Origin of the sequence: Mesorhizobium sp. M1342 (assembly GCF_040317955.1) — a bacterium.
Classification (GTDB): Bacteria; Pseudomonadota; Alphaproteobacteria; order Rhizobiales; family Rhizobiaceae; genus Mesorhizobium.
In genome coordinates this window covers 1-54855 of sequence record NZ_JAMYLI010000040.1, presented here as the reverse complement: position 1 = coordinate 54855, position 54855 = coordinate 1, and the positions used below count along the sequence as shown (strand labels likewise).

Sequence of the window (54855 nt, the reverse complement as noted above, 5' to 3'; positions counted from 1 at the left end):
GCCGGCAGCGGGCCGGAATTGCCGATGCAGGTGGTGCAGCCGAAGCCGACCAGGTTGAAGCCGATCTGATCGAGTTCCTTCTGCAGGCCGGATTTCTCCAGATACTCGGCGACCACCTGGCTGCCCGGCGCCAGCGAGGTCTTCACCCATGGCTTCTGCTTCAAACCGAGGCGGTTGGCGTTGCGGGCCAGGAGGCCGGCGCCGATCAGCACACTCGGGTTCGAGGTGTTGGTGCACGAAGTGATGGCGGCGATGACGACGTCGCCATGACCGAGATCATGGTCGGTGCCTTCGACTGCGTAGCGTTTGGAGATTTCGGCGGCCTTCTTGTATTCGGTCTCCATCGCCTTGGCGAAACCTTCCGGAATGCCTTCCAGGGCGACGCGGCCCTCGGGCCGCTTGGGTCCGGCCATCGACGGCACGACGGAGCCAAGTTCCAGCTCGAGCAGATCAGTGAACACCGGATCGGTCGAGCCGGTCTCACGCCACATTCCTTGAGCCTTGGCATAGGCCTCGACCAGCGCGATGCGGTCCTCGCTGCGGCCGGACATTGTGAGGTAGCGGATGGTTTCCGAGTCGACCGGGAAGAAGCCGCAGGTGGCGCCATATTCGGGCGCCATGTTACCGATGGTGGCGCGGTCGGCCAGCGTCATGTTGGAGAGGCCCGGCCCGAAGAACTCGACGAACTTGCCGACGACGCCCTTCTTACGCAGCATCTGGGTGACGGTGAGCACGAGGTCGGTGGCGGTGACGCCTTCTTTGAGCTTGCCGGTGAGGCGGAAGCCGATCACCTCAGGCAAAAGCATGGAGACAGGCTGGCCGAGCATGGCCGCCTCGGCCTCGATGCCGCCGACGCCCCAGCCGAGCACGCCAAGGCCGTTGATCATGGTGGTGTGCGAATCGGTGCCGACGCAGGTGTCGGGATAGGCTGTCGTTTCGCCGTCCTCGGTGTTGGTCCACACCACCTGGCCGAGATATTCGAGGTTGACCTGATGGCAGATACCGGTGCCGGGCGGCACGACGCGGAAGTTGCGGAACGCCTGTTGGCCCCATTTGAGGAATTTGTAGCGCTCCTCATTGCGCTCATATTCCAGCTCGACATTGCGGGCGAAGGCCATCGGCGTGCCGAATTCGTCGACGATGACGGAATGGTCGATGACGAGGTCGACCGGCACCAGCGGGTTGATCTTCTGCGGATCGCCGCCGAGCGAAGCCATGGCGTCGCGCATCGCGGCAAGGTCGACCACGGCCGGAACGCCGGTGAAATCCTGCATCAGCACGCGGGCCGGGCGATAGGCGATCTCGACACCGGCGGTGCCCTTGTCGGTCAGCCAGCCGGCCACCGCCTGGATCGATTCCTTGGTGACGGAGCGGCCGTCTTCGTTGCGCAGCAGGTTTTCCAGCAGCACCTTCATCGAATAGGGCAGCTGCGAGATGCCGGTGAGGCCGTTCTTCTCGGCCTCGATGAGGTCGAAATAGGCATACTCCGCGCCGCCTGCGGTCAGCGTGCGGCGGCAATTGAAACTGTCGAGGGATTTTGACACGTGCGATCCTTGTCTGTTCAGCCTGAAAGGGAACGGACGCCGATGGCATGCAATCACGCGCAAAGGTGCGGGTACGGCCATTTCCGCTGTCCGTTCCCAAGCAACCCGAGCCGTTCAAGGCGGCGCGTGCGCTGGTTCGGCGCTAATTCTGTTCCCGTGCCGACCGCTGGCACGGATGCACCGCATATAGAGAATTTTCTGGAATAGTTCTAGACAGTTGGAAAGCAATTTTGTGCGATGCGGCAGCGGCCGCGACACATGGTTTCAGGGCAGGCGAGGAATGCGGCTGATCGCCGAAAATCTGTGCGGCGAGCGAGGCGGCGACGCGGTGTTTTCCGGCATCGGCTTTGCCCTGGAGGAGGGTCAGGCGCTCATCGTTACCGGGCCGAACGGATCGGGCAAGTCGACCTTGCTGCGGGTCATCGCCGCGCTGCTGCCGGTGGCGCAAGGCAGCGTGAAGATCGAGGGTGCCATGAAGATTGAAGACGGGGGCGAAGCGTTTCCGTCTGTTGCCTCGGCCTGTCACTACCTTGGCCACCAGAACGCAATGAAGCCGGCGCTCAGCGTGGCGGAGAATTTGCGCTTCTGGCGCGACTTCAACGGCGACGGGCAGCTCGGCGTCGAAGAGGCGCTGGAAACGGTCGGGCTCGGTGGCATCGGCCACCTGCCATTCGGCTATCTATCGACCGGGCAACGGCGCCGGGCGGCGATCGCGAAACTGCTGGTCAGCCACCGGCCATTGTGGTTGCTGGATGAGCCGACAGCAGGGCTGGACAAGGCGTCGGAGGCGCGGTTTGCGGGGTTGATGGCCAAGCATTGCACGGATGGCGGGATGATTGTCGCGGCGACGCATCTGCCGCTGGGGATCGAGGGGATTGAGTTGAGGATGGGGGAAACGGGTTGATGATGGCGCGCGAGCATCTCATACCATGCTAGCCCTCTTCGCCCGCGACATCCGCCTCAACATCCGTGCGGGCGGCGGGGCGCTGACCGGGGTCATCTTCTTCCTCGCCGTCATCGCCACCATCCCGTTCGGAGTCGGGCCGGACCTGAAGCTGCTGGCCCGCATCGGACCGGCCATCCTGTGGATCGGCGCGCTGCTGTCCTGCCTGCTCGGGCTCGACCGGCTGTTCCAGGCCGATCGCGAGGACGGCTCGCTCGATCTCCTGGTGCTCGGCAATGATCGCCACATGCTGGCCTTGACGGTGCTGGTGAAATGCCTGGCGCATTGGGCGGGCAGCGTGCTGCCGCTGGTGGTCGCCGCGCCCCTGCTCGGGCTGTTCATGAACATGGAGCCGCTCGGCATCGGCGCCACGGCGCTGACGCTGCTGGTCGGCACGCCTGCCATCACCTTCATCGGCGCCGCCGGTGCGGCGGTGGCGGTGGCGCTGCCGCGTGGCGGGCTGCTGATCTCGGTTCTGGTGCTGCCACTGACCATTCCGGTGCTGATCTTCGGCGTTTCGGCAAGCTATGGGGCGACCGCGAATCCCGATCCGTTTCTGCAGCCCTTCCTCATTCTTGCCGCGCTGACCCTGTTTCTTGGCGTGCTGGGTCCGGTCTCGGCGGCGCTGGCGCTGCGCCATGGCACGGATTGACGCGGCGTATGACTGCGGCGCGGCGACCGATTGCGAAGCCGACGGAGCGAGGCTAAGGAAAAGCATGTCTAGACTGGGCGACATGATCGGCTTGGAAGGCCGCACTTCAGCGGGGCCTGCCGCATGAGCGCGCATGCACTCTACGTGACCGCCGCCTATGGCATCACTGCCGTGGTGCTGGCCGGATTGATCGGCTGGATCCTGCTCGACCAGCGGGCGCGCAAGCGTGAGCTTGCCGAACTGGAGGCGTCCGGCGTGAGGCGTCGCTCCGACAAGGTCGCAAAGCCATGAGCATCGAAACAGAAACGCCGCCCCCGCGCACTCGTCGCCTGTTCGTGCTGTTGCCGCTGCTGATCTTCCTCGGCCTGGCCGGACTGTTCCTGTCGCAGCTGCTGTCGGGGCGCGATGTTTCGGAAGTGCCGTCGGCCCTGATCGGCCTGCCTGCGCCGCAAACCAGCCTGCCGGCGCTGGAGGGCTCAAACCTGCCGGGGCTCGATTCGAAAACCTTCGCCGGCAAGGTCACATTGGTCAACGTCTTCGCGTCGTGGTGCGCGCCATGCCGCGAAGAGCACCCGGTGCTTCTGGCGCTGTCGCAGGACAAGCGTTTCAGCATGGCGGCGCTGAACTACAAGGACCGGCCGGAAAACGCACGCCGGTTCCTCGGCGATCTCGGCAATCCGTTCCAGGCGATAGGGGTCGACGAAGCGGGCCGCGCGGCGATCGACTGGGGCGTCTATGGCGTGCCGGAAACCTTCGTCATCGGCAAGGACGGCAAGATCGCCTACAAGCATGTCGGCCCGCTGACGCCCGAGACGGCGAGGGATCTCTTGCTGCCACAGATCGACAAGGCGCTGGCGGCGTCGAACTGACGTCGCGACGCACCTATACGCGTAGCTGCATCATCCTTGGGTCTTCGCAACGCCACGCGTCGCTACGCCCAAGGATGGCGAACGTGATGAGGCGATCGAATACTCAGCCGTAGATCTGCTTGTGGATCTGGTAGAGCATTTCCGAGCGGTCGGCGCGCATGTCGGCCAGATCGCGGCTGGAAAAGCTGTCGATTTCGGCGACAAGGCGGTTGTAGTGCTTGCGCTTGGCAATGCTGTTGCGAGCGCGGGTCATGAGACTGTCGAGGATCATAGCAAGGTTCCTTTTTGGCGCCGCGTTTCGGCGGCGGTTTCTTCCTCCCTTGATCGATACGAAGCATGACATAGTAATGGTGCATTGCAAAAAGAAGATGTTGCAATGCACCATTGCGCTGAACGCATAGCCGATTAATGCGGCGCTAAAGCGCGTCGCGTTTGAACGGATTCAGGCGACGCGCTTCAGGTCTTTGTTTTTATGCATGTCGTTCTCCCAAAACCGGGGCCACTTTTGGGCGACATGCATTAACGTCATGCGCAGAGCCGGCAAGCGATCTTTTGCATCACACTGTGCGTACCCACATTGCCTTCTGTCCCTCCGGCTGTCTTGATCCGGTGTCATTGATGCCGGGAGGAAAAGCATGGCGGCTGCGGACTATTATGAAATTCTCGATCCGCGCTTCGCGCGCCTGTTCAACGGCAACGCGCAGGTCGAGAAGCTGTTCACCGGATGCCAGTGGGCGGAGGGGCCGGCCTGGTTCGCCGCCGGCCGCTATGTCGTCTGGTCCGACATCCCCAACAACCGCATGCTGCGCTATGACGAGACCGACGGCAATGTCAGCGTCTTCCGGCAGCCGTCCGGCAATTCGAACGGCAACAGCGTCGACCGGCAGGGCCGGCTGATCACCTGCGAGCATTCGGGCCGCCGCGTCAGCCGCACCGAGTTCGACGGCTCGGTCACCACGATCGCGGCCAAATGGAAGGGCAAGCGGCTGAATTCGCCCAACGACGCGGTGGTGAAATCCGACGGTTCTATCTGGTTCACCGATCCGAGCTACGGCATCGATACGGATTATGAGGGCGACAGGGCCGAGAGCGAAATCGGCGCCTGCCATGTCTACCGGGTCGATCCCGGCACCGGCGAGGTCGAAGCCGTCATCACCGACATGGTCCGGCCCAACGGCCTGGCCTTCTCGCTAGACGAGAGCCAGCTTTATGTCGTCGACACCGGCCGCACGCATGGCGCGCAGAATCCGGCGCATATGCGGGTGTTCAATGTCGGCAAGGGCGGCAAGAAGGTTTCGGGCGAGAAAGTCTTCGCCGACTGCACGGCCGGCCTGTTCGACGGCTTCAGGCTCGACGAGGACGGCCGCATCTGGACCAGTGCCGCCGACGGCATCCATTGCTACGATCCGGACGGCACGCTGATCGGCAAGGTCAAGGTACCGGAAGTCACCGCCAACTGCGTGTTCGGCGGCAACAAGCTGAATTGCCTCTACATCGCCGGCACCACGTCGCTCTACATGGTGCGGCTCATGGTCAACGGCGCCAAGACATACTGAGACTGGAGCACTGGCGGCCGTTCGACGGTTTCATCGAAGCGGGTCGCGAGCACGAACATCCCGGGAGGAAAAAATGCCATTCGTCAACATCCGCATCGTCAAGGAAGTGATATCAGCCGATCCGGCGGGCAAGAAGGCGGACATCGCCAAAAAGGTCACGGCGGCCATCATGGACGCCACCGGGCTGAGCAATAACGATGTCTGGGTGGTTTTCGAGGAGGTCAATGCGCGTGATTGGTACGTTGGGAAGACTGATGTGGAGACGCTGCGAAAGGGTTGATTTCGAAGGCATGGCGAAGCCCCTTTCCTTCGTCATCCTAGGGCGAAGCAGTCGCGAAGCGACGTCGCGGAGACCCTAGGATCCATGCCGCGACTTTCGAGCAGGGCACAACGGTGCAATACTGTCTTTGGCGGTCCGTGTAGTATCCAACGTTAGGCTGCCCTTCTTGGACCGATGCATTCTCGGCAAAGGTCGCGGCATGGATCCTAGGGTCTGCGCCGCGTCGCTTCGCTCCTTGCTTCGCCCTAGGATGACGAATGCGTGGTGGGTCGGCACTTAACGGGCGCGGATAAAGTCCGCGAAAGCATTCAGCGCATCGCGCATCGCTTGCCGGTTCGCCGGCTCCGCCAGGATGCTCTCGACCTCCGGCGGCTTCTTGCCGAGCAGGGCAATCTCCAGCATATCCTCGCACAACGCGAATGACATAGTGCGCATGATCTCGGCCAGTGCGGCGCGAGCGAACAGCGAGCGCGGCGAGGCGTGTGCCAGCATGGCGGGCTTGGCGACTGCGGCATCGCGCGAGACCAGCCAATCGAGGGCGTTCTTCAGCCCGCCCGGCACGCCATGGGCATATTCCGGACAGGAAACGATCAGGCCGTCGGCTCGGCTGACGGCATCGATCAGCTTGGAGGCTTCGAGCGGCGTCCGCTCGCCCTCATCATCGGGATTGAAGATGGGCAGACGGCCAAGCCCGTCATGGACGGTGACGCGGCAGCCGGACGGCGCTTCGCGGGCCAGTGCGGCGATCAGCGCCGAATTGGTGGAAGCCGCGCGCAGGCTGCCGGAAATGGCAAGGATGTTCAGCAAGGTATGGAATCGGTCCAGACGCGAATCGCGTCCGGAAACCTACCACATCGTCTTCTTGTATTCCTCGTCGAGCCAGCGGTCGGTCGCCTCGGCGGAATCGGCAACCGCCAATTGATCGCGCATGATCTGGCCGAGCGTCGGCAGCGTCGCGCGGTCGTACCAGGTTTCCGGCTTCCACAGGTCCGAGCGCATGAAGGCTTTTGCGCAGTGCATGTAGGCGGCCTTGACGCTGACCACGACGACGCTTTGCGGCTCCCTACCGTCGACGGCGAGCCGTTCGCGCAAATTTGCGTCGACGGTGATGCGGGCATCGCCGTTGACGCGCAGCGTCTCGTTCATGCCGGGAATGAGGAAGAGCAGCCCGACAGAGGGATTGAGGAGAATGTTTTCCAACGTGTCGAGCCGGTTGTTGCCGGGCCGATCGGGAATGGCGATGGTGGTGTCGTCGAGAACGGTGGCAAAGCCCGGCTTGTCGCCCTTCGGCGTCACGTCGGCATTGCCGGCACCGTCGGACGAGCCGATCAGCACGAACGGGCTCTTGCCGATGAAGGAGCGGCAATGGCCGTCAAGTTTTTTCAGCTCCTTGCGGATAGAACCGTCGGTCGGCCGTGGCGTCTTGTAGATCGTCCTCAACTGGTCGCGCGTGGTGATGAATTCCATGTCCCTCTCCCCAGAACGGTTCATTGTTTCACGAACGCAGAACCGCTTTTTCTACTTTCCGGTTCTCTCTTCTTTGCCGGCCTTGTCCTCGAGTGAATGACGCAGGATCAGCGGCATCTGGCTGAAGGTGAACAGAAGCGTGATCGGCATGATGCCCCAGACCTTGAAAGTAACCCAGGCGTCGGTGGAAAAATTGCGCCACACCACCTCATTGACGATGGCCAGGAACAGGAAGAACAGGCCCCAGCGGAAGGTCAGTTTCCGCCAGCCTTCGGCGTCGAGGCTGAAGGCCGAATCGAAGACATAGCCAAGCAGCGACTTGCCGAAGTAGAGCCCGCCGAGCAGCACGCCGCCGAACAGCGTGTTGACGATGGTCGGCTTCATCTTGATGAAGATGTCGTCCTGCAGATAGAGCGTCAGCGCGCCGAAGATGAAGACGACGACGCCCGACACCATCGGCATGATCGGCAAGGTGCGGGTGAGCAGCCACGAGGCGATCAGGGCGATTGCCGTGGCGGCCATGAACAGCCCGGTGGCGACGAAAATCGGCCCGCCGAACTCGGCCAGAACAGGGAATTTCTGCACCAGCCATCCGCCGCGCGCATTGGCGAAGAAGAACACCATCAACGGACCCAGCTCCAGCACTAGCTTGAGCAGCGGATTGACGCCTTCCTTCTTCTGCTTCTGCGGGTCCGACGGATCGCGTTCGAGAATGGGTGGGTTCATGGAATCTCTTTCTTGCGCATGATCTGATCCAAAAAGTCTGCAACTTTTTGGGACATGCTTGTTAAGCTACTCCAGCGATCGCCCTGGCGAATTCGCTTGCCGAGAAAGGTTCGAGGTCGTCGACCTGTTCGCCGACGCCGATGAAATAGACCGGCAATTTGTGCTTTGCCGCGATCGCCACCAGAATACCGCCGCGCGCCGTGCCGTCCAGCTTGGTCATCACCAGGCCGTTGACGCCGGCGATATTGCGGAAGATCTCGACTTGGTTGAGCGCGTTCTGGCCGGTGGTGGCGTCGACCGTCTGCAGCACGGTGTGCGGTGCTTCCGGGTCGAGTTTGCCAAGCACGCGGACGATCTTTTCGAGCTCCGCCATCAGTTCAGTCTTGTTCTGCAGGCGGCCGGCGGTGTCGATGATCAGCACGTCGGAACCGGCCTCCTTGGCCTTCTCGAAGGCGTCATAGGCCAGTCCCGCGGCATCGGCGCCGATCTTTGAGGCGATCACAGGCGATTTCGTCCGCTCGCCCCAGATCTTCAGTTGCTCGATCGCGGCGGCGCGAAAGGTGTCGCCGGCGGCGAGCATCACCGACAGGCCACCATCGGTGAGCTTGGCGGCCAGCTTGCCGATAGTTGTGGTCTTGCCGGTGCCGTTGACACCGACCACCAGGATGACATGCGGCTTGTGTGAAAGGTCGAGCTCCAGCGGCATGGCGACATGGGCCAGCACTTTTTCCACCTCGGCCGCCATGATGGCGCGGACCTCGGTGTCGGAGACGTCCTTGCCGTAGCGGCTGGCGGCCAGCGCGTCGGTAACGCGCAAGGCCGTCTCCATGCCGAGATCGGCACGGATCAGCACATCCTCAAGGTCCTGCAAAGTCTCTTCGTCCAGCTTGCGCTTGGTGAAGACGCCGGCAATGTTGCCGGTGAGCTCCTTGGAGGAGCGGGCAAGCCCGTCCTTCATGCGCTGGAACCATGAGCGCCTCGGTGCCGGCTCCGGCGCCTTCTGTGGCTCGGCCTTCTGCTCGACCTTCTTGGTGACGGTCACCTTGCCGGGTGCGGCTTTTGGCTCCGGCGCGGGTTGTGGAAGAGACTGCGGCTCGGGCGCAATTTCCGCAATGACCGGCTGCGATTCGATCGGCGCCGGCTGGCGAATGGGAGGTGCGATTTCGGCAGGCGGGGCTTCGGGCGTCGGTGCTGAAACTTCTTCCTTCTCCCCGTCTTCAGACGGAGAGAAGGTGCCAGCAGGCGGATGAGGGGCGGCGCTGACCTCTGATAATGGCTGAGCAGGGGCCGGCCCCGGTGTCGGCACCTCGATCGGGGCTGGTGTCTCGGCCGGAACCTCGGCAGGCGTCGGCACTTCGACCGGTTCCGGTTCCGGCTGCTGTTCCGGGCGTGACGGGACGATCTCCGGCTCGGCCGGCGCGGGTGGCGGGACCTCCTGCGGCTGCGGTTCGGGAGCAGGCTCCGGAACGGCGGGAGGTGTTGGTATCTCCTCGGGCGCCGGCGGCTCGGCAGGCGTCTCGGGCGCGGGTTCTTCTTCCGGCTCGGGCTCCGGCAGGGGTTCCGGCTCGGAGGGAATAGTCGGCTCCGGTGCTGGCGGAATGGCCGGTGCCGGCTCGGGCACCGGCTTCTCGACAGGCGCCGATTCCGGCGCGGGGATCACTTCCGGCTCGACCGTCGTCGGCGTCGGCGCAGTTTCCGCCTCGCGCTCCAGCTCGTCACGCTTCAAGAACTCCGGAACGACCTGCTCGGCCGCCGGCTTCAGCGCCTCGAGCGCTTCCCATTTGATCGGCGGCAGCGGGGCGGTCTCGTCGACCCGCTCCTCGACCACCTCTTTCTTGCCGAACGAAAATATCTTCTTGAAAAAACCAGCCATGCTTTGCGTTTCTCAGGCCGCGCGGGCGGCGAGGGGCGCCGCGATCAGCCTGCTACCATCGTGGCCTGATATATCGGCCTCGACGATCTCACCCGGTGCGCCCGTGCCGAGTGCGGCAAGCGTAAAACCCTCGGTGCGGCCAAGGCCGTCGCGCTCGATCAGGATCGACTGACGCGTACCGGTGAGCGACGACAGATGCCTGATATACGCAACTTCACCGGCGGCGCGCAGCCGGGCGGCGCGCTGCTTGACCAATTCGCGGCGGAGCTGGGGCATGCGCGCGGCAGGCGTGCCTTCGCGTGGGCTGAACGGGAAGACGTGGAGATGGGTCAGGCCACACTCCTCGACGATTTTTTCCGAGTTCTCGAACATTTCGTCGGTCTCGGTCGGGAAGCCGGCGATGATGTCGGCGCCGAAGACGATACCGGGGCGCAGCTTGCGCACATCCTCGCAGAAGCGGATCGACTGGTCGCGCAGATGCCGGCGCTTCATCCGCTTCAGGATCATGTCGTCGCCCGACTGCAGCGACAGATGCAGATGCGGCATCAGCCGCGGCTCGGTGGCGATGGCGTTGAGCAGATCGTCGTCGGCCTCGATCGAATCGATGGAGGACAGCCGCAGGCGCTTCACGTCCGGCACCTGTTTCAGGATTGTTTTCACCAGCCTGCCGAGCTTCGGCGCGCCCGGCAGATCGGCGCCGAATGATGTCATGTCGACGCCGGTCAGAACGATCTCGGCATAGCCGTTGCCGGCGAGCCGCTTGACCTGCTCGACCACGGCGCCCATCGGCACCGAGCGCGAATTGCCGCGGCCGTAGGGAATGATGCAGAAGGTGCAGCGGTGGTCGCAGCCATTCTGCACCTGGACGAAGGCGCGTGCCCGGCCCTCGATGGCGTCGACCATGTGGCCTGCGGTCTCACGCACCGAAAAGATATCGTTGACGCGTGCCTTTTCGGTGTCGTTGACGCCGAAATCCGGCAGTGCGCGATAGGAGTTGGCCTTCAGCTTCTCTTCATTGCCGAGCACGAGATCGACCTCGTCCATGGCGGCGAATTTTTCAGGCTCGGTCTGCGCGGCGCAGCCGGTGACGATGATGCGCGCCTGCGGGTTGTCGCGGCGCGCCTTGCGGATCGCCTGCTTGGCCTGGCGCACTGCTTCGCCTGTCACGGCGCAGGTGTTGAAGATCATGGCGCCACCTTCCAGCGCGCCCAGACCGGCACTTTCAGCCTCGCGCCGCATCACCTGCGATTCATAGGTGTTGAGCCGACAGCCGAAGGTGACGACATCGATGCCCTGGGACATCGGGCTCTTGGGCAGAGCGGACATCAGGCCGCGCTTTCGGTGTCGCGGGCCCATGTCCCGTTCGACGGGTCGAAGCTGCCGGAAAATTCCCATTCGGCGGCGCCCGTCAGGACCACGTGGTCATCGTCGCGCCATTCGACATGCAGCATGCCGCCGCCGGGGGTCAACAGACTGACGCTGCGGCCGGTCCGGTTGGTGCGGGCAGCGGCCACGACGGCGGCGCAGGCGGCCGAGCCGCAGGCCTTGGTCAGTCCGGCGCCGCGCTCCCAGGTGCGGATGATCATCGTTTCGGGCGAAGTAACCTGAGCGATGGTGATGTTGGCGCGCTCGGGGAACATCGGGTGGTTCTCGAGCAGCGGGCCGAAGCGGTCGAGCTCATAGGACCAGACGTCATTGTCGACCCAGAAGATGGCGTGCGGATTGCCCATCGAGACGACCGAGGGTGAATGCAGCACCGGCGCGTCGATCGGGCCGATCTGCAGCTCGATCATCCGGGTGTCGCGGAACTCCTCGGCCAGCGGGATATCCTGCCAGCCGAAGCGCGGCGTGCCCATGTCGACCGAGATCGAACCGTCGGCATGTTCGCGCGCATTGAGGATGCCTGCCACGGTTTCGAAGGTGAAGATCTTCTGGCCGGTCTCGGCGGCGAGCGCCTGGACGACGCAGCGCATGCCATTGCCGCAGGCCTGGGCGCTGGTTCCATCGGAATTCAAGATGTCGATGAAAAAGGCGGTGCCCGGCGTCCTGGCGTCATGGATCGCCATGATCTGGTCGAAGCTGGTCGCGGCATCGGCATTCAGCGCAATCGCCGCCGCCGCCGTCACCCGATCGGCACGGCCACGCATATCGGCAACGATGATCTCGTTGCCGATGCCGTTCATCTTGGCGAAAGGGGCGGTGCTGGCCATTGCTCCGAAAAATTCCGTATCCGTTTGGCGCTATATGGCGGAAACGGGCAGGAATTACCAGTGCGCAGCCGCTTGGTCACGGCGAAAGCGCCGGACTTACGTGACGGCGAAAATGCCCAGCACCATCAGCAGGAAAATGATCAGAACGATGCCGATAAGGATGCGCGCACCGGTGGCGGCGGCACCTGCCAGCGCCGGCATGCCGAGCAGACTCGCCGCCGCGGCGACGATCAGGAGAACGACGATCCATTTGAGCATGGCAATGCCTCGCAAACCGGCAGATTTTTCAACCACATGAAAACGCGGTTGCCGCGCTGGGGTTCCGTCGAAACCGATCAGGGCGCTATGTGCTCCGGCACATCCCATACCTCACCCGGCCGCAAGGCGCGAAAGCGCTCGCGGGGGATGCCTTGATCGTCAAGCGCCTCGGTCAATTTGCGCGCCGGCTCGTCGATCGGCTCGTCGGTGAGCTGGAAAGTGCCCCAGTGGCAGCCGGCGGCATGGGCGGCATTGCACAGCGCCATGCCTTGCACCGCCTCCCAGGGGTTCTGGTGCTGCGGCGCCATGAACCAGCGCGGCTCATAGGCGCCGATCGGCAGGATGGCGAAGCGGAAACCGCCATGTTTCTCAGCCATCAGCCGGTAGTTGATGCCATCGTGGAAGCCGGTGTCGCCGGCGAAATAGAGCTTGCTGTCAGGCATTTCGACGACGAAGCCGGCCCACAGCGCCATGCGCCGGTCGCGGGCGCCACGCGCCGACCAGTGATGCACCGGCTCGACATGGACGGCGGCGCCATTGCCGATCTCGACCCTGTCGCCCCAGTCATGCGCCGACAGTCGCATGCCGGGCACGGCGGCTTCGATGATGGCGTCGTTGCCGAGCGGAGTGAGCACCAGCGGGTCGTGGCCGGCCTTCAGCCGCTTCAACGTGGCGAGGTCGAGATGGTCATAGTGGTTGTGGCTGACCAGAACGAGGTCGATCGACGGCAGGTCGGCAAAGGCGATGCCTGGCGCATTGATGCGTTTTGGTCCGGCGAAGGAAAGCGGCGACGCGCGCAGCGACCACACCGGATCGGTAAGAATGTTCAGACCGGCCGTCTGGACCAGCAAGGTGGAATGACCAACCATGGTCACTTCCAGCGCAGCGCCCTCGACCCGAGCCGTCGGTTTCGCCTGCGGAAAGGGACTTGCATCGCTCGCCGGCCATTTCGAGCGCTGGCCATTCAACTGCCATTTCAGCAGGTCGGCGAAACGGCCGGGTGGCTGGCCGTCGGGATTGAAGAACAATGCGCCGTCGAAATGGTCGCTGGGCGGGCCGCTGTAATAGCGATTGGCGGCAGTCTTTCTCGCGGCCAATTTGCGGCTCCAGCAGGGTTTCGTTTCCAGACATAGGCGCTAAGGCGGTTCGCGCAAGCGTCCACCGACGAAGTGTTGACCGGAATTCCCAAGCGACGGGCGACAAGCGGTCAGCCGTCCCCATTGCGATAAAATTGCAACACTTCTGGCTGCAAACTGTATTTTAACCATATCGGGTTGAAATTTCGCCACCTTCTCCATCTTGGTGGGGGTGAGATTGTGCGGACGGCTTCCCCCCAGCCGGATCCGACGGAGGTTGGAATGACTTTTTCGAAAACCGGTCTGGTGGCCGTATCGCTGGCGGCGCTCGTTGCGAGCGGCTGTTCGACCTCACGTTTTTCCTCGATGGATGACCAGCAGCCGGCACCGCTGGAGGCCGCGCCCGCCGGCAAGGTGACGGCGAACCAACTGCCGCCGCCGGCATCGCCCGGCACCACCGACCCTTCGCAATTCCCGACCGCTCCGGCGAACACGCAGGTCGCCGCGCTGCCTTCGGATGGTTCGGCGCCGGCCGGCGCTTCGGACGTGACCGCCGCCAGCGTCGCCGGTGTCTGGAACGCCAGCGTTGCGGGCCAGAGCTGCAAGGTGGCGACACCGCAGACCAAATTCGGCGCCGGCTTCCGCGCCGGTCCGCTGCATTGCCCGGCGCCGATGGACGGCATCAAGTCGTGGAACGTCGCCGGCAAGCAGCTGACGCTCTATGACGAGAGCGGCGGTGCGCTGGCGCGGCTCTATTCCTCGGGCGGCTCGAAATTCGACGGCCAGACTTCCAACGGCCAGCCGATTTCGCTTACGAGATAGTTTTTGTTTTACGCAATTCCGGTTCCCGGAATCGCTCCAGAACGACGTGACCGATGCATCTGCGTGACGGCCTCCAGACCCATGCGACCGTTAGGCAGCGCTACGACCATCTGGTGGAAACCGGTACGATCGACCGCGATCCGGCGCAGGAACGGATCGTTGCGGCGCTCGACCGGCTGACCGATGAGATCTCGGCCAAGCGGCTGGCGCATAAGTCGAGCGCGCTGGGCTGGCTGTTCGCCCGCAAGCGCGAGACGCATGAGGCCGTCAAAGGCCTCTACATCCATGGCGGCGTCGGCCGCGGCAAGACCATGCTGATGGACATGTTCTTCGACTTGCTGCCGGTGCGGCGCAAGCGCCGCGTCCACTTCAACGACTTCATGGCCGACGTGCAGGACCGTATCCAGAAGCACCGGCAGGCGCGCAAGAATGGCGACGTCAGGGAAGACGATCCGATCCCGCCGGTGGCCAAGGCCCTTGCCGAGCAAGCCTGGGTGCTGTGCTTCGACGAGTTCTCGGTCACCGACATTGCCGACGCGATGATCCTGTCCAGGTTGTTTTCGGCGCTGTTTGCCAGCGGCGTGGTGCTGGTCGCCACCTCGAATGTGGCGCCGGAAAACCTCTACAGCGACGGGCTGAACCGCCAGCTTTTCCTGCCCTTCATCGGCATATTGGAGCGGCACACACAGGTGCTGGCGCTCGATGCCGACAAGGACTACCGGCTGGACAAGCTCGCCCGGACACCGGTCTATGTGACGCCGGCCGACGCGGCGGCGGACCAGCTACTCGACGAGGCCTGGCAAGCCATGACGCGGGGCGCGCCGACCGCCGAGACATCGATTGCCCTCAAAGGGCGGCAGGTGATCGTGCCGCGTGCGGCGGGCGATGCGGCGCGGTTCTCCTTCGCCGATCTCTGCGAGAAGCCGCTTGGCGCGCGTGATTTCCTGGCGATCGCCGGGCGCTTCTCAACCATTTTCATCGACCACGTCCCGGTGCTCGGCGAAGGCAAGCGCAACGAGGCCAAGCGCTTCATCCTGCTGATCGACACGCTCTACGACCATCGTATGCGGCTGGTGGCGAGCGCCGAAGCGCCGCCGCAAGCACTTTATGCAGCCAAGCGCGGCGTCGAAGTCTTCGAGTTCGAGCGCACCGCATCGCGGCTGATCGAGATGCAAAGCCGCGACTGGCTGGAGGATTGGGCGGAGCGGCAGAAAGGAAAGCCGGCGGTGTCGGAAGCGTCGCAGGCGCAGGCCTAAAGAAAGCAATTGGCAGCTTAGGCGCCCCGCTCATTCCTGCTTCGTTGAAGATTGGCGAAATCGCGTGGCAATCGATCTCCCCCCTTGAGGGGGGAGATGGCCGGCAGGCCAGAGGGGGTTGGTTCGACCGGGCGCGGCACAGATGGCGCCAGCGCTTCACGCGCGGCGACCCCCTCTGTCGCCTTCGGTGACATCTCCCCCCTTGCGGGCAGGGCTATCGCACATGGATTCTTGCGAAGAAGAACCCCCACCCTAACCCTCCCCACAAGGGGGAGGGAACGCTGCCGCGTGCCTTTAATTCTTCTTGGCGCCGAAAAGACAGGCGATGCTCCTGGGCCAGCGCCAACGGAAGTCTCCCTCTCCCTTGTGGGGAGGGGTTAGGCGTGGGGGTACGTGCCGGGCAGACATCTCAGGAATTCCATATGCGATAGCCTGCCCTCAAGGGGGAGATTTGGCGACCGCCATCACAAGGGCGTCATCGCCTGCATCCAGCCTTACGATTTCCATCTTCGTCGGCTATTTCTTCCCAAGTCGGCTTACAAACTTTGACGTTTACGTAAATCCCAAATGATCTAACCGATTGAAAATACTGACACCAAAATAATCGTTTGAATTCTTTCCGTGCCGGGGCTATTGGGTGCGGCGAAAATTCGCGGTTCCCCGCAGCATTCCGGCCTCTTCTTCGACGCCGCCATCAAATCACCAGAGATTTGAGACGTCGTCACCGACAAAGGGAAAACATCCTCACATGGCACGCAACAAGATAGCGCTTATCGGCTCTGGCATGATCGGCGGCACGCTCGCTCACATGATCGGCCTCAAGGACCTCGGCGACGTGGTGCTGTTCGATATTGCCGAAGGTATCCCGCAGGGCAAGGGGCTCGATATCGCGCAGTCGTCGCCTGTCGATGGCTTCGACTCCAGGCTCACCGGCATCAACGACTATGCCGGCATCGAAGGGGCCGACGTCTGCATCGTCACCGCCGGCGTGCCGCGCAAGCCCGGCATGAGCCGCGACGACCTTCTGGGCATCAATCTCAAGGTCATGGAACAGGTCGGCGCCGGGCTGAAGAAGTATGCGCCGAAGGCCTTCGTCATCTGCATCACAAACCCGCTCGACGCCATGGTCTGGGCGCTGCAGAAATTCTCAGGCCTGCCCAACAGCCATGTCGTCGGCATGGCCGGCGTGCTCGACAGCGCGCGCTTCCGCTATTTCCTGGCCGAGGAATTCAAGGTCTCGGTCGAGGACGTCACCGCCTTCGTGCTCGGCGGCCACGGCGATTCCATGGTGCCGATGATCCGCTATTCGACGGTATCGGGCATTCCGCTGCCCGACCTCATCAAGATGGGCTGGACCTCGAAGGAGAAGCTCGACCAGATCGTGCAGCGCACCCGCGACGGCGGCGCCGAGATCGTCGGCCTGCTCAAGACCGGTTCGGCCTATTACGCGCCGGCCGCTTCGGCGATCTCGATGGCCGAAGCCTATCTCAAGGACAAGAAGCGCGTGCTGCCCTGCGCGGCGTATCTCTCCGGCCAGTATGGCGTCAAGAACACCTATGTCGGCGTTCCCGTGGTGATCGGCGCCGGCGGCGTCGAGCGCATCATCGAGATCGAACTCAACAAGAGCGAGCAGAAGATGTTCGACTCCTCTGTGGCGACGGTGCAGGGCCTGACCGAGGCCTGCGTCAAGATCGCGCCGCAACTCGCCTCCAAATGAATCTCCAGTAAGTGAACCCCCAGTCGATCCGGAGACCATCCAGATGAACATCCATGAGTATCAGGGCAAGGCGCTGCTGAAGAGCTTTGGCGCGCCGGTGGCCGAAGGCGTGCCGGTGTTCAAGGCGAGCGAAGCGGAAGCCGCCGCCAAGGCGCTGCCGGGCCCGCTCTATGTGGTGAAGAGCCAGATCCATGCCGGCGGACGCGGCAAGGGCAAATTCAGCGAGCTCGGCCCGGACGCCAAGGGCGGCGTGCGGCTGGCGAAATCGGTGGCCGACGTCATCGCCAACGCCAACGAGATGCTGGGCAACACGCTGGTGACCAAGCAGACCGGTCCGGCCGGCAAGCAGGTCAACCGCCTCTACATCGAAGACGGCGCCGACATCGAGCGCGAGCTCTATCTGTCGATCCTGGTCGACCGTTCGGTCGGCCGCATCGCCTTCGTCGTCTCGACCGAGGGCGGCATGGACATCGAAGCGGTCGCCCATGACACGCCCGAAAAGATCATCACCGTCGCCATCGATCCGGAAAAAGGCGTCACGGCAGCCGACCTGAAGGCGCTCAACGGCGCGCTCAAGCTCGACGGCGATGCGGCCAAGGACGGCGATACGCTGTTCCCGATCCTCTACAAGGCCTTCGTCGAGAAGGACATGAGCCTGCTCGAGGTCAACCCGCTGATCGTCATGAAGAACGGCCGGCTGCGCGTGCTCGACGCGAAAGTGTCGTTCGACAACAACGCGCTGTTCCGCCACCCCGACGTGCTCGAACTGCGCGACACAACCGAAGAGGACGAAAAGGAAATCGAGGCGTCGAAATACGACCTCGCCTATGTCGCGCTCGACGGCAATATCGGCTGCATGGTCAACGGCGCCGGCCTCGCCATGGCGACGATGGACATCATCAAGCTCTATGGCGCCGAGCCGGCCAACTTCCTCGATGTCGGCGGTGGCGCGTCCAAGGAGAAGGTGACGGCGGCGTTCAAGATCATCACCAGGGATCCGGCGGTCAAGGGTATCCTGATCAACATCTTCGGCGGCATCATGAAGTGCGACATCATTGCCGAGGGCGTCATTGCCGCGGTCAAGGAAGTCGGGCTGGAAGTGCCGCTGGTGGTGCGCCTGGAAGGCACCAATGCCGAGCTCGGCAAGAAGATCATCAACGACAGCGGCCTCAACGTGGTGTCGGCCGATGATCTCGACGACGCAGCCAAGAAGATCGTGGCGGCGGTGAAGGGCTGAGCGGATGCCTCCGCGCAAGATAAACCTCGTCGAGGCGGCCGATCGGACCATCAGCAAGGTTTTCGATCCGCATATCGCCGGCGACGTCAACGACAGCCAGGCGAAGGTCGCCAAGTTCGGCGAGATGTTCGACTGGCATGCGCATGACAATGAGGACGAAGCCTTCCTCGTGCTGCGCGGGCGTATCGCCATCGATTTCTGCGACGGTCCGGTCGAGCTCGGCGAGGGCGATTTCATCGTCGTACCGCGCGGTGTCGAGCACCGGCCGCGTTCGCTGACCGCGGAACCCGTGGTGCTGATGTTCGAGCCGGCAACGACGCTCAACACCGGCAATGCCAAAAGCGACCTCACCGTCGCCGACCTGAAGCGGCTGTAACGAACTTGCGACTGCCACACAGTTACACATATACTGTGTGAAGTAGGCGCAGGAGAAAAGAGAAATGAAGAACATCACTCTGGCAGTCGAAGACGAGGTCTTGGAGCAGGTCAAGCTGACAGCCGCCGAACAGCGAACGACCGTCAACGCCATGGTGCGGGAGTTTTTCTCGGCAGTGGCCGCCAAGCGGTACGCCAAGGACGAGGCACGGCAGGCCCTTCTGCGGCTCGCCCGCGAGGCGGCAGGCGACATGGGTGGCAAGAAATGGAACCGGGAAGCTCTCTATGATCGCTGACTGCTTCCTCGACACGAACATCCTCGTCTATGCCGCCATCGGACACAAGGCCGAGCGCGCGAAGTATGAGCGCGCCGTGGAGTTGATCGCCAAGGAAGACTATTCGACCTCCGCACAGGTGCTGCAGGAGTTCTATGTCAACGTGACCAAGCGAGCTGAGGTCACACTGGCGCCGGCGAAGGCGGCCGAATGGGTCGCCGCGATCTCCATGAAGCCCTGCCAGGATCTGGATAGCGCCGTTGTAATGCGGGGCATCGCGAACGCGCAACGCTACCAGATTTCATATTGGGATGGCGCCATCATCGCCGCCGCCGAGCGCCTTGGCGTCAAGATACTCTACACCGAAGACCTCAACCACGGGCAGTCTTATGGCTCCGTGGTCGCCATGAACCCCTTCCGCAATCACTGATCAGGTCGCAAAAAAATGTCCATTCTCGTCGACAAGAACACCAAGGTGCTGGTGCAGGGCCTGACCGGCAAGACCGGCACGTTCCACACCGAACAGGCGCTGGCTTATCACGGCACGAAAATGGTCGGCGGCATCCACCCGAAGAAGGGTGGCGAGACGTGGACCGGCGCAAAGGGCGAGAGCCTGCCGATCTTCGCCACCGTCGCCGAGGGCAAGGAAAAGACCGGCGCCAACGCCTCCGTCGTCTATGTGCCGCCGGCGGGTGCCGCCGAGGCCATCCTGGAAGCGATTGAGGCCGAGATCCCGCTGATCATCTGCATCACCGAAGGTATCCCGGTGATGGACATGATCAAGGTCAAGGCGCGGCTCGACCGCTCGACGTCGCGGCTGATCGGGCCGAACTGCCCGGGCGTGCTGACGCCCAACGAATGCAAGATCGGCATCATGCCCGGAAACATCTTCCGCAAGGGCTCGGTCGGCGTTGTTTCGCGGTCGGGAACGCTTACCTATGAGGCAGTGTTCCAGACCACCAATGTCGGCCTCGGCCAGACCACCGCCGTTGGCATTGGCGGCGACCCCGTCAAGGGCACCGAATTCATCGACGTGCTCGAAATGTTCCTCGCCGATGACGAGACCAAGTCGATCATCATGATCGGCGAGATCGGCGGTTCCGCTGAGGAAGACGCCGCGCAGTTCCTCAAGGACGAAGCCAAGCGTGGCCGAAGCAAGCCGATGGCCGGTTTCATCGCCGGGCGCACGGCGCCGGCCGGCCGCACCATGGGCCATGCGGGCGCGGTCATCTCCGGCGGCAAGGGCGGCGCGGAAGACAAGATCGCGGCGATGGAATCGGCTGGGATAAAAGTATCGCCCTCGCCGGCGCGGCTAGGCACGACGCTGGTCGAGGCGATCAAGGGTTAAGGCAGTAAGGGAGTAGGGCAGTATGGCAGTAGGGGAATAGGAAGAACGGGACGAGCGGCGGCAACCGCCTGCTTTCCCTACTGCCTTACTCCCCTACTGCCCTACTCCCCTCCAAAAACAGGAGACGGAGCCAGGCTCCGCGGACAAAAATGGCAAGACAAGATCAGGCCAACGACCAATTTTCGCTCACCTCATTCCTCTATGGCGGCAACGCCGATTACATCGACGCGCTCTACGCCGCCTATGAGGACGATCCCGCCTCGGTCAATCCCGAATGGCAGGAGTTCTTCGCCGGGCTGAAGGACGATTCCGGCGATGTGCGCAGGAACGCCAACGGCGCCTCATGGGCCAAGCCCTCCTGGCCGCTGCAGGCCAATGGCGAACTGGTGTCGGCGCTCGACGGCAATTGGGGCATCGTCGAGAAGACGATCGAAAAGAAGGTCAAGGACAAGGCGGTCACCAACGGCGTCGTCCTGTCCGATGCCGACGTGCACCAGGCGACGCGCGATTCGGTGCGCGCCATCATGATGATCCGCGCCTACCGCATGCGCGGCCATCTGCACGCCAATCTCGATCCGCTCGGCATCGCCAAGCCGCTCGAGGATTACAACGAGCTGTCGCCGGAGAACTACGGCTTCACCGAAGCCGACTATGACCGGCCGATCTTCCTCGACAATGTGCTCGGGCTTGAATTCGGCACCATCCGGCAGATGCTGGAAATCCTGACCCGAACCTATTGCTCGACGCTCGGCGTCGAGTTCATGCATATTTCGGACCCCGAGGAAAAGGCCTGGATCCAGGCCCGCATCGAGGGCGCCGACAAGGAGATCACCTTCACCGCCACCGGCAAGAAGGCGATCCTGCAGAAGCTGGTCGAGGCCGAAGGCTTCGAGCAGTTCATCGACGTCAAGTACAAGGGCACCAAGCGCTTCGGCCTCGATGGCAGTGAAGCGCTGATCCCGGCGCTGGAGCAGATCGTCAAGCGCGGCGGCCAGCTCGGCATGAAGGAGATCGTGCTCGGCATGGCGCATCGCGGCCGGCTGAACGTGCTCTCCCAGGTGATGGCCAAGCCGCACCGCGCCATCTTCCACGAGTTCAAGGGCGGCTCGGCCGCACCCGACGAGGTCGAGGGCTCGGGCGACGTCAAGTACCATCTCGGCGCCTCGTCGGACCGCGAGTTCGACGGCAACAAGGTGCATCTGTCCCTGACTGCCAATCCCTCGCATCTGGAAATCGTCGATCCGGTGGTGATGGGCAAGGCGCGCGCCAAGCAGGATTACCTGTTCGGCCGCAGCCGCGAGGAGATCGTGCCGCTGGAAGAGCGCGCCAAAGTGCTGCCGCTCTTGCTGCATGGCGATGCCGCCTTCGCCGGTCAGGGCGTGATCGCCGAGATCCTCGGCCTGTCCGGCCTGCGCGGCCACCGCGTCGCCGGCACGCTGCACTTCATCATCAACAACCAGATCGGTTTCACCACCAACCCGCGCTTCTCGCGCTCGTCGCCCTATCCGTCAGACGTGGCCAAGATGATCGAGGCGCCGATCTTCCACGTCAATGGCGACGACCCGGAAGCCGTGGTGCACGCCACCAAGGTGGCGATCGAATTCCGCATGAAGTTCTTCAAGCCTGTTGTGGTCGATATGTTCTGCTATCGCCGCTTCGGCCACAATGAGGGCGACGAGCCGGCCTTCACCCAGCCGATCATGTATCGCAACATCCGCACCCACAGGACGACGGTCCAGATCTATGGCGACCGGCTGATCACCGAGGGTCACATCAGCCAGGCTGAACTCGACCAGCTCAAGGCCGACTGGCGGGCGCATCTGGAATCGGAATGGGAAGTCGGCCAGCACTACAAGCCCAACAAGGCCGATTGGCTGGACGGCGCCTGGTCGGGCCTGCGCACCGCCGACAACCAGGACGAACAGCGGCGCGGCAAGACCGCCGTGCCGGTGAAGACGCTGAAGGAAATCGGCAAGAAGCTGACCGAGGTGCCGAAGAATTTCGAGGCGCACAAGACGATCATCCGCTTCCTCGAAAACCGACGTCAGGCGATCGAGTCGGGCGAAGGCATCGACTGGTCGACGGCCGAGGCGCTGGCCTTCGGCGCCATCCTGCTCGACGGCAATCCGATCCGCCTGTCGGGGCAGGATTCCGAACGCGGCACCTTCTCGCAGCGCCATTCCGTGCTCTACGACCAGCGCGACGAGACCCGCTACATCCCGCTCAACAATCTGTCGGCGGCTCAAGCCGGGTACGAAGTCATCAACTCGATGCTGTCGGAAGAGGCGGTGCTGGGCTTCGAATATGGCTACAGCCTGGCCGAGCCGAAGGCGCTGACCTTGTGGGAAGCGCAGTTCGGTGACTTCGCCAACGGTGCCCAGGTGGTGTTCGACCAGTTCATCTCCAGCGGAGAGCGCAAGTGGCTCAGAATGTCGGGCCTCGTCTGCCTGTTGCCGCATGGCTATGAAGGCCAGGGTCCGGAACACTCCTCGGCCCGGCTCGAGCGCTTCTTGCAGCTTTGCGCCGAAGACAACATGCAAGTCGCCAACTGCACGACGCCGGCCAACTACTTCCACATCCTGCGCCGGCAGCTGAAGCGGGATTTCCGCAAGCCGCTGATCCTGATGACGCCAAAGTCGCTGCTGCGCCATAAGCGGGCGGTGTCGACGCTGCCGGAAATTTCGGGCGAAAGCTCGTTCCACCGGCTTTTGTGGGACGATGCGCAGCTGCTTTCCGGCCAGGCGATCAAGCTCACCAAGGATTCGAAGATCCGCCGCGTCGTGCTGTGCTCGGGCAAGGTCTATTACGACCTCTATGAGGAGCGCGAGAAGCGCGGCATCAACGACATCTATCTGCTGCGCGTCGAGCAGCTTTATCCGTTCCCGGCCAAGGCGCTGATCACCGAACTGTCGCGGTTCCGAAATGCCGAGATGGTGTGGTGCCAGGAGGAGCCCAAGAACATGGGCGCCTGGTCGTTCATCGACCCGTATCTGGAATGGGTGCTGGCGCATATCGACGCCAAGCATCAGCGGGTGCGCTACACCGGCCGTCCGGCCGCCGCCTCGCCGGCGACCGGACTGATGTCGAAGCATCTCGCCCAGCTCGCCGCCTTGCTCGAAGACGCGCTTGGTGAATAGAGAATATCTGGGCGAACAACAGAACCGAAAGAAAACGGACAGGCACAATGGCTACCGAAATCCGCGTTCCCACTCTCGGCGAATCCGTCACTGAAGCGACCGTCGGCAAATGGTTCAAGAAGGTTGGCGATACAATCGCCGCCGATGAACCGCTGGTCGAGCTCGAGACCGACAAGGTGACGGTGGAGGTGCCTGCCGCCGCCGCCGGCACGCTGGGTGAGATCACCGTCAAGGAAGGTGAGACGGTCGGTGTCGGCGCGCTGCTCGGTTCGATTTCGGCAGGTGGCGCGGCCGCCGCTCCGGCAACCAAGCCGCAGGCGGTGTCGCAGGCCTCGTCGCCGGATGCCGCATCGACCGGCAAGCAGGCCGCGGCCGAGACCGCCAAGATTGCCGGCGACGCCGGCCCGGTCGAACCGCGCACCATGCCGCCGGCACCGGCCGCGGCCAAGCTGATCGCCGAAAGCAATCTCTCGGTCGACCAGATCTCCGGTTCGGGAAAGCGTGGCCAGGTGCTGAAAGGCGACGTGCTCGACGCCATCTCCAAAGGCGCGCCGTCACAGCCGGCAGAGACGCCCAAGGCGGCACCTGCACCGGTTGCCGTGCGCGCGCCATCCTCCGGCGACGACGCCTCGCGCGAGGAGCGCGTGCGCATGACCAAGCTGCGCCAGACCATCGCGCGCCGCCTCAAGGAAGCGCAGTCGACCGCCGCCATGCTGACCACCTTCAACGAGGTCGACATGTCTGCGGTGATGGCGCTGCGCACCAAATACAAAGACGTGTTCGAGAAGAAGCACGGCGTGAAGCTCGGCTTCATGGGCTTCTTCACCAAGGCCGTCACCCACGCGCTGAAGGAAATCCCTTCGGTCAATGCCGAGATCGACGGCACCGACATCATCTTCAAGAACTATGCCCATATCGGCGTCGCCGTCGGCACCGAAAAGGGCCTCGTCGTCCCGGTCGTGCGCAATGCCGACCAGATGTCGATCGCCGAGATCGAGAAGGACATCGGCCGGCTGGGCATCGCCGCCCGCGACGGCAAGCTGTCGGTCGCCGACATGCAAGGCGGCACGTTTACGATTTCCAACGGTGGCGTTTACGGGTCGCTGATGTCGACGCCTATCCTCAACGCGCCGCAGTCGGGCATTCTTGGCATGCACAAGATCCAGGAGCGGCCTGTCGTGGTCGGCGGCCAGATCGTGATCCGGCCGATGATGTATCTGGCGCTCAGCTACGATCACCGCATCGTCGACGGTAAGGAAGCAGTGACCTTCCTGGTCCGCGTCAAGGAAAGCCTGGAGGATCCGGAACGGCTGGTGCTTGATCTCTGAGGTCTGGTGCTGATCCGGCTGTTGGAATGCGTGCCGGAGGAAGGGATCTGCGCGGCAGAATGACGACCCGTTCCCTTAGCCTTTCCAAGGTGCTTTCGATCGCATCGATCGCGGCCGGCATGGTGCTGGCCACCGCCGGCGCCCATGCAGCCTGTCCGATCGAGCTCGCCGTCTATGGCGACGCCCAGAGCGGCAGCGAAATCGATTTCACGCCGACCGGCACCTCGGCGACCGTCACCAACAGCTTCCGCATGATCCTCGATAACAATGTGGTGCTCAACGGTATCGTTGTGTGGAACGAAGGCGTGTCGCGGCCGAACGGCGCGCTGATGTACAAATGCCCGGAAGGCGACGTCACCGGCGAGGAGCTTGCTGCCTGCACGCCCTGGCATGGCGTCATCTACACGTCGGATGACAAGGGCAACATCGGACTGCTGCCGGCCGAAGGGGTCGAAGCGCCGAAGACGCTGATCCTGCCGGACCTCGGGCCGGCGTTGCGCCAATCCTCGGCCTATGGCGGCAGCGGGTTTTCGAAAGTGCCGTGGGATGTGTTTGTCTTGAAGGGATGCCAGGAATGAGCGAGGCGAAAAAGGTGCTGCTGGTCACCGGCGGCAGCCGCGGCATTGGCGCCGCGGTCTGCCGGCTAGGATCGAAGGCCGGCTACCGCGTGGCGGTCAACTATGCCTCGAACCAGGCTGCCGCTGACGCAGTGGTCGCCGAGATCAAGGCCGGCGGCGGCGAGGCCTTAGCCGTCAAGGGCGATGTCGGCAGCGAGGCCGATATCGTGGCCATGTTCGAGGCCGTCGACCGCGCCTATGGCCGGCTCGATGCCTTCGTCAACAATGCCGGCATCGTCGACGTCAAGGCGCGTGTCGACGAGATGGACGTCGCGCGGCTGGAGCGCATGATGCGCATCAATGTCGTCGGCTCGTTCCTGTGTGCCCGCGAAGCGGTGAAGCGCATGTCGACCCGTCATGGCGGGGCGGGCGGATCGATCGTTAACATCTCGTCGGCGGCAGCGACATTGGGCTCGCCGGGCGAATTTGTCGACTATGCCGCCTCCAAGGGTGCCATCGACACGTTCACCGTCGGGCTCGCCCGTGAGGTCGCACTGGAAGGCATTCGCGTCAATGCGGTGCGGCCCGGCCTCATCGATACCGAGATCCATGCCTCCGGCGGGCAGCCGGACAGGATAGAGCGGTTCCGCGACCTGCTGCCGATGAAAAGAGCCGGCACGGCTGATGAAGTCGCGGGCGCGGTTCTCTATCTTCTATCCGACGCCGCGTCCTATACGACGGGCGCGATCCTGAATGTAAGCGGCGGCCGCTGAGCGCCAAGCAAAGGGAAACAAACATGGCTTATGACGTCGTTATCATCGGATCGGGACCGGGCGGCTATGTCTGCGCCATCAAGGCGGCGCAGCTCGGGCTCAAGGTTGCGGTGGTCGAGAAGAACGCGACCTTCGGCGGCACCTGCCTGAACATCGGCTGCATCCCGTCCAAGGCCCTGCTCCATGCCTCCGAGATGTTCGCCGAGGCCGGCCACTCCTTCGACACGCTCGGCGTCGAGATATCAGCGCCGAAATTGAACCTGAAGAAGATGATGGCGCACAAGGATGCGACGGTGTCGTCGAACGTCAACGGCGTCGCCTTCCTGTTCAAGAAGAACAAGATCGACAGCTTTCGCGGCACCGGCAAGGTGGTCGCCGCCTGCAAGGTCTCGGTCACCTCCGAGGACGGTAGAGTCGAGGAGATCGAGACCAAGAACATCGTCATCGCCACCGGATCGGATGTCGCCGGCATTCCCGGCGTCAAGGTCGACATCGACGAGAAGGTGATCGTGTCGTCGACCGGCGCGCTGTCGCTGGAGAAGGTGCCCGGCCATCTGGTGGTGGTCGGCGGCGGTGTCATCGGGCTCGAGCTCGGCTCGGTGTGGGCGCGGCTCGGCGCCAAGGTCACCGTGGTCGAATTCCTCGACACCATCCTGGGCGGCATGGACGGCGAGGTCTCCAAGCAGTTCCAGCGGCTGCTATCCAAACAGGGTTTCGAGTTCAAGCTCGGCGCCAAGGTCACCGGCGTCGCCAAGGCCAAGAAGGGTGCCACGGTCACCTTCGAGCCGGTCAAGGGCGGCGCCGCCGAGACGATCGAGGCCGATGCCGTGCTGATCGCCACCGGGCGCCGGGCCTATGCCGACAGTCTCGGGCTGAAGGAAGCCGGCGTCGAGGTCGACGAGCGCGGCCGCGTCAAGACCGATGGCCATCTCAAGACCAATGTCCCGGGCATCTATGCCATCGGCGATGTCATCGCCGGGCCGATGCTGGCGCACAAGGCCGAGGACGAGGGCGTGGCGGTAGCGGAAGCCATTGCCGGCCAGGCCGGCCACGTGAACTATGACGTCATTCCGAGCGTCGTCTACACCAGCCCGGAAATCGCCTCGGTCGGCAAGACCGAGGAAGAGTTGAAGAAGGCCGGCATCGACTACAAGGTCGGAAAGTTCCCGTTCAGCGCCAATGGCCGGGCGCGCGCCATGCTGCACACCGACGGTTTTGTGAAGATCCTCGCCGACAAGCAAAGCGACCGCGTGCTCGGCGTGCATATCGTCGGCTTCGGCGCCGGCGAGATGATCCACGAGGCGGCGGTGCTGATGGAGTTCGGCGGCTCGTCGGAGGATCTCGCCCGCACCTGCCATGCGCATCCGACGATGTCGGAGGCGATCAAGGAGGCGGCGCTGGCCACGTTCTTCAAGCCCATCCACATCTAAAAGGCCAATGCTTCGTCATCCTCGGGTTAAGCCCGAGGATGACGAAGGCACGGTGACACCACTAACCAAAACGGCCCGCTTTCAGCGGGCCGTTCGTATTTGATATCGAACCGATCAGTTGGCCGGTGCGGCAGGAGCCGGCGCTGGAGCCGGTGCGGGCGCTGGGGCCGGTTCTGCAGGGGCCGGAGCAGGTGCAGGTGCAGGTGCAGGTGCAGGTGCAGGTGCAGGTGCAGGTGCAGGTGCAGGTGCGGCTGGCTTCATCGGTTCTGCCGGTGCGGGCGCGGGGGCCGGTGTGCTGGCCGCCGGCGGCTCGGCTGGTGCCGGGTGCTCACCACTTCTTCCGAAAACATAATACGCGACAACCGCCAGAATAACGACGACCAGCGCAATCAGCCAGCCACTACCGCCGCCACCGCTCTGTTTGATGGTGGTGTTGGTGGTGTTGGGATTGAACGGATCGTTTGGATTCGGTGCGTTCGCCATAAAAGTGTCCTCCGTGGATGAAAAATATCAATCAACACCATTCAACGCGCAATCATTGAACTGGTTTCACGCTAGGGTTGGAAAACGCCAAAAACAAGGACAATCCTGCCTTTCCGCAGCCTGAACGGCGTCGTTTCGCCCCGCAGCGCGCCAAGTTTGCGTCTGTTAAGCTCGAATCAGAGGATTTTGCCGTGACAAATCCGTTAGCGCAGGTTGTCCCGAATCACTGCGATGCTCTCGCCGGAGCCCAGTTCGCCGACCGCTATGTGCTGGTCACTGAAGGTCTTTCTTTAACCGCACTCGGCGCGGCGGAACGCGCCTTGGGGCGAACACCGCCCTGGATCGGCAGGCTCATGGCGCTGCGCAACCTTGCCGTCAGGCCGTTCCGGGCTGAAGACGGGCCTGGAAGCTGCGGTGTTGCCGTCGGGCCGGATCGGGATATTTCCGCTCATCAGCCAGTTTCCCGGCAAGGTTGTGCTTGGCCTGGACGACCGACATCTCGATTTCCGGGTCCTGGTCGAAGTCAGGGATCTCGGCATGGGCCGGCAGGAAGTGGCCGCGACGACGATCGTCAAGACGCACAATTGGCTCGGGCGCGCCTATCTCGCGATCATCATGCCGTTCCACCGGATCGTCGTTCCGGCGATGCTGGCCCAGATCAGATAAGGTTACAGGCCTACAGGCGTGACGGTGTAACCGGCCTTGCGGAAATCCTCGACGAGGCCTTCGGGACCGGGAAGGTGGAGGGCGCCGACCGCCATGAAGACGTTGCCCCTGGCAAGGATCGGTTCGGCATGCTCGACCATCACCTTGTTGCGGCTGGTGATCATGGTTTCCTCGAACGCCGCATAGCCCGCGGGGTCGTCCGTGCCGTCGGGCATGGCCACGCGAAACAGCGGCCAGAACAGGCCGGTGTCGCCGCGCTGGTAGAGCACGATCATGGTTTCGTTGATGTCGTTGATCTTATCGCCGAGCTTCAGCGTGTCGACGAGACCCTTCATGTGAAACGCCAGCGGCAGCGAGGCCATGGCCCGCAGCTGGCTTTCAGCCGTCTCCAATCCTTCCACCGGCTTGCCGGAAGCCTTCGCACCTTGGGCCAGCCTGACATCGAGCACCGGGGCGCCGCCTGACTGGCGGGCCAGCTCGCAGGCCGGCAGTGCCATCATGGCCGAGAGCATCCACGGCTTCATCTTGGCAACCGTTGCCGGAGGAATGCCGCGTGCGTCGAGCGCGGCGTTCATGGCCGCCGCATCGTCGGGCGACAGCAGCGACGCCAGCGTCGTCGAATCAGTGAACATCATCAGGTCCGGCTCCTGGAGCATCGCGACCATCATCTTCTGCTTGTCGAGCACGTCGGTGGTTTCGATGACGATGGTGCCGGCGGCGTCATAGGCTTTCTGCGCGTCGGGAGGCAGCGTGGTGACGCGCGGGTCGGTCATATGCATGGTGCCGAACAGGAAGGACGGCTTCTCGCCGGGCTTCTCCAGCTTCCACAACAGGCCCTTGCCGTTCGGTGTCGCTGCGGCTTCCGCTTCGATCTTGCGGTAGGTCGCCGGATCGTTCTTCTGCAAGGCCGACAGCATGTCGGCGCCGGTGCAGGTCGGGATTCCGGCATGCGCCTTGCCGGCCGCGAACAGCAGCACGGCGAGGAACGACAGGAAGAACAAAACATTGAGCGCGACGAGCAGCTTCAGCGACACGGAAGCTGCACGGTCGGCGATGGCGATGACGCGTTTCATGGTTCTGTCTTCATGTTTGACCATGATCTTTTCCGAAAACCGGGTCCCACTTTTCGGGATCATGGTCAGTTCTAGAACCGAAAAGCGGCAAAACGGTTAATTGGTACTGCGAAATTGAAGGGTTCATGCCCGTGGATGGGCTGATTCGTAGATTTCGAGCAGCCTCGCGGTGTCGACGCCGGTGTAGATTTGCGTCGTCGACAGGCTGGCGTGGCCGAGCAGTTCCTGGATGGTGCGCAAGTCACCGCCGCGGCCGAGCAGATGCGTGGCGAAGGAATGGCGCAGCGCATGCGGCGTCGCGGTATCGGGCAGGTTGAGCGCCGAGCGCAGTTTGGCCATGTCGCGCTGGACGATGGCCGGGTTGAGCGGACCGCCACGGGCGCCGCGAAACAGCAGGCCCTTGGGGTCGAGATGATAGGGGCAGAGCCGGCGATATTCGGCGATTGCCCTGAGCGCCACCGGCAGCACCGGCACCAGTCGCGTCTTGCCGCCCTTGCCGGTGACGCGCAGCACGGTGTCGGTCGCCGACGCCAGGTCGGCGCCGGCCAAGCCGAGCGCCTCGGAAATGCGCAAGCCGGAGCCGTAGAGCAGTGTCAGCACAGCGGCGTTGCGGGCCGCGATCCAGGGTTCTTCCGCCAATTGGCCTTCGATGGAAACGATATGCTTGGCGTCGCTCGCCGTCAGCGGCTTGGGCAGCGATTTGGGCTGGCGCGGCGCCCGCAGGGCTGCCGCACCGGCCGCATTGGCGAGGCCGCGCCGCTCGAGGAAACGCAGCAGTGAGCGAATGCCCGCGAGACCCCGGCCCAGCGTGCGGGCACCGGCGCCTGCATTGCGCCGTGCAGCGAGGAAGCCGCGCAGATCGGCCGGGCGCAGATCGGCGATGTCCGAAATGCCGGGCGAGCCGCCGCAATGGCCGGTGAGGAAATGCAGGAACTGGCGCGTGTCGCGCTCATAGGCTTCCACCGTCTTAGGCGACAGCCGACGTTCTCGCGCCAGCATCTTCAGCCAGCTTTCGCGCGCCGCCTGGAGATCGGGTTTGGCCGGGATCAGGAATTCCTGCATGGCGGCATTTTCGGGTATTCGGGTTAGGAAGCGGTGAAGACCCTCATTGAAATGACCGCCGACAGGGGTTAGGAAACCATCGATTGGTGGCAGGTCGCAACCTTGGTGATTGGCTGAAATGCCCGCCCCCTTCGTCATCCTGGGGCGCAGCAGGAGCGAAGCGACGTCGCGGAGACCCCAGGATCCATGCCGTGACCTGCGAGCGTTGCTGCGGTACAGAAGTTACAAATATTCGCGGCGGACAATGCGACGTGTCCGCAGATGGAGATTTGGCAGGAACGAGACTCGTGACCCTTTCTGAACTGCCGTGCTTTTTGGTCGCTGTAACGGAATGGATCCTCGGGTCTGCGCAGTCGCTTCGCGCCTGCTCCGCCCGTGGATGACGAAGGTAGAAGCGCCATGAGCAAGCTCCAGAACCCTGTCCAGATGGCCGTGATCGGCGCCGCCCATGGCATCAAGGGCGAATTGCGGGTGAAGACCTTCACCGGTGAACCGCTGGCGCTGGCCGACTACGGCCCGCTCTACGCCCGTGACGGCCGCGCCTTCCAGATCATCGACATCAGGCCCGCCAACACCGTCGTCGTGGTCCGCTTCAAGGGCGTTGCCGACCGCAACGCGGCCGAGGCGCTGGCCGGCACGGAGCTGTTCGTCGACCGTTCGATGCTGCCGGACGACGGCGAGGAAGACGAGTTCTACCATGCCGACCTCGTCGGCCTCGAAGTCCGCGACGAGACGGGTGCCGCACTCGGCAAGATCGTCGCGGTGCACAATTTCGGCGGCGGCGACATTCTCGACGTGACGCTGGGCGGGCGCAAGGGCGTGCTGATCCCGTTCACACAGGCTGCCGTGCCACAAGTGTCGATCGCCGAGGGTTTCGTCCGCGTCGACCCGGCGGCGGCCGGACTTGCCGAGGACGAGGATGGCGACGGCCCGCGAGAGGAAGACTTCGATCCGAAGGGCAGGCCGCGCGGACCGAGCGATGCCGGGGGCAACCGGTGAGTTTTTCCGCTTCGGTGCTGACGCTTTACCCCGAGATGTTTCCCGGCGCGCTCGGCCTGTCGCTGGCCGGCCGGGCGCTCGAGGCCGGCACGTGGTCGCTGGAGGCGATCCAGATCCGTGACTTCGCCACCGACCGTCATCGCACCGTCGACGACACGCCAGCCGGCGGCGGCGCCGGCATGGTGATGCGCGCCGACGTGCTGGCGAAAGCCATCGACCACACTTCGCCGGAAGGCGACCTGCGGCCTCGGCTGCTGATGAGCCCGCGCGGCAAGCCGCTGACCCAGGTTCGCGTGCGCGAACTGGCCGCCGGGCCGGGCGCGGTCATCTTGTGCGGCCGCTTCGAAGGCATCGACCAGCGGGTGATCGACGCGCGGGGATTAGAGGAAGTCTCGATCGGCGACTACATCCTCTCGGGCGGCGAGCCGGCAGCGCTCGTTCTGCTCGATGCGGTGGTGCGGTTGTTGCCGGGCGTGATGGGTAACGCGGTGTCGGGCGAGGAAGAAAGCTTTGAGAACGACCTGCTCGAACATCCGCACTATACGCGGCCGCAGGAGTTTGAAGGGCGCGAGATTCCCGAGGTGCTGATCTCGGGCAATCACAAGAAGATCGCCGCATGGCGGCGGGCGCAGTCGGAAGCGCTGACGAAAGAGCGGCGTCCTGATTTGTTGGGCGCCGCCGCTCAGCCTTTCCAAAAGTAATAGAAAGCCAGAAACAGGCCGACGGCGACGACGAAGCCGCGCACCGCGTTTTGCGGCACGCGCTTGGCGATCCAGACGCCGGCATAGCCGCCGAGCGCGCCGCCCGGGATCATGATGATCGCCTGCGGCCAGGCGACGACGCCGCCCGAGACGAAGACGACGATCGCGACCGCGGCGATGACCATGGCCAGCATGTTCTTCAACGCATTCAGCCGGTGATAGTCGCCGGCTTGGGTGAGGCCGAGCGTCGCCAGCATCATCACGCCCATGCCGGCGCCGAAGAAGCCGCCATAGATGGCGGTGAGAAACTGCGCCAGGAAGCCGGCGAGCGAGCCCACCGCCGCTTCATGGCCGAGCTTCGGCACTGGTTTCAGCCAGGGGCCGGCGGCGAACAGCGCTGTCGCGGCCAAGAGCAGCCACGGCACCAGAGCGCGAAACGACGGATTGTCGAGCGCCAAAAGGATCAGAGCGCCGGCCAGTGCGCCCACGGCCGAGATCAGGCACAGCAGCAGTGCGCTGCGCCAGAAATGCCTGATATCGGCCGAGTAGGCGAGGGTCGAGGTGATGTAGCCTGGAAATTGCGTCACCGAGGAGGTGGCGTTGGCGACGATCGGCGGCAGGCCGACCAACGTCATGGCGCCGAAGGTGATGAAGGTGCCGCCACCGGCGACCGCATTGGCGGCGCCTGACAGAAAGCCCGCCAGAAAGAGCAGGATGGCATCGAAGACAGACATGAATTGCGGCCGCTCAAAACTGTGTTATTTCAGGCTTAGAAAGCCTGAACGACCGGCGCAACCCGGCACGGCAGGATTACGATGGTGCCATGCGAGCAGAAAATGCGCTGCCAAGGCGTGACAAAGCGGCGAAATAGCTGTATGTGCCCGCCCGTACCGGCCAGAAAGAATCTGCCGGACCCGTCAACAATGACGGTGTAGTCGCCCCTGCCTGATGTTTCAAAGACAAATGTCTTGGAGACAAAGGGCATAGCCAAGCGGTCAATGGAACTGCAAGGCGAGTGTCGGACGCTCTGACTGTCGGAAGAACAAGAAGTGGACTTTTGAGATGGATATTCTCCGTCAGCTCGAGGCCGAACAGGCCGCCAAGATCGAAGCCAAGCGCAAGCTTCCCGAATTCCAGCCCGGCGACACCGTGCGCGTCCAGGTCCGCGTGACCGAAGGCACCCGCACCCGCGTCCAGGCCTATGAGGGCGTCGTCATCGCCCGCGCAGGCGCCGGCTTCCAGGAGAACTTCACGGTTCGCAAGATTTCCTACGGCGAAGGCGTCGAGCGCGTGTTCCCGGTCTACTCGCCGATGGTTGAAGGCGTTGAAATCGTTCGCCGCGGCAAGGTGCGTCGCGCCAAGCTCTACTACCTGCGCGATCGTCGCGGCAAATCGGCCCGTATTTCGGAAAACACCGGCGTGCGCGCCCGCAAGCTGAACGACGAGGAGCGCGATGCTCTGAACGCCGAGAAGGCCCGCATCGAGGCCGAGAAGGTGGCAGCCGCCGAGGCCCTGGCCGTCGAGAAGGCCGCTCAGGACGCCGCCGAGAAGAAGGCCGCCGCCGAGGCAGCTGAAGCCGCAAAGGCAGCCGAAGCAGCCACCGCCGAATAAGTTTTTCGGCGAGCAAGTTTGAAAAGGCGGCTTCGGCCGCCTTTTTTCGTTTCCGGGGGCTGGCTGGCGGAAAAGTCGGCGGTTGACTCGATTTACATCGTGTACTAAACAATCGTGCACGATTTAAATGGAGAAATGAAATGCCTGCATTGTATTCTACCCAAGCCCGCGCCGTCGGCGGCCGCGCCGGCCATGTCCAGAGCGATGATGGCTTGCTCAGCCTCGATCTTGCCATGCCCAAGGAGCTTGGCGGCAAAGGTGGCGCCACCAATCCCGAACAGCTTTTCGCCGCCGGCTATGCCGCCTGCTTCGAAAGCGCCATGCGCTTCATCGCCGGCAAGCAGAAACTGCCGCTGCAGGATGCCTCGGTGACGGCAAATGTCAGCCTGCACAGCAATGCGCAGGGCGGATTTGTGCTCGGCGTTTCGCTGGCAGCGGAAACAAAAGGTCTTGATCAGGCGGCGGCGGAAGCGCTTGTATCGGCGGCGCACCAGGTTTGCCCCTATTCCAACGCCATCAAGGGCAACATCGAGGTGGCGCTTTCGGCTAAGGCGCTTCCGGCAAAGGCAGCATGAACACAAAACAGACGGACGATACCACGCAGGCCTCGGCGGATTTCGCCGGGGTGCCGAAACTCGACGACCAGATCTGCTTCGCCCTCTATTCGGCTAGCGGGCTGATGACACGGCTCTACCGGCCGTTGCTCGAACCGCTCGGCCTCACCTATCCGCAATATCTGGCGATGATGGCGCTGTGGGAGCGAGCGCCACGCACGGTGGGTGGGCTCGGCGAGGTGCTGGGTCTCGATTCGGCGACGCTGACACCCCTGCTCAAACGGCTGGAGGCGGGCGGCTTCATCACCCGCCGGCGCGACGCTGCCGACGAGCGCCGGGTGCTTCTGGAGCTGACAGCCAAGGGACAGTCGCTACGCGGGCCCGCCAAAGACGTTGCTGTCCAGATACTCTGCCAATTTCCCCGCCTCAGCGCGGTCGAACTGGATGGCCTGCACCACATCCTGGCCAAGCTCATTGCTGGGCTGCGCGAGACGGACGCCAAGGCACCGGCGGCTGACTGACCGCCGGCCAAGGCACGGATCTCCCGGAATCTTCCGATCGAGAGCATTGGAATCCGATTTCGCCCCAGGCGACACGGCAGAGCGTCTTGCATGACGCTTGCGGAAAGCTAAAGTCGGCGCCGGATTTTCCTGCAAGCCCGGCCATGCCCGGGTCATCAATTCCCGGGGAGTGTGTCATGACCAAATCGAAACTGCTGCTGGCGGGCCTGCTTGCCCTCGTCCTGGTGCCCGTTGCCGCCTTTGCGCAGGCGCTGCCCGACCTCGGCGGCAAAAAGGTGGTGGTTGTGACCGAAAACGCCTATCCGCCGCTGCAGTTCATCGATGCCAAGACCGGCAAGCAGATCGGCTGGGAATATGACGCGATGAACGAGATCGCCAAGCGGCTGAATTTCACGGTCGAGTACCAGAACACTTCCTGGGACGCGATGATCCAGGCGGTTTCCGACAACCAGTACAACATCGGCATGACCGGCATCACCATCAAGGACGACCGCAAGGAGAAGGTCGATTTCTCCGACCCCTATATGCGCTCGGAACAGTTCATGCTGGTGCGCGGCGATGAGAGCCGCTTCACCGACGCCAAGACCTTCGGCGCCTTCAAGGACGGGCTGGTCGGCGCGCAGGCCGGCACCACGCCCTTCTACACCGCCGTCTACAGCGTGCTCGACGGCAATGAGCAGAACCCGCGCATCAAACTGTTCGAGACGTTCGGCGCGACGGTGCAGGCGCTGAAATCAGGCGACGTCGATGTTGTTTTGACCGATGGTACCGCAGGCAAGGGTTATGTCGATGCCTCCGAAGGCAAGCTGAAGTTGATCGGCGGACCGCTCGGCACCGAGGATTTTGGGTTTATCTTCCCGAAGGGTTCGGACCTGGTGAAGCCGGTCAACGCGGCCATCGCGGCGCTGAAGGCCGACGGCACCCTCGATGCGCTCAACAAGAAATGGTTTCTTGATTACAAGATGGGGCAGTAGTTCGCTGAACCTCACGCAGACACGGTGCTTGAACACCCCCCTCTGCCCTGCCGGGCATCTCCCCCGCAAGGGGGGAGATCAGCTGTCCGCCCTGCCTTCGCGTACCTCCAGCATTGAAGAAAAGGCGCGGGCATTGAAGCTGCCAATCTCCCTCCTTGCGGGGGAGATGGCCGGCAGGCCAGAGGGGGGTGCCTTGGCGCAATCCTTCTGATGCAGGTCCCTTGCTCTTCCTCCAAAGCCGACTTCCCCTGGTGGCTCGTCGTTGCCGCAGTCCTCGCCATCGCGGTGGCCGTCTTCGTCGCCACCAGCAACCTCTATGCCCAGGTGTTCGCCACGGTCGCCAAGGGCATCGGCGTCACCATCTTCGTCACCGTGATCGCCTTCGTGCTGGCATCGGCCATGGGTCTCGGCATCGCGCTGATGGGAATGTCCGGCTCGCGCTGGCTGCGCCAGATCGCGCGCTTCTATGTCGAGATCATCCGCGGCGTGCCGATCCTGGTGCTGTTGTTCTGGATCGCCTTTGCCGGTGCACCGGCTTTCGTCGCGGCCTGGAACGCGCTGACCGCGCCGCTGCAAAGTGCCGGCCTGTTCGGCGAGCTTTTGGTGCGCGACGTGTCGCTGCTCTGGCGCGCCATCATGGCGCTGACCATCGGCTATTCGGCTTTCATCTCGGAGGTTTTCCGGGCCGGCATCCAGTCGGTGGAGAAGGGCCAGATCGAGGCGGCGAAGGCGCTTGGGCTGACCCGCGCTCAGCGCTTCCGGCTGATCGTGTTCCCACAGGCAATCCGCACCATCCTGCCGCCGCTCGGCAATGATTTCGTCGCTTTGGTCAAAGATTCCTCGCTGGTCTCGGTGCTCGGCGTTGCCGACATCACGCAGATGGGCAAGGTCTACGCCGCCGGCTCCTTTCGCTTCTTCGAGACCTATTCGATAACGGCCTACATCTATCTCATCCTGACCGTCGGACTGTCGCTGGCGCTCAGGGCGCTGGAGCGGCGGCTGCGCCGTCAGCACGAGGAATAGTTTTTCGGCGAAGACAGCATTACGATCCCCGAGCATTCCCGTTGAGGAGGTCCCATGATCGTCGACAAAGCCAATGCGGCGCTGGATTCCGTCTACACGGCCGACACGCCGGAAGCGCTTGAAGAGGCCTATGCCGCATGGGCCGCGACCTATGACAGCGAGACCGCCTCGCTCGGCTACCTCCTGCCTTTCCTGATCACCGCCTGGGTGGCGCGCCATGTGCCGGCGGGCGATGGCCCCTTGCTCGATGCCGGCTGCGGCACTGGCCTGTCGGGACCGTCGCTGAAGGCGCTCGGTTACCGCGACATTGCGGGGCTCGACCTCTCGCACGATATGCTGAAGATCGCCGGCAGCCGCAATGCCTACAGCGAACTGAAGCAGGCAATGCTGGGCGACACGTTGCCATGGCCTAACGGCCACTTCCGCGCCTTCTTCTCGACCGGCGTGTTCACCATCAGCCATGCGCCGGCCTCTAGCCTGCGCGAGTTGGTGCGCATCACCCGCAAGGGTGGCCATGCCATCTTCACCGTGCGTGACCAGGTGTTCGAAAGTGGCGGCTTTCAAGCCGTGTTCGATGAGCTGGAGCAAGCTGGGAAATGGCGACCGGTCGAGGAAAGCCCGTGGTTCCGCTGCTATGCGATCGCCGAGCCCGAAGCGCTGGTGAAGACGTTTGTGTTTGAAGTGATCTGAGCGGAGAGGTTTGGGTTCTGCGAAGACACGCCGCAATTGCCGAAAACCCAAAACATTGGTATGAGCCACGCCATGGAAGAGCTTTTTGGCGATCCGGCCTACAAGGGGTTCGTGCTGCAGGACAGGAAACGCCTGCCGTCGCGCTTTTCCGCGCGCGTGTCCGGGGCGCTGACCAGCCGACTACCCTAGGCCGACCTGTCCAGGTCGTTTTCGCCGGGCCGCAAGTCAGGCGTCTGCTCTTTCCCATTCTCATATCGACGGATTTACGCACATGAGCGCACCGCGCACCCTCTACGACAAGATTTTCGACGACCATGTCGTCGACCGCCAGGACGACGGCACCTGCCTGCTCTACATCGACCGCCACCTGGTCCATGAAGTGACCAGCCCGCAGGCCTTCGAAGGCCTGCGCATGACCGGCCGTAAAGTCCGACATCCGGAAAAGACGCTGGCCGTGGTCGATCACAATGTCTCGACCTCACCCGAGCGCAAGTTCGGCATCAAGAACGAGGAAAGCCGTATCCAGGTCGAGGCGCTGGCCAAGAACGCCAGGGATTTCGGCGTCGAATATTATTCCGAGAACGATATTCGCCAGGGCATCGTCCACATCATCGGTCCGGAGCAGGGCTTTACTCTGCCCGGCATGACCATCGTCTGCGGCGACAGCCACACCTCGACGCATGGCGCTTTCGGCGCGCTGGCGCATGGCATCGGCACGTCCGAGGTCGAGCATGTTCTGGCGACACAGACGCTGATCCAGCGCAAGGCCAAGAACATGCTCGTGCGTGTCGACGGCCAGCTGCCGCAGGGCGTCACCGCCAAGGACATCATCCTGGCCATCATCGGCGAGATCGGCACCGCCGGCGGCACCGGCTATGTCATCGAATATGCCGGCGAGGCGATCCGTGCGCTGTCGATGGAAGGCCGCATGACGATCTGCAACATGTCGATCGAAGGCGGTGCGCGCGCCGGCCTTATCGCCGCCGACGAGACGACCTTCGCCTATGTCAAGGACAAGCCTCGCGCGCCGAAGGGCGCGTCCTGGGATGCGGCACTCGAATACTGGAAGACGCTGCAGTCCGACGAGGGCGCGCATTTCGACAAGGTGATCGTGCTCGACGCGGCCAAGCTGCCGCCGATCGTCTCCTGGGGCTCGTCGCCCGAGGATGTGGTGTCGGTGCAAGGCATCGTGCCGAACCCGGACGACATCGCCGATGAAAACAAGCGCACCTCCAAGCAGCGCGCGCTCGACTATATGGGGCTGACGCCGGGCACCAAGATCACCGACATCACGCTCGATCGCGTCTTCATCGGTTCCTGCACCAATGGCCGCATCGAGGATCTGCGCGCCGTCGCCAAGGTGGTCGAAGGCAAGACAGTCAGCCCGCATGTCGATGCGATGATCGTGCCGGGCTCCGGACTGGTCAAGGAACAGGCGGAAGCCGAAGGCCTCGACAAGATTTTTGTCGCCGCCGGTTTCGACTGGCGCGAGCCGGGCTGTTCGATGTGCCTTGCCATGAACGACGACCGGCTGAAGCCGCATGAACGCTGCGCCTCGACCTCGAACCGCAATTTCGAGGGCCGGCAAGGGTTCAAGGGCCGCACCCATCTGGTGTCGCCGGCGATGGCGGCCGCGGCGGCGATTGCCGGCCACTTCGTCGACATCCGGGAGTGGAAGTAACCCGGATTTGAACAGAACCCGAGCCGCGCCCGGCTCGGGTCAGCTCTTTCCGTCGCGGCGGACGAGTTCGTGGAACTCCTCGCGGCGTCCCGGCTGTTCGGCCGCGACCACAAGCGCAAGCTGTTGTTCCTCGAAGAGCTTGAACCATTCGTCCCATTCGACGAGCTCATAACCTCCCGCATTGAGCGGCCGTTCAGGCTGGTCCTGGTCCTGATAGGCATGCTGGCCGAAGACCAGCCTCAACATGGGCTGCGTCCCCGCCTCCGGCGATATGTCGACGATTGCGGGAAAGCCGGCGCGCCCGGCAGCCCATGAGCGGATCGCATCGTGGTTGGTCAGTGTGATTGTGTCGGCCATGGGTCGCTCCAGATTGTGAACGGAGGAACGCTGACCGGAGACTGCGGTTCCCTGACATTATTTTGAGGCGGCGGTCCTGCTTGCCGCATGGCTTAACCGCTTGTTTGGGCTTGCCCTCTAAGCTCTTCCCTGACGTAAGCTAGGGGAAGTCACAGTCGGTTGGACACGGGTCTGCTCATTGCGCTGCTCAACCCGACGATCGCGCTGGCGCTCGGCGCGGCGTTCCTTGTGCTATGGTCCTATCAGCGCCACCGCCCCTATCTGGCCGTTCTGGCGATCAGCTACAGTCTCTCGGCGGCTGGCTTCCTGCTCCAGTATTTCACCTTGCCCATCGGGATGCCGCTGACCAAGCTTACGTCGAACATCTGCTTCACCATCGCTGCCTGCTGCCTGTCCAGCGCCGTCATTCACCGTTATGGCCGCAAGGTGCCCTCTGTGGGGATCGCCGTGTTGGCGGGCGGCGGCCTGGCGTCGTTATGCTGGTTCCTGTTCGTCGCGCCGGATCTCACCTGGCGCATCCTGGCGATGAATTTCGCATTCGGCGGCATCAGCCTTCTGGTTGCCGCCGAACTGCGCCCGGTACGCAACAACGGCCCGACCGAAAAAATCCTGTTCGTGCTGTCGCTGCTGTCGGGCGTCAATTTCTTCGTGCGCACCCTTGCCGTCGTCATCGCGCATGGGCCCTTCGCCAGCTATGACGGGTTCTATGGCTCGTCCTACTGGACGACGGCGCTGCTGTCGCACGCGCTGCTCTCGCTGCTCATCGCGCTGTGCCTGTTTTCCGCCGCGGCACTCGACGTGTTGAAGGCATTGAAGACCGAGACCTATACCGACCCCCTGTCGGGCCTGCTCAACCGGCGTGGCTTCGAGGAGCGAGGCATGCGGCTCTTGCAGCACTGCGCCTCGGCCCGGTTCCCGGTCGCGCTGGTGCTGGCCGACCTCGATCACTTCAAGGCGCTCAACGATGTGCATGGGCATGGGGCGGGCGATCGGGTGATCGCCGACTTCGCCGCCAAGCTTCGGTCGGCGGCCGGCGCGCGCGGTGTTGCCGGGCGTATCGGCGGCGAGGAATTCGCGGTGCTGCTGCCCCTCAGCGATCTTGCGGCGGCGCGGCTGTTCGCCGAAGCGGTGCGCACCGTCTATTCGGCCGGCCATGTCGACGGGCTTCCCCTGGGAACGAAGGTAACGGCAAGCTTCGGCGTGGCGGCCCGCAGCGGTGGCGAGGCGCTGGAGCCGCTGATGCGCCGTGCCGACGATGCGCTCTACAAAGCCAAGAAGAACGGCCGTGACAGTGTACGCCTGTCCTATGAGCGGCCGGAAACGGCGTTCCTGCCGGAGCCGCTCAAGACCGGCTGAATCTGTCCGGGCGGGACGGCGTTAACGTCTTCTTCGCCCGTCGATGATTAGCTGTCGGCGCGGGTGCGGGAGAACATGAGCGGCGCCAACTTCATCCTGTTGATCAATCTGTCGGTTGCCGGCCTGCTGGCGGCATCCTTCATGGCGGTCGCCTTCCACGATGTCGGCCGGGCGCCGGCGCGCTGGCTGGCATTTGGCTATCTGCTGGGCATGGCTATTCGGCCATCGAATTCTCCATTCCCGCTTTTGCCGACGCGCGGCTTCCGGTCGTTGCCGCCTTCGCGGTCTTCCTTGGCGCCACCATTGCGTTCAATGGCGGGCTTGCCCGCAAATACGGCGTGGCGCCGCCCTGGAAGCCGATGCTGTTGTTCCTGTTGGCCACCACCATAGCCGTGTATTTCGTGCAGGACCTGCCTCGCCAGTCGCTCATCCGCATCATGGCTTACCAGCTTCCCTATGCGGTCATGCAGTTCGTCGGGCTGGCCATCGTCTGGTCATCGAGGCAAAAGCTTGCCCGTCTCGATCGCATATTGATGGCCGTGCTGGCGGCGAGCGGCCTGCAGTTTGCCTCCAAGCCGTTCATCGCGCATGCGCTCGGCGGCTGGGGCGCCAATCCGCAGGCCTATCTGCAAAGCAACTACGCGCTGGTGTCGCAATCGCTCGGCACTGTCTTTGCGCTGGCGCTGGCGCTGCTGATGCTGGCCATCCTGGTTCGCGACGTGCTTGCCGAAGTGACGTCGAAGTCGGAGACGGACACGCTTTCGCGCCTGCTCAACCGCGGCGGCTTCACCCGCCATGCCGAGCTGGCGGTGCTTGGCGCGATGCGGCAAGGCGTGCCGGTCGCGCTGGTCATCGCCGACCTCGATCATTTCAAGAGCGTCAACGACAGTTTCGGCCATGCGTCAGGCGACCGGGTGATCGAGATTTTTGCAGGCTTCCTGCGCGAAGCCGCCGCCGCGCATCACGTTGCCGGCCGCATCGGCGGCGAGGAGTTCGCCATCATCCTGCCGGGAACCAACCTTGCCGCGGCGCGGCTGTTCGCCGAGGGCACGCGCAGCGCCTTTGGCGGGCTGCCCATCGACGGGCTGCCGGCTGACAACCGCTGCACCGCGAGCTTCGGCGTCGCCGAACTTCATCCGAACGAAGACTTTGCCGATCTGATGCGGCGCGCCGACCAGGCGCTCTATCAGGCGAAGAATGCCGGGCGCGATTGCGTGCGCGTCTCCGCCGGGCCTGCCGGCAATTGGTCGTCAGCCGGAATGGAAGCCAGAGCAATTTCAGGAAAAGTGTGAAACGGTTTTCCCGGGAAAAGCGCATGGCGCTTTCCCTTGGGAATTGCGTCCAGACAAAGAGTCTAGCGGCAGGGGCTGAGCTCGGGCATCTCGCCGTCGGAGAGACCGTACATATAGGAGCGGCCCTTCACCAGCACCGGCGGCCGGTAGCAATCGCTGTATCCGCTGATTTCGTCGGCTTCGTTCTCGTAGATCACCTTGGGCTGGCCGGCGCTGGTGTAGTCGGAAAGCTGCTTGGCCAGCCTGCCTTCGCCGACGATGATGCGCTTGTAGCCAGCGGCGCTGTCGACGACGAGGTTGCCGAAGGAATCGGCGTAGACGCGATCCTGATGCCGCGCGCCTGCAAGCGCTGGCGCTGCAAGGCCGACGGCCGACGCCGTCACGATGAGCGCCGCAAGGCGCGATCTGCCCGAATTCGAACGCATGGCGTCCTCCGTGTCTTGAGGGAAAGCCTCCTCGAATCAGAAATTAACGTTTTCTTAACCTTTGTTAAGAGGCCGGTGCGTTTGGCGGCAATGTCTCGGTAAACATGGTTAATATCCGTTAATATCCGACTGGATGGAAAACCCGTTGGCCATCATTCGGCCATGCTCGGCCGCACCATCGCGGCTGGTGTCCGTCTCGGCGTCGGGATGACCTTGATCTTGGCAAAGCATCGCGGCTGGTTTGCCGCGCGGGAGGACAGCATATGGCGCTACGCCGGCCGAATTGGGTGTCCGTTTTCCCGTTGCTCGGGATCGCCGCTGGCTGTGTGCCGCAGGACAGCGCGCCGAAGGCGGCCAATACCGTGGTCGTCTCACCTGCACCGGCTCAGCAGTCCGTCGCAGCCGCGGCGCCTCCGGCAGCTGCAACCAAGATCATCACCGACCTTACCGCGCCTCGGTCCGGCATAGGCGCGGCCACCTACAGATGCGGCAACAACGGTATGATTTCTATCCAAAATCTCGGTACATCGTTGCGTGTGGTCGGGTCCGACGGCGCGACGGAGGAGTTTGCGGCGTCGCCCGCCAACCAGAGCAGCCGCTACCAGGCGGTCACGGATGACGCAATCGTGATCGACGGACGCGAGGCGTTGGTGATGAAGAAGGGGTCGACGCCGCAGACCTGCAAACGCTGACGCCAATCTCAACACCGCTGGGCCCTTGGGTCAGACATGTTGCACTGCAGCGATATCGAGCCGGCTTCGGGCCTCCCGGCCTAATCGATTGAAGCCCAAGCCGGCCTTTTAGTCAGACTAAATTACGTTTTCGAAACGGTTTTCTGGCTTTGACGCGGTGCAAAAAGAGCATTAGAAACCGGCTGTCCGAAGTCGCAACCGGAAGCGGCAATGCCGCATTTCCACCTGAGGCTCCAGAGAGACGCCGAACTGGGGGAGCCATGAGCAAATCACCAGCCACCCGCGAATTTGTCAGACGTGAACGGCCGATTTCGCCGCACCTTACCGTGTACCGGCCGCCGATCACCATGACGATGTCGATCATTCACCGCATCACCGGTGGCGCGCTGTATTTCGGCACGCTGCTGGTCGCCCTGTGGCTGATGGCGGCGGCAAGCTCGCAGGCGACTTTCGATTGGGCCAATTGGGCCTTCGGCACCTGGCTCGGCCGGCTCATCCTGTTCGGCTACACTTGGGCGCTGATGCACCATATGCTGGGTGGCGTGCGCCATCTGGTCTGGGACACCGGCGCGGGTCTGGAGAAGCATACCGCCTCGAAGATCGCCTGGGCGACGCTGGCCGGCTCGATCCTGCTCACGCTGCTGATCTGGATCGCCGGCACCATAGCGCGGGGAGCCTGATCATGAGCGGCAAAAACACCGACATGCGCACGCCGCTGGCGAAGGTCCGCGGCCTCGGCTCCGCCCGCGAGGGCACCGGACATTTCTGGCGCCAGCGCCTGACCGCGATCGCCAACATCCCGCTGATCCTGTTCTTCGTCGGCTTCCTGATCGCGCTCAACGGCGCCGACTACGCACATGTGCGGGCAGCTCTTGCCAACCCGTTCGTGGCGCTAGTGATGGCCCTGGTGCTCATTTCCGGGCTTACCCATATGCGGCTCGGCATGCAGGCGATCATCGAGGATTACGTGCATGGCGAAGGCATGAAGCTGGCGCTGATCGCGCTCAATACATTTTTCACCATAGCGGTCGGCGTCGCCTCGATCTTCGCCCTGCTCAAGCTGGCATTCGGAGGCTGAGTTGGCCAAGGACGCGAAACAAGCCAACACGGCAGGCTATACCTTTGTCGACCACAAGTTCGACGTGGTGGTCGTTGGCGCCGGCGGCGCCGGCCTGCGCGCCACGCTCGGCATGGCCGAACAGGGCCTGCGCACCGCCTGCATCAGCAAGGTGTTCCCGACCCGCTCGCACACGGTGGCGGCGCAAGGCGGCATTGCCGCCTCGCTGTCCAACATGGGTCCCGATTCCTGGCAGTGGCACATGTACGACACCGTCAAGGGCTCGGACTGGCTGGGCGATGTCGACGCCATGGAATATCTGGTGCGCGAAGCGCCGGCCGCGGTCTACGAGCTCGAACATTACGGCGTGCCGTTTTCGCGCACCGAAGAGGGCAAGATCTACCAGCGGCCGTTCGGCGGCCACATGATGAACTATGGCGAAGGCCCGCCGGTGCAGCGCACCTGTGCCGCCGCCGACCGCACCGGCCATGCCATCCTGCACACGCTTTACGGCCAGTCGCTGAAGAACAACGCGCAGTTCTTCATCGAGTATTTCGCGCTCGACCTGATCATGGAGCCGGACGGCACCTGCACCGGCGTTCTTGCCTGGAACCTGGATGACGGCACCATCCACCGTTTCTCCGCCAAGATGGTGGTGCTGGCGACCGGCGGCTATGGCCGCACCTATTTCTCGGCCACCTCGGCACACACCTGCACCGGCGACGGCGGCGGCATGGCAGCGCGTGCCGGCTTTCCGCTGCAGGACATGGAGTTCGTGCAATTCCACCCGACCGGCATCTATGGCGCCGGCTGCCTGATCACCGAGGGTGCGCGCGGCGAGGGCGGCTATCTCGTCAATTCCGAAGGCGAGCGCTTCATGGAGCGCTATGCGCCGTCAGCCAAGGACCTTGCCTCGCGCGACGTCGTCTCGCGCTGCATGACGCTGGAGATCCGCGAGGGTCGCGGCGTCGGCAAGAACAAGGACCACATCTTCCTGCATCTCGACCATCTCGATCCCGCCGTCCTGCATGAGCGGCTGCCGGGCATTTCGGAATCGGCCAAGATCTTTGCCGGTGTCGACCTGACCAAGGAGCCGATCCCGGTGCTGCCCACGGTCCACTACAATATGGGCGGCGTGCCGACCAATTACTGGGGCGAGGTGCTCAATCCGACGGCGCTCAATCCAGATCAGGTGTCGCCCGGATTGATGGCTGTCGGCGAAGCCGGCTGCGCCTCCGTGCATGGCGCCAACCGGCTCGGCTCGAACTCGCTGATCGATCTTGTGGTGTTCGGTCGCGCGGCCGCGATCCGCGCCGGCGAGGTCATCGACCGCAAGTCGGCGATCCCTTCGCCCAACGAAGCCTCGGTCGAAAAGATCATGGACCGCTTCGACCGGCTCCGCCACGCCAACGGCTCGACGCCGACAGCGGTGCTGCGCGAGAAGATGCAGAAGGCGATGCAGGAAGACGCGGCGGTGTTCCGCACACAGGAATCGCTGGAGAGCGGCTGCAAGCGCATTTCGCAGCTCTGGGGTGAGTTGAAGGACATCAAAGTGTCCGACCGCTCGATGATCTGGAACTCCGATCTGGTCGAGACGCTGGAGCTGGAAAATCTGATGGCCAATGCCATCACCACGGTCTACAGCGCCGAGGCGCGCAAGGAGAGCCGTGGCGCGCACGCACGCGAGGACTTTTCGGCGCGCGACGACGCGGTCTGGCGCAAGCATACGCTGGCCAGGCTGAGCGAAGACGGCAAGGTGGCCCTCTCCTACCGGCCGGTGCACACCGAACCGCAGCTGGCTGAAAAGGACGGCGGCATCAGCCTCGCCAAGATCGCGCCCAAGGCCAGAGTGTATTGAGGATCGAACATGGTTGAACTCACGCTCCCGAAGAATTCGCAGATCAAGCCGGGCAAGACCTGGCCCAAGCCCGAGGGCGCCACCAATCTGCGGGAGTACCGCATCTACCGCTGGTCGCCGGACGATGACGAGAACCCGCGCATCGACACCTATTTCGTCGACATGGACGATTGCGGGCCGATGGTGCTCGACGCGCTGCTGTGGATCAAGAACAAGATCGACCCGACACTGACCTTGCGGCGTTCCTGCCGCGAAGGCATTTGCGGCTCCTGCGCCATGAACATCGACGGTTCCAACACGCTGGCCTGCACCAAGGGCTGCGACGACATTTCCGGCGCGGTAAAAGTCTACCCGCTGCCGCATATGCAGGTGGTCAAGGACCTTGTGCCGGACCTCACCAATTTCTACGCCCAGCACGCGTCGATCCAGCCCTGGCTGAAGACGGTATCGCCGGAGCCGGCCAAGGAGTGGCTGCAGAGCCATGAGGACCGCGAGAAGCTCGACGGGCTCTACGAATGCATATTGTGCGCCTGCTGCTCGACCTCGTGCCCGAGCTATTGGTGGAACGGCGACCGCTATCTCGGTCCGGCAACGCTCTTGCAGGCCTATCGCTGGCTGATCGATAGCCGCGACGAGGCCACCGGCGAGCGGCTCGACAACCTCGAAGATCCGTTCCGGCTCTATCGCTGCCACACCATCATGAACTGCGCGCAGACCTGCCCCAAGGGCCTCAACCCGGCCAAGGCGATCGCCGAGATCAAGAAGATGATGGTGGAGAGAAGGATTTAGGCTGGCGGTCGGTTGCCGGCGAAAGCAAATCCAATGAGCGATGACCTTCCCACTCTCTCCCCCGTCGAAGCGCGCATACTCGGCTGCCTGATCGAGAAGAAGGAGCTGACGCCGGATGTCTATCCGCTGACGCTCAACGCAGCACTGGCCGCCGCCAACCAGAAGACGGCGCGCGAGCCGGTGATGGCGCTGGAGCAGACCGAGGTGCATCGGGGGCTGAAGCTGCTCGAACAAAAGGGGCTGGTGAGGCAGATGTTCGGTTCGCGTGTCGAGCGCTACGAGCATCAGATGGCGCAGCGCTTCTCGCTGACCACGCCGCAGACCGCTTTGATCGGCCTGCTGTTGCTGCGCGGGCCGCAGACGGCCCATGAATTGTCGGCGCGCACCGAGCGCATGGCACGGTTTTCGTCGATCGAAGATCTGCGCGCCGAACTCGACATGCTGATCGGCCGCCAACCGCCACTCATCCAGGAAATCCCGCGAGGACCGGGCCAGCGCGAGGACCGCTACGTGCATCTCCTCAGCGGCCCGGTGGACGTTGCAGCACTTTCAGCGCAGCGGAGTGCATCGGCCCTGCCTGCTTCCGACCTGGAGGCCCGGCTAAACGCACTGGAGCAGGAAGTCGCCGCACTTCGCGCCCGGCTGGACGCGCTGGGAGCATAGGTCCCGGCGCACGCCTGGGCGTTCGCGCCGGGTCTTCACACTGGATGCAGCGTTTTCAGCCGAGCCTGGCATCAAGCGATACCTTTATGGCGCCGAGCGCCTTCGAGACCGGGCATCCGGCCTTGGCCTTCTCGGCCAGCTCCGTGAATTTCGCCGCATCGATGCCGGGCACCTTGCCGACCACGGTGAGTGCGCTCCCGGTGATCCCCGTGCCGGGAACCAGCGTCACCACGGCCTTGGTGTCGAGTTCGGCGGCGGGGGTGCCGTTCTCGGCCAGGAAATGCGAAAACTGCATGGCAAAGCAGCCGGCGTGCGCGGCGGCGATCAGTTCTTCCGGGTTGGTGCCGGATTTGCCGCTTTCGTCCTCGAAGCGTGCCTTGAACGAATAGGGCGTGCCTTTCAGGGTCCCGCTCTGGGTGTCGAGCGTGCCTGTGCCCCCTTTCAGATCGCCTTTCCAGATGGCGTTTGCGGTGCGGTCCATGAATTCCTCCTTGTTACAGCGGTGGCGCCGGCCAGGCGGCGTTCCTCCCAACTATAGCGCGGGCGCGAGGGAAGGCCACCGCGCTGTTTGTGCGCGCATGCAGCGCCGGCGGACCGCGCCGAATCTTTTTTGAAAGAATGTGCGTGGAAAAATGTCGACTTGCATCGGCCCCGACCGTCCTGCGGGCGACCACGGATTCTCGTGGCGGATGGAGGTTCGGATGAACAATCTGTTTTCTGCTCATTGGACAAGCACCGGCCGAAGGGCTGATCTAGGGGAACGCGACCCGCTGCATGTGCCGCCCTCCGGCTTCGGCCGGCTGCTTGCGGCAGTTGCCATTATCGGCATTGCGATCAGCCTTCTCGATCATGTTGCTGCCGGCAAGGACTCAACCGATATCGTGATCGCCTATGGTTCGTCACAGCAAGGGAGCTGGAAATGAGATATGTCTGTCTGGTCTATGGCGAGGAAAAAGACCTCCATGCCATGACGCCGGAGCGTCTGGCCAAGCTCGATGCCGATTCCATGGCTCACGACCGGTCATTGGATCGGCGTGGGATGCTGATCGTCGCACAGGCGCTCCAATCGGTGAAGACGTCGAAGACGCTGCGGCGACGCCAGGGCAAGCGGCTGATCACCGACGGCCCGTTCGCCGAAACCAAGGAGCAGTTGCTCGGCTTCGTCATGATCGAGGCGGACAATCTCGACCAGGCGCTGGAGATCGCTGGCGAGATCCCGCTGGCCGAAATAGGCACCATCGAGGTGCGGGCGATCTACGATGTGCCGGGGTCATAGCCCCCGCCATGTGCTACAGCCACGCGGAAACCAAGACATTCGACTGAACTATCGTCCTGGTTCATTTCGTGCGCAACTTTTGCGTGTTGAAGCAAGGCGAGAGTTCTCCTATCGTCGCCGGGGTTCTTGGGGATTTCGACATGCCTTTCCTGATTGCTATCCTTGGCGTGATGGGCGCGGCAGCGTTCTGGTGGTACCGGATGAAGGCCATGAACGAGGCCGCGCGTGACGTTGCCGATGTCATCGGCCGGGTTCAGGGCTCCGTGCGCCGCAAGAAGCTGCGCAAGCAGGCGGCGCTGTCGCCGCTGACGGCGATCGATGATCCGGTCGTAGCGGCAGCTACGCTGATCACATCGATCGTTTCCGAGGATGGGCCCATCCTGCCGCAGCGCGAGGCCGTCATCCGCGCCGTGATTTCCGAGATCGCCGACAAGAAGAAAACGGACGAAGCGGTGGTCTACGCCAAATGGGCGGCGTCACAGATCGACGACACCACAATCGTCATCGACAAGCTGGCGCCGTTCCTGCGCGAGCGTCTGGATGTCGCCGAGCGAAACGATCTGCTGCAGATGGTCAACCGCGCCGCCCAGGGCGGCGAGAAACGCCTCGAAATATCCGACCAGAGGATATTGCGGCTGCGGCAAAAGCTGGGTTTTGAGGTCAATTGATCGCATACCTTGGCGATTGGCGGAAACGCCCATCGCTTTCGTCATCCTGGGGCGGAGCAAGGAGCGAAGCGACGCGGCGCAGACCCCGGGATCCATGCCGCGACTCAAACGCGTCACCACGGTGCAGAATTCTGCTCCGCTGCATTCTTCAGCCAAGGTCGCGGCATGGATCCTTGGGTCTTCGCTCCGCTTCGCGTCGCTACGCCCAAGGATGACGACGTTGGGGATGCTGGCCGCGGGTCAAATCGCCTCGCCCTTCAACAGTCTTGGCGTGCCGGCGGACAGTCCCGACGCCTGGCGGATGAAGAATTCCTTCAGGCGCGGCATGCGTTCGACGAGGCCGAGGCCGATGTCGCGGACGGTGCGCAGCGGGCCGATATCGTTGGAAAACAGCCGGTTCAGCGCGTCGGTGGTGACACCCATCTGCACCGTGTCGAAGCGGCGCCACTGCTGGTAGCGCTCGAGCACGTCGAGCGCTCCGATATCCTGGCCGAGCCGGTCGGCCTCGACGATCACCTCGGCAAGGGCTGCGACATCCTTGAAGCCGAGATTGAGGCCTTGGCCGGCGATCGGGTGGATGCCGTGGGCGGCATCGCCGGCGAGCGCGATGCGGGGTGCGACGAAGGCACGCGCAATGGTCAAGCCGAGCGGCCAGGCGCGCGGCTTGTCGGCGACGCGGATTTCGCCAAGCTTCAGGCCAAAGCGCTGTTCGAGTTCGTGTTCGAAGAGGAGATCGTCACCGGCCACCAGCTTCTCGGCGTCGGGCGTACGTTCGACCCAGACGATCGACGAGCGGTTGGTGCCGTCCTCGCCGGGCTTGAGCGGCAATGTGGCGAAGGGGCCAGCCGGCAGGAAATGCTCTTCGGCGCGACCATTGTGCGGGCGTTCATGCGCCACCGTGCAGACGATGCCGGACTGGCCATATTCCCACTTCACCGTCTTGATGCCGGCCATGTCGCGCAGCTTCGAGTTGACGCCGTCGGCGGCGACCAGCAGCCGGGCCTTCAGCGTCGCGCCGTCGGCGAGATGCACGGTGATACCGGCGCCGTTGGTCTCGAACCCCTGCACGGCGACGCCTTCGATGATGTCGATGCCGAGTTTTTCGGCACGGGCCCGCAAGGCGCCGTTCAGCACCCTGTTGGCGACCATATGCGCAAAAGGCTCGCCCGGCGCCACTTCGCCGTCGAAGGTCAGGAAGGCCGGACGCACCGGATCGGCGGTGCGCGAATCGGTGATGATCATCTCGGTGATCGCCTGCGCCTGGGGCACGATCTCGGCCCACACGCCGAGCTGGTCGAGCATGCGGCAGGCGGCGGCGGCAATGGCCGAGGCGCGGCCATCCCTTTGCCAGGCGCCAGCAGGTGCGGCATCGACGAGAGCGATGGCGAGACCCGGTCGCGCCTGCTTCAGCGATACGGCGGCGGCCAGGCCGACATAGCCGGCGCCGGCGACCAGGACATCGAGCCCAGATCTTGTTTTCGCGTTTGCCCCGGTTTTCGTGTCCGCCTTGCGTTCCATCATCTTCGCTCCTGCGCGCCGCCGGGTCCTGCACCCTTGACTGCCTGTCCGTCCTGTCGGAAACCGCCATAACACTTCTGCGGTGAGGGCGCGAAATATGACGGCAGCTATGGACGAGCTTCTCGGCATTCTCGACCTCGAGAAGCTGGAACACAATCTGTATCGTGGTCGCAGCCCGCTGCTCGACTGGCAGCGCGTGTTCGGCGGCCAGACCATCGCCCAGGCGCTCGTGGCGGCGCAGCGGACAGTGGATCCCGATCGGTACGTGCATTCGCTGCACGGCTATTTCATGCGGCCCGGCGACACCAAGGTGCCGATCGTCTACGAGGTCGACCGTATTCGCGACGGCGGCTCCTTCACCACGCGGCGCGTGGTGGCGGTCCAGCACGGCCAGGCGATCTTTTCGCTCGAAGCCTCGTTCCAGCAGGACGAGGTCGGTCTCGAGCACCAGGTGCCGATGCCGCAGGACGTTCCGGGGCCGGACACATTGCTGTCGCAACGCGAATTGCTGGGCAAATTCGGCGAGGCGGTGCCCGATGGCATCAAACGCTACTGGGAGCGCGACCGGCCGATCGAGATGAAACCGGTGATGCTGAAGCATTACACCAGCCGCGAAAAGCTGGAGCCGAAGCAGAATATCTGGATCCGCACCACCGGTCCGGTGCCGGCGGACCGCGCCATCCAGGCGGCGGTGCTCGCCTATCTCTCCGACATGACGCTGCTCGACACATCGACCTTCGCGCATGGCCGCGCCATTTTCGATCGCGATATCCAGGCGGCGAGCCTCGACCACGCCATGTGGTTTCATCGCAGCCATGCGCTCGACGACTGGATGCTCTATACGCAGGACAGCCCGTCGACACAGGGGTCGCGCGGCTTTACACGCGGGTCGCTATTTGCCCGCGACGGCACGCTGATCGCCTCGGTTGCGCAGGAAGGGCTGATCCGGCTTAAGCGACCGCCTGCAGAGTAGGCATTTTCCAAAAATTGCCTAACTTTTAAGCAGATGCACCGCCGCAGCTGTGGGCAGGTTGCGTCGGTGCGCTCCCGAAACTGTTTGCTTACAATGGGTTAACACCCTGCTTCGGCACTTGGCACGGAGCTTGAATCCTTGTGGGCACTCTCCGGCTCTTTGGGATCGGTGAAGGTGTGCAAACGCGGGGGACCGCAACAGCAAAGGGTGAAACCTTATGAAAATCGTGATGGCAATCATCAAGCCGTTCAAGCTCGACGAGGTACGCGAAGCGCTTACCGCCGTCGGCATCCAGGGCCTGACCGTCACCGAAGTCAAAGGCTACGGGCGTCAGAAAGGGCATACGGAGATCTATCGCGGGGCGGAATACGCGGTCAGCTTCCTGCCGAAGATCAAGATCGAAGTCGCGGTCAGCGCCGACATGGTCGACAAGGCCGTCGAAGCCATCACCGCCGCCGCCAAGACCGGCCAGATCGGCGACGGCAAGATCTTCGTTTTCGGCATCGATCAGGCGGTGCGCATCCGCACCGGCGAAACAGACACCGACGCGCTCTGAGCGGCGATCACGTATTCCAATGGAGAGTTCAATGAATATTCCTTCCACCTTGAAGTCAGTGGCGCGCTCCGCGCTGCTGGGCTCGTTCGCACTCGGAGCATTGGGCACGGTCGCCGCATTCGCGCAGGAAGCGGCTCCCGCCGCGGCTGCAGCAGCGCCAGCTTTCACCGTCGACAAGGGCGACACCACGTGGATGATGATTTCCACCGTTCTGGTGCTGTTGATGACGGTTCCCGGCCTTGCGCTTTTCTACGGCGGCCTGGTTCGCAGCAAGAACATGCTGTCGGTGCTGATGCAGGTCTTCACCATCACCAGCGTGGTCATGATCATCTGGGTTTTCTACGGCTACAGCCTCGCCTTCACCCCGGGCAACGCCTTCGTCGGCGGCCTTTCCAAGATGTTTCTCTCCGGCGTCGATGTGACGACCCTGTCGGAAACCTTTACCAAGGGTGTCGCCATTCCTGAACTGGTGTTCGTCGTCTTCCAGATGACCTTCGCCTGCATCACGCCGGCCCTGATCGTCGGCGCCTTCGCCGAACGCGTCAAATTCTCCGCTTTGATCCTTTTCGTGATCCTGTGGGTCACTTTCATCTACTTCCCGATCGCTCATATGGTCTGGTTCTGGGGCGGCCCGAGCGCTTATAGCGATCCGACCGGCCTCATCTTCAGCTTCGGCGCCATCGACTTCGCCGGCGGCACGGTCGTTCACATCAATGCGGGCATTGCCGGCCTCGTCGGCGCGCTCATGATCGGCAAGCGCAGCGGCTACAAGAAGGATCTCATGGCGCCGCACTCGATGACGCTGACCATGGTCGGTGCTTCGCTGCTGTGGGTCGGCTGGTTTGGCTTCAACGCCGGTTCGAACCTTGAAGCGAACGCCTATGCGGTGCTGGCCATGATCAATACCTTCGTCGCCACGGCGGCGGCGGCGGTGACCTGGATCGTGCTTGAATCGCTGCTGCGCGGCAAAGCCTCCATGCTTGGTGCTGTTTCGGGTGCGGTGACCGGCCTCGTCGCCGTCACGCCTGCTGCCGGCTTTGCCGGCCCGATGGGCGCCATCGTGCTCGGCATCGTCGCCACCTTCGTCTGCTACTTCTTCGTCTCGGTGGTGAAGAACGCGTTCGACTACGACGACAGCCTTGATGTCTTCGGCGTCCACTGCATCGGCGGCATCATCGGCGCGCTCGGCACAGGCATCCTGGTCAATCCTGCCCTCGGTGGCGCCGGCATTGTCGACTATTCGACGGCCAACTTTGCTGCCGGCTATGCCGGCACGGCCACACAACTCCTGGCGCAGGCCAAGGGTGTCCTGGTGACCTTGCTGTGGTCGGGTATCGGCAGCGCCATCCTCTACAAGATCGTCGACCTGATCATCGGCCTGCGTCCGACAGCCGACGCAGAGCGCGAAGGCCTCGACCTCACCTCGCATGGCGAAGCGGCCTATCACTCGTAAGCCCTGTGCGAGGCGGCCTCGGCCGCCCCGCATTCTCCCATCCCGTCGTGACGCTCCCGAAAGGAGTTCACGCATTGAGGCCCGGATCATGTGAACTGACCCCATAAAGTTGGACGGTTCATTGAGTTGGTAGGTTTAAGGGCTGGTTCCTGTATTGCACAGGGGCCAGCCCTTT

At 63.5% G+C, this 54855-nt stretch carries 59 protein-coding genes and 2 pseudogenes (1 of these 61 only partly in view); 44 read left to right on the top strand and 17 right to left on the bottom strand.

What is annotated here, in order from left to right; all coding sequences use genetic code 11:
- Nucleotides 1–1544: the 5' portion of an aconitate hydratase AcnA gene (gene acnA / locus NKH06_RS29390; RefSeq protein WP_127273510.1), read on the bottom strand. 1147 nt of this gene lie to the left of the window's left edge; 1544 of the gene's 2691 nt are visible here — the first part of the coding sequence; the start codon lies at nt 1542–1544; its stop codon lies off the left edge, out of view.
- 280 nt (nt 1545–1824) lie between these two features.
- Here acnA and ccmA point away from each other — a divergent pair, with 280 nt between their 5' ends.
- The 4 genes from ccmA to NKH06_RS29370 all read left to right on the top strand — a co-directional run bounded on the left by ccmA (nt 1825) and on the right by NKH06_RS29370 (nt 4008).
- The gene (gene ccmA, locus NKH06_RS29385) at nt 1825–2448 is read left to right on the top strand and encodes a heme ABC exporter ATP-binding protein CcmA (RefSeq protein ID WP_352894855.1); all 624 of its coding nucleotides are present in this window, start codon (nt 1825–1827) and stop codon (nt 2446–2448) included.
- Nucleotides 2449–2473: 25 nt separating this feature from the next.
- Nucleotides 2474–3139: a heme exporter protein CcmB gene (gene ccmB, locus NKH06_RS29380; RefSeq protein ID WP_352735696.1), complete on the top strand. Its 666-nt coding sequence runs from the start codon at nt 2474–2476 to the stop codon at nt 3137–3139.
- A 123-nt stretch (nt 3140–3262) separates the two neighbouring features.
- On the top strand, nt 3263–3430 hold the full coding sequence (ccmD, locus tag NKH06_RS29375; RefSeq protein ID WP_013528831.1) for a heme exporter protein CcmD: 168 nt from the start codon (nt 3263–3265) through the stop codon (nt 3428–3430).
- Entirely contained in the window at nt 3427–4008 is a 582-nt protein-coding gene (locus NKH06_RS29370; protein WP_023811300.1) for a DsbE family thiol:disulfide interchange protein, read from the top strand. Before ccmD ends, NKH06_RS29370 begins: the two co-directional genes overlap by 4 nt.
- 103 nt (nt 4009–4111) lie before the next feature.
- On the opposite strand, the gene NKH06_RS29365 is transcribed toward NKH06_RS29370, so the two are convergent.
- On the bottom strand, nt 4112–4279 hold the full coding sequence (locus NKH06_RS29365) for a hypothetical protein (protein WP_013528833.1): 168 nt from the start codon (nt 4277–4279) through the stop codon (nt 4112–4114).
- Between the two features lie 364 nt (nt 4280–4643).
- On the opposite strand from NKH06_RS29365, the gene NKH06_RS29360 reads away from it, so the two are divergent.
- Both NKH06_RS29360 and NKH06_RS29355 read left to right on the top strand, forming a co-directional pair.
- Complete coding sequence (locus NKH06_RS29360; RefSeq protein WP_023811298.1) at nt 4644–5564, top strand: SMP-30/gluconolactonase/LRE family protein; 921 nt, start codon at nt 4644–4646, stop codon at nt 5562–5564.
- A gap of 73 nt (nt 5565–5637) precedes the next feature.
- Nucleotides 5638–5844, top strand: a complete 207-nt coding sequence (locus NKH06_RS29355) for a tautomerase family protein (RefSeq protein ID WP_352677505.1) — start codon at nt 5638–5640, stop codon at nt 5842–5844.
- A 276-nt stretch (nt 5845–6120) separates the two neighbouring features.
- Here the strand turns inward: NKH06_RS29355 and NKH06_RS29350 are convergent, their stop codons facing one another.
- From NKH06_RS29350 to NKH06_RS29315, 8 genes are all read right to left on the bottom strand, one after another.
- Nucleotides 6121–6651, bottom strand: coding sequence for an NADPH-dependent FMN reductase (locus NKH06_RS29350; RefSeq protein WP_352894853.1), 531 nt, complete (start codon nt 6649–6651; stop codon nt 6121–6123).
- A gap of 39 nt (nt 6652–6690) precedes the next feature.
- Entirely contained in the window at nt 6691–7311 is a 621-nt protein-coding gene (locus tag NKH06_RS29345; RefSeq protein WP_023811295.1) for a pyridoxamine 5'-phosphate oxidase family protein, read from the bottom strand.
- A gap of 51 nt (nt 7312–7362) precedes the next feature.
- Entirely contained in the window at nt 7363–8037 is a 675-nt protein-coding gene (locus NKH06_RS29340) for a septation protein A (RefSeq protein WP_023811294.1), read from the bottom strand.
- Between the two features lie 61 nt (nt 8038–8098).
- The gene (gene ftsY, locus NKH06_RS29335) at nt 8099–9910 is read right to left on the bottom strand and encodes a signal recognition particle-docking protein FtsY (RefSeq protein ID WP_023811293.1); all 1812 of its coding nucleotides are present in this window, start codon (nt 9908–9910) and stop codon (nt 8099–8101) included.
- A 12-nt stretch (nt 9911–9922) separates the two neighbouring features.
- Nucleotides 9923–11236: a tRNA (N(6)-L-threonylcarbamoyladenosine(37)-C(2))-methylthiotransferase MtaB gene (mtaB, locus tag NKH06_RS29330; RefSeq protein ID WP_031213274.1), complete on the bottom strand. Its 1314-nt coding sequence runs from the start codon at nt 11234–11236 to the stop codon at nt 9923–9925.
- Nucleotides 11236–12120, bottom strand: coding sequence for a diaminopimelate epimerase (gene dapF / locus NKH06_RS29325; RefSeq protein ID WP_023811291.1), 885 nt, complete (start codon nt 12118–12120; stop codon nt 11236–11238). Before dapF ends, mtaB begins: the two co-directional genes overlap by 1 nt.
- Before the next feature lie 96 nt (nt 12121–12216).
- Complete coding sequence (locus NKH06_RS29320; protein ID WP_023811290.1) at nt 12217–12378, bottom strand: DUF1328 family protein; 162 nt, start codon at nt 12376–12378, stop codon at nt 12217–12219.
- Between the two features lie 77 nt (nt 12379–12455).
- Complete coding sequence (locus NKH06_RS29315) at nt 12456–13475, bottom strand: MBL fold metallo-hydrolase (protein WP_352894851.1); 1020 nt, start codon at nt 13473–13475, stop codon at nt 12456–12458.
- A 261-nt stretch (nt 13476–13736) separates the two neighbouring features.
- Between NKH06_RS29315 and NKH06_RS29310 the strand changes: the two genes are divergently transcribed.
- The 15 genes and pseudogenes from NKH06_RS29310 to NKH06_RS29240 all read left to right on the top strand — a co-directional run bounded on the left by NKH06_RS29310 (nt 13737) and on the right by NKH06_RS29240 (nt 28858).
- Entirely contained in the window at nt 13737–14276 is a 540-nt protein-coding gene (locus NKH06_RS29310) for a protease inhibitor Inh/omp19 family protein (protein ID WP_023811288.1), read from the top strand.
- Nucleotides 14277–14329: 53 nt separating this feature from the next.
- Nucleotides 14330–15532 (top strand): cell division protein ZapE, encoded by a 1203-nt coding sequence (gene zapE / locus NKH06_RS29305; protein WP_352442574.1) that lies wholly within the window; start codon nt 14330–14332, stop codon nt 15530–15532.
- Between the two features lie 748 nt (nt 15533–16280).
- Entirely contained in the window at nt 16281–17249 is a 969-nt protein-coding gene (gene mdh / locus NKH06_RS29300; RefSeq protein ID WP_013528846.1) for a malate dehydrogenase, read from the top strand.
- 43 nt (nt 17250–17292) lie between these two features.
- Entirely contained in the window at nt 17293–18486 is a 1194-nt protein-coding gene (sucC, locus tag NKH06_RS29295) for an ADP-forming succinate--CoA ligase subunit beta (RefSeq protein WP_128304265.1), read from the top strand.
- A 4-nt stretch (nt 18487–18490) separates the two neighbouring features.
- Nucleotides 18491–18862 carry a cupin domain-containing protein gene (locus NKH06_RS29290; protein WP_352555109.1) on the top strand — a complete coding sequence of 124 codons (372 nt, stop codon included), beginning with the start codon at nt 18491–18493 and terminating at the stop codon, nt 18860–18862.
- 64 nt (nt 18863–18926) lie between these two features.
- Entirely contained in the window at nt 18927–19157 is a 231-nt protein-coding gene (locus NKH06_RS29285; RefSeq protein WP_023811284.1) for a hypothetical protein, read from the top strand.
- Nucleotides 19147–19566: a PIN domain-containing protein gene (locus NKH06_RS29280; RefSeq protein WP_127296323.1), complete on the top strand. Its 420-nt coding sequence runs from the start codon at nt 19147–19149 to the stop codon at nt 19564–19566. Before NKH06_RS29285 ends, NKH06_RS29280 begins: the two co-directional genes overlap by 11 nt.
- A gap of 15 nt (nt 19567–19581) precedes the next feature.
- Nucleotides 19582–20484, top strand: a complete 903-nt coding sequence (gene sucD, locus NKH06_RS29275; protein WP_023811282.1) for a succinate--CoA ligase subunit alpha — start codon at nt 19582–19584, stop codon at nt 20482–20484.
- Between the two features lie 149 nt (nt 20485–20633).
- Nucleotides 20634–23621 (top strand): 2-oxoglutarate dehydrogenase E1 component, encoded by a 2988-nt coding sequence (locus NKH06_RS29270; protein WP_352894848.1) that lies wholly within the window; start codon nt 20634–20636, stop codon nt 23619–23621.
- 47 nt (nt 23622–23668) lie between these two features.
- Complete coding sequence (gene odhB, locus NKH06_RS29265) at nt 23669–24949, top strand: 2-oxoglutarate dehydrogenase complex dihydrolipoyllysine-residue succinyltransferase (protein ID WP_023811280.1); 1281 nt, start codon at nt 23669–23671, stop codon at nt 24947–24949.
- Nucleotides 24950–25008: 59 nt separating this feature from the next.
- Nucleotides 25009–25527, top strand: coding sequence for a hypothetical protein (locus NKH06_RS29260; protein ID WP_352894847.1), 519 nt, complete (start codon nt 25009–25011; stop codon nt 25525–25527).
- Nucleotides 25524–26279 (top strand): SDR family oxidoreductase, encoded by a 756-nt coding sequence (locus tag NKH06_RS29255; protein ID WP_127296321.1) that lies wholly within the window; start codon nt 25524–25526, stop codon nt 26277–26279. The genes NKH06_RS29260 and NKH06_RS29255 overlap by 4 nt, the downstream gene beginning before the upstream one ends.
- A 23-nt stretch (nt 26280–26302) precedes the next feature.
- Complete coding sequence (gene lpdA / locus NKH06_RS29250; RefSeq protein ID WP_352894845.1) at nt 26303–27709, top strand: dihydrolipoyl dehydrogenase; 1407 nt, start codon at nt 26303–26305, stop codon at nt 27707–27709.
- A gap of 125 nt (nt 27710–27834) precedes the next feature.
- On the top strand, nt 27835–28083 hold the full coding sequence (locus NKH06_RS29245) for a hypothetical protein (RefSeq protein ID WP_352894844.1): 249 nt from the start codon (nt 27835–27837) through the stop codon (nt 28081–28083).
- A 300-nt stretch (nt 28084–28383) separates the two neighbouring features.
- Nucleotides 28384–28858: pseudogene (locus tag NKH06_RS29240) on the top strand (DUF2867 domain-containing protein).
- A 2-nt stretch (nt 28859–28860) separates the two neighbouring features.
- On the opposite strand, the gene NKH06_RS29235 reads toward NKH06_RS29240, so the two are convergent.
- Together NKH06_RS29235 and NKH06_RS29230 are read right to left on the bottom strand one after the other, a co-directional pair.
- Nucleotides 28861–29931 (bottom strand): TraB/GumN family protein, encoded by a 1071-nt coding sequence (locus NKH06_RS29235; protein ID WP_352894856.1) that lies wholly within the window; start codon nt 29929–29931, stop codon nt 28861–28863.
- A gap of 123 nt (nt 29932–30054) precedes the next feature.
- Complete coding sequence (locus NKH06_RS29230) at nt 30055–30993, bottom strand: tyrosine recombinase XerC (RefSeq protein WP_128304260.1); 939 nt, start codon at nt 30991–30993, stop codon at nt 30055–30057.
- Between the two features lie 399 nt (nt 30994–31392).
- Here NKH06_RS29230 and rimM point away from each other — a divergent pair, with 399 nt between their 5' ends.
- Nucleotides 31393–31992, top strand: a complete 600-nt coding sequence (gene rimM / locus NKH06_RS29225; RefSeq protein WP_352894842.1) for a ribosome maturation factor RimM — start codon at nt 31393–31395, stop codon at nt 31990–31992.
- The gene (trmD, locus tag NKH06_RS29220; protein ID WP_128304258.1) at nt 31989–32693 is read left to right on the top strand and encodes a tRNA (guanosine(37)-N1)-methyltransferase TrmD; all 705 of its coding nucleotides are present in this window, start codon (nt 31989–31991) and stop codon (nt 32691–32693) included. Before rimM ends, trmD begins: the two co-directional genes overlap by 4 nt.
- Here trmD and NKH06_RS29215 read toward each other — a convergent pair.
- A complete protein-coding gene (locus tag NKH06_RS29215; protein ID WP_128304257.1) occupies nt 32675–33427 on the bottom strand; it encodes a sulfite exporter TauE/SafE family protein in 753 nt (250 codons plus the stop codon). The two genes, trmD and NKH06_RS29215, sit on opposite strands and share 19 nt — an antisense overlap.
- Before the next feature lie 328 nt (nt 33428–33755).
- Between NKH06_RS29215 and rplS the strand changes: the two genes are divergently transcribed.
- The 7 genes from rplS (at nt 33756) to leuC (ending at nt 39747) form a co-directional block, all read left to right on the top strand.
- Nucleotides 33756–34304, top strand: coding sequence for a 50S ribosomal protein L19 (gene rplS, locus NKH06_RS29210; RefSeq protein ID WP_023811269.1), 549 nt, complete (start codon nt 33756–33758; stop codon nt 34302–34304).
- Nucleotides 34305–34444: 140 nt separating this feature from the next.
- Nucleotides 34445–34879, top strand: a complete 435-nt coding sequence (locus NKH06_RS29205; RefSeq protein WP_023811268.1) for an organic hydroperoxide resistance protein — start codon at nt 34445–34447, stop codon at nt 34877–34879.
- The gene (locus NKH06_RS29200) at nt 34876–35379 is read left to right on the top strand and encodes a MarR family winged helix-turn-helix transcriptional regulator (protein ID WP_352442069.1); all 504 of its coding nucleotides are present in this window, start codon (nt 34876–34878) and stop codon (nt 35377–35379) included. The genes NKH06_RS29205 and NKH06_RS29200 overlap by 4 nt, the downstream gene beginning before the upstream one ends.
- A gap of 176 nt (nt 35380–35555) precedes the next feature.
- Complete coding sequence (locus NKH06_RS29195; protein WP_352442070.1) at nt 35556–36353, top strand: transporter substrate-binding domain-containing protein; 798 nt, start codon at nt 35556–35558, stop codon at nt 36351–36353.
- Between the two features lie 210 nt (nt 36354–36563).
- Nucleotides 36564–37376, top strand: a complete 813-nt coding sequence (locus tag NKH06_RS29190) for an amino acid ABC transporter permease (protein WP_352442071.1) — start codon at nt 36564–36566, stop codon at nt 37374–37376.
- 54 nt (nt 37377–37430) lie between these two features.
- Entirely contained in the window at nt 37431–38066 is a 636-nt protein-coding gene (locus NKH06_RS29185) for a class I SAM-dependent DNA methyltransferase (protein ID WP_352442072.1), read from the top strand.
- Nucleotides 38067–38337: 271 nt separating this feature from the next.
- On the top strand, nt 38338–39747 hold the full coding sequence (gene leuC / locus NKH06_RS29180; RefSeq protein WP_127297674.1) for a 3-isopropylmalate dehydratase large subunit: 1410 nt from the start codon (nt 38338–38340) through the stop codon (nt 39745–39747).
- Nucleotides 39748–39786: 39 nt separating this feature from the next.
- Here the strand turns inward: leuC and NKH06_RS29175 are convergent, their stop codons facing one another.
- Nucleotides 39787–40104 (bottom strand): hypothetical protein, encoded by a 318-nt coding sequence (locus tag NKH06_RS29175; RefSeq protein WP_352442073.1) that lies wholly within the window; start codon nt 40102–40104, stop codon nt 39787–39789.
- Nucleotides 40105–40263: 159 nt separating this feature from the next.
- Between NKH06_RS29175 and NKH06_RS29170 the strand changes: the two genes are divergently transcribed.
- Nucleotides 40264–41460, top strand: coding sequence for a GGDEF domain-containing protein (locus NKH06_RS29170; protein WP_352442074.1), 1197 nt, complete (start codon nt 40264–40266; stop codon nt 41458–41460).
- A gap of 75 nt (nt 41461–41535) precedes the next feature.
- Nucleotides 41536–42752, top strand: a pseudogene (locus NKH06_RS29165) (GGDEF domain-containing protein).
- Between the two features lie 62 nt (nt 42753–42814).
- Here the strand turns inward: NKH06_RS29165 and NKH06_RS29160 are convergent.
- A complete protein-coding gene (locus NKH06_RS29160) occupies nt 42815–43177 on the bottom strand; it encodes a hypothetical protein (RefSeq protein ID WP_023811258.1) in 363 nt (120 codons plus the stop codon).
- 263 nt (nt 43178–43440) lie between these two features.
- Here NKH06_RS29160 and NKH06_RS29155 point away from each other — a divergent pair, with 263 nt between their 5' ends.
- From NKH06_RS29155 to NKH06_RS29130, 6 genes are all read left to right on the top strand, one after another.
- Nucleotides 43441–43869, top strand: a complete 429-nt coding sequence (locus tag NKH06_RS29155) for a hypothetical protein (protein WP_352442076.1) — start codon at nt 43441–43443, stop codon at nt 43867–43869.
- 260 nt (nt 43870–44129) lie between these two features.
- On the top strand, nt 44130–44549 hold the full coding sequence (gene sdhC, locus NKH06_RS29150; protein WP_023811255.1) for a succinate dehydrogenase, cytochrome b556 subunit: 420 nt from the start codon (nt 44130–44132) through the stop codon (nt 44547–44549).
- Between the two features lie 2 nt (nt 44550–44551).
- Nucleotides 44552–44947, top strand: coding sequence for a succinate dehydrogenase, hydrophobic membrane anchor protein (gene sdhD, locus NKH06_RS29145; protein WP_023811254.1), 396 nt, complete (start codon nt 44552–44554; stop codon nt 44945–44947).
- Between the two features lies 1 nt (nt 44948).
- Complete coding sequence (gene sdhA / locus NKH06_RS29140; protein WP_352894839.1) at nt 44949–46784, top strand: succinate dehydrogenase flavoprotein subunit; 1836 nt, start codon at nt 44949–44951, stop codon at nt 46782–46784.
- 9 nt (nt 46785–46793) lie between these two features.
- Nucleotides 46794–47573 carry a succinate dehydrogenase iron-sulfur subunit gene (locus NKH06_RS29135; RefSeq protein ID WP_352894837.1) on the top strand — a complete coding sequence of 260 codons (780 nt, stop codon included), beginning with the start codon at nt 46794–46796 and terminating at the stop codon, nt 47571–47573.
- Between the two features lie 33 nt (nt 47574–47606).
- Entirely contained in the window at nt 47607–48236 is a 630-nt protein-coding gene (locus NKH06_RS29130) for a YceH family protein (protein WP_352772625.1), read from the top strand.
- Nucleotides 48237–48291: 55 nt separating this feature from the next.
- Here NKH06_RS29130 and NKH06_RS29125 read toward each other — a convergent pair whose 3' ends face one another.
- Nucleotides 48292–48717, bottom strand: a complete 426-nt coding sequence (locus NKH06_RS29125; protein WP_352894835.1) for an OsmC family protein — start codon at nt 48715–48717, stop codon at nt 48292–48294.
- Nucleotides 48718–48937: 220 nt separating this feature from the next.
- Here NKH06_RS29125 and NKH06_RS29120 point away from each other — a divergent pair, with 220 nt between their 5' ends.
- The 3 genes from NKH06_RS29120 (at nt 48938) to NKH06_RS29110 (ending at nt 50180) form a co-directional block, all read left to right on the top strand.
- A complete protein-coding gene (locus NKH06_RS29120) occupies nt 48938–49159 on the top strand; it encodes a hypothetical protein (RefSeq protein WP_352677521.1) in 222 nt (73 codons plus the stop codon).
- Nucleotides 49156–49512, top strand: a complete 357-nt coding sequence (locus tag NKH06_RS29115) for a YciI family protein (RefSeq protein ID WP_352772628.1) — start codon at nt 49156–49158, stop codon at nt 49510–49512. The genes NKH06_RS29120 and NKH06_RS29115 overlap by 4 nt, the downstream gene beginning before the upstream one ends.
- Nucleotides 49513–49652: 140 nt before the next feature.
- Nucleotides 49653–50180: a hypothetical protein gene (locus tag NKH06_RS29110; RefSeq protein ID WP_352442081.1), complete on the top strand. Its 528-nt coding sequence runs from the start codon at nt 49653–49655 to the stop codon at nt 50178–50180.
- A gap of 240 nt (nt 50181–50420) precedes the next feature.
- Here NKH06_RS29110 and NKH06_RS29105 read toward each other — a convergent pair whose 3' ends face one another.
- A complete protein-coding gene (locus NKH06_RS29105; protein ID WP_352772755.1) occupies nt 50421–51698 on the bottom strand; it encodes a ubiquinone biosynthesis hydroxylase in 1278 nt (425 codons plus the stop codon).
- A gap of 97 nt (nt 51699–51795) precedes the next feature.
- Between NKH06_RS29105 and tesB the strand changes: the two genes are divergently transcribed.
- The 3 genes from tesB (at nt 51796) to NKH06_RS29090 (ending at nt 54680) form a co-directional block, all read left to right on the top strand.
- Nucleotides 51796–52671 (top strand): acyl-CoA thioesterase II, encoded by an 876-nt coding sequence (gene tesB, locus NKH06_RS29100; RefSeq protein WP_352442082.1) that lies wholly within the window; start codon nt 51796–51798, stop codon nt 52669–52671.
- A gap of 217 nt (nt 52672–52888) precedes the next feature.
- Complete coding sequence (locus tag NKH06_RS29095) at nt 52889–53227, top strand: P-II family nitrogen regulator (protein WP_013528889.1); 339 nt, start codon at nt 52889–52891, stop codon at nt 53225–53227.
- Nucleotides 53228–53258: 31 nt separating this feature from the next.
- Nucleotides 53259–54680 (top strand): ammonium transporter, encoded by a 1422-nt coding sequence (locus NKH06_RS29090; protein ID WP_352630943.1) that lies wholly within the window; start codon nt 53259–53261, stop codon nt 54678–54680.
- Nucleotides 54681–54855 lie beyond the last annotated feature (175 nt).

What these genes read in the sequence shown, in the direction of transcription:
- NKH06_RS29095 (WP_013528889.1), top strand. Translation starts at nt 52,889, where the DNA reads ATGAAAATCGTGATGGCAATCATCAAGCCGTTCAAGCTCGACGAGGTA.
- NKH06_RS29105 (WP_352772755.1), bottom strand. Translation starts at nt 51,698, where the DNA reads ATGGAACGCAAGGCGGACACGAAAACCGGGGCAAACGCGAAAACAAGA.
- odhB (WP_023811280.1), top strand. Translation starts at nt 23,669, where the DNA reads ATGGCTACCGAAATCCGCGTTCCCACTCTCGGCGAATCCGTCACTGAA.
- leuC (WP_127297674.1), top strand. Translation starts at nt 38,338, where the DNA reads ATGAGCGCACCGCGCACCCTCTACGACAAGATTTTCGACGACCATGTC.
- NKH06_RS29195 (WP_352442070.1), top strand. Translation starts at nt 35,556, where the DNA reads ATGACCAAATCGAAACTGCTGCTGGCGGGCCTGCTTGCCCTCGTCCTG.
- NKH06_RS29110 (WP_352442081.1), top strand. Translation starts at nt 49,653, where the DNA reads ATGCCTTTCCTGATTGCTATCCTTGGCGTGATGGGCGCGGCAGCGTTC.
- NKH06_RS29255 (WP_127296321.1), top strand. Translation starts at nt 25,524, where the DNA reads ATGAGCGAGGCGAAAAAGGTGCTGCTGGTCACCGGCGGCAGCCGCGGC.
- NKH06_RS29280 (WP_127296323.1), top strand. Translation starts at nt 19,147, where the DNA reads ATGATCGCTGACTGCTTCCTCGACACGAACATCCTCGTCTATGCCGCC.
- NKH06_RS29370 (WP_023811300.1), top strand. Translation starts at nt 3,427, where the DNA reads ATGAGCATCGAAACAGAAACGCCGCCCCCGCGCACTCGTCGCCTGTTC.
- NKH06_RS29160 (WP_023811258.1), bottom strand. Translation starts at nt 43,177, where the DNA reads ATGCGTTCGAATTCGGGCAGATCGCGCCTTGCGGCGCTCATCGTGACG.
- NKH06_RS29190 (WP_352442071.1), top strand. Translation starts at nt 36,564, where the DNA reads ATGCAGGTCCCTTGCTCTTCCTCCAAAGCCGACTTCCCCTGGTGGCTC.
- NKH06_RS29090 (WP_352630943.1), top strand. Translation starts at nt 53,259, where the DNA reads ATGAATATTCCTTCCACCTTGAAGTCAGTGGCGCGCTCCGCGCTGCTG.
- lpdA (WP_352894845.1), top strand. Translation starts at nt 26,303, where the DNA reads ATGGCTTATGACGTCGTTATCATCGGATCGGGACCGGGCGGCTATGTC.
- ccmA (WP_352894855.1), top strand. Translation starts at nt 1,825, where the DNA reads ATGCGGCTGATCGCCGAAAATCTGTGCGGCGAGCGAGGCGGCGACGCG.
- zapE (WP_352442574.1), top strand. Translation starts at nt 14,330, where the DNA reads ATGCATCTGCGTGACGGCCTCCAGACCCATGCGACCGTTAGGCAGCGC.
- rimM (WP_352894842.1), top strand. Translation starts at nt 31,393, where the DNA reads ATGAGCAAGCTCCAGAACCCTGTCCAGATGGCCGTGATCGGCGCCGCC.
- NKH06_RS29215 (WP_128304257.1), bottom strand. Translation starts at nt 33,427, where the DNA reads ATGTCTGTCTTCGATGCCATCCTGCTCTTTCTGGCGGGCTTTCTGTCA.
- ftsY (WP_023811293.1), bottom strand. Translation starts at nt 9,910, where the DNA reads ATGGCTGGTTTTTTCAAGAAGATATTTTCGTTCGGCAAGAAAGAGGTG.
- sucC (WP_128304265.1), top strand. Translation starts at nt 17,293, where the DNA reads ATGAACATCCATGAGTATCAGGGCAAGGCGCTGCTGAAGAGCTTTGGC.
- NKH06_RS29230 (WP_128304260.1), bottom strand. Translation starts at nt 30,993, where the DNA reads ATGCAGGAATTCCTGATCCCGGCCAAACCCGATCTCCAGGCGGCGCGC.
- mdh (WP_013528846.1), top strand. Translation starts at nt 16,281, where the DNA reads ATGGCACGCAACAAGATAGCGCTTATCGGCTCTGGCATGATCGGCGGC.
- rplS (WP_023811269.1), top strand. Translation starts at nt 33,756, where the DNA reads ATGGATATTCTCCGTCAGCTCGAGGCCGAACAGGCCGCCAAGATCGAA.
- NKH06_RS29365 (WP_013528833.1), bottom strand. Translation starts at nt 4,279, where the DNA reads ATGATCCTCGACAGTCTCATGACCCGCGCTCGCAACAGCATTGCCAAG.
- NKH06_RS29290 (WP_352555109.1), top strand. Translation starts at nt 18,491, where the DNA reads ATGCCTCCGCGCAAGATAAACCTCGTCGAGGCGGCCGATCGGACCATC.
- sucD (WP_023811282.1), top strand. Translation starts at nt 19,582, where the DNA reads ATGTCCATTCTCGTCGACAAGAACACCAAGGTGCTGGTGCAGGGCCTG.
- NKH06_RS29115 (WP_352772628.1), top strand. Translation starts at nt 49,156, where the DNA reads ATGAGATATGTCTGTCTGGTCTATGGCGAGGAAAAAGACCTCCATGCC.
- NKH06_RS29345 (WP_023811295.1), bottom strand. Translation starts at nt 7,311, where the DNA reads ATGGAATTCATCACCACGCGCGACCAGTTGAGGACGATCTACAAGACG.
- NKH06_RS29200 (WP_352442069.1), top strand. Translation starts at nt 34,876, where the DNA reads ATGAACACAAAACAGACGGACGATACCACGCAGGCCTCGGCGGATTTC.
- mtaB (WP_031213274.1), bottom strand. Translation starts at nt 11,236, where the DNA reads ATGTCCGCTCTGCCCAAGAGCCCGATGTCCCAGGGCATCGATGTCGTC.
- NKH06_RS29285 (WP_023811284.1), top strand. Translation starts at nt 18,927, where the DNA reads ATGAAGAACATCACTCTGGCAGTCGAAGACGAGGTCTTGGAGCAGGTC.
- ccmD (WP_013528831.1), top strand. Translation starts at nt 3,263, where the DNA reads ATGAGCGCGCATGCACTCTACGTGACCGCCGCCTATGGCATCACTGCC.
- ccmB (WP_352735696.1), top strand. Translation starts at nt 2,474, where the DNA reads ATGCTAGCCCTCTTCGCCCGCGACATCCGCCTCAACATCCGTGCGGGC.
- NKH06_RS29360 (WP_023811298.1), top strand. Translation starts at nt 4,644, where the DNA reads ATGGCGGCTGCGGACTATTATGAAATTCTCGATCCGCGCTTCGCGCGC.
- NKH06_RS29340 (WP_023811294.1), bottom strand. Translation starts at nt 8,037, where the DNA reads ATGAACCCACCCATTCTCGAACGCGATCCGTCGGACCCGCAGAAGCAG.
- NKH06_RS29185 (WP_352442072.1), top strand. Translation starts at nt 37,431, where the DNA reads ATGATCGTCGACAAAGCCAATGCGGCGCTGGATTCCGTCTACACGGCC.
- NKH06_RS29310 (WP_023811288.1), top strand. Translation starts at nt 13,737, where the DNA reads ATGACTTTTTCGAAAACCGGTCTGGTGGCCGTATCGCTGGCGGCGCTC.
- NKH06_RS29130 (WP_352772625.1), top strand. Translation starts at nt 47,607, where the DNA reads ATGAGCGATGACCTTCCCACTCTCTCCCCCGTCGAAGCGCGCATACTC.
- NKH06_RS29135 (WP_352894837.1), top strand. Translation starts at nt 46,794, where the DNA reads ATGGTTGAACTCACGCTCCCGAAGAATTCGCAGATCAAGCCGGGCAAG.
- NKH06_RS29205 (WP_023811268.1), top strand. Translation starts at nt 34,445, where the DNA reads ATGCCTGCATTGTATTCTACCCAAGCCCGCGCCGTCGGCGGCCGCGCC.
- NKH06_RS29235 (WP_352894856.1), bottom strand. Translation starts at nt 29,931, where the DNA reads ATGAAACGCGTCATCGCCATCGCCGACCGTGCAGCTTCCGTGTCGCTG.
- NKH06_RS29120 (WP_352677521.1), top strand. Translation starts at nt 48,938, where the DNA reads ATGAACAATCTGTTTTCTGCTCATTGGACAAGCACCGGCCGAAGGGCT.
- NKH06_RS29355 (WP_352677505.1), top strand. Translation starts at nt 5,638, where the DNA reads ATGCCATTCGTCAACATCCGCATCGTCAAGGAAGTGATATCAGCCGAT.
- NKH06_RS29175 (WP_352442073.1), bottom strand. Translation starts at nt 40,104, where the DNA reads ATGGCCGACACAATCACACTGACCAACCACGATGCGATCCGCTCATGG.
- NKH06_RS29125 (WP_352894835.1), bottom strand. Translation starts at nt 48,717, where the DNA reads ATGGACCGCACCGCAAACGCCATCTGGAAAGGCGATCTGAAAGGGGGC.
- sdhD (WP_023811254.1), top strand. Translation starts at nt 44,552, where the DNA reads ATGAGCGGCAAAAACACCGACATGCGCACGCCGCTGGCGAAGGTCCGC.
- NKH06_RS29270 (WP_352894848.1), top strand. Translation starts at nt 20,634, where the DNA reads ATGGCAAGACAAGATCAGGCCAACGACCAATTTTCGCTCACCTCATTC.
- tesB (WP_352442082.1), top strand. Translation starts at nt 51,796, where the DNA reads ATGACGGCAGCTATGGACGAGCTTCTCGGCATTCTCGACCTCGAGAAG.
- dapF (WP_023811291.1), bottom strand. Translation starts at nt 12,120, where the DNA reads ATGGCCAGCACCGCCCCTTTCGCCAAGATGAACGGCATCGGCAACGAG.
- NKH06_RS29260 (WP_352894847.1), top strand. Translation starts at nt 25,009, where the DNA reads ATGACGACCCGTTCCCTTAGCCTTTCCAAGGTGCTTTCGATCGCATCG.
- NKH06_RS29320 (WP_023811290.1), bottom strand. Translation starts at nt 12,378, where the DNA reads ATGCTCAAATGGATCGTCGTTCTCCTGATCGTCGCCGCGGCGGCGAGT.
- NKH06_RS29155 (WP_352442076.1), top strand. Translation starts at nt 43,441, where the DNA reads ATGGCGCTACGCCGGCCGAATTGGGTGTCCGTTTTCCCGTTGCTCGGG.
- sdhC (WP_023811255.1), top strand. Translation starts at nt 44,130, where the DNA reads ATGAGCAAATCACCAGCCACCCGCGAATTTGTCAGACGTGAACGGCCG.